This is a genomic window from Moraxella sp. CTOTU46711 (assembly GCF_031975715.1).
Classification (GTDB): domain Bacteria; phylum Pseudomonadota; class Gammaproteobacteria; order Pseudomonadales; family Moraxellaceae; genus Faucicola.
The window spans coordinates 1-57,671 of the sequence record NZ_DALYMP010000008.1; the positions used below are offsets into that span (position 1 = coordinate 1).

The 57,671-nt window shown below is 44.1% G+C and carries 53 protein-coding genes (1 of these 53 running past the window's edge); 22 read left to right on the forward strand and 31 right to left on the reverse strand.

The genetic code is table 11. The annotated features are described in order from the left end of the window. Nucleotides 1-165 precede the first annotated feature (165 nt). The 4 genes from gspG to RTJ53_RS09805 form a co-directional block, all read right to left on the reverse strand. Nucleotides 166-615: a type II secretion system major pseudopilin GspG gene (gene gspG / locus RTJ53_RS09790; RefSeq protein WP_060994583.1), complete on the reverse strand. Its 450-nt coding sequence runs from the start codon at nt 613-615 to the stop codon at nt 166-168. Nucleotides 616-740: 125 nt separating this feature from the next. Then, entirely contained in the window at nt 741-1,946 is a 1,206-nt protein-coding gene (gene gspF, locus RTJ53_RS09795) for a type II secretion system inner membrane protein GspF (protein ID WP_312276796.1), read from the reverse strand. Nucleotides 1,947-1,973: 27 nt separating this feature from the next. Beyond that, nucleotides 1,974-2,870, reverse strand: coding sequence for a hypothetical protein (locus tag RTJ53_RS09800; protein ID WP_312276797.1), 897 nt, complete (start codon nt 2,868-2,870; stop codon nt 1,974-1,976). A 175-nt stretch (nt 2,871-3,045) separates the two neighbouring features. After that, entirely contained in the window at nt 3,046-4,029 is a 984-nt protein-coding gene (locus RTJ53_RS09805; RefSeq protein WP_312276798.1) for an AraC family transcriptional regulator, read from the reverse strand. A gap of 473 nt (nt 4,030-4,502) precedes the next feature. Between RTJ53_RS09805 and RTJ53_RS09810 the strand changes: the two genes are divergently transcribed. The 3 genes from RTJ53_RS09810 to lon all read left to right on the forward strand — a co-directional run bounded on the left by RTJ53_RS09810 (nt 4,503) and on the right by lon (nt 8,081). Continuing rightward, a complete protein-coding gene (locus RTJ53_RS09810; RefSeq protein ID WP_312276799.1) occupies nt 4,503-5,108 on the forward strand; it encodes a 5-formyltetrahydrofolate cyclo-ligase in 606 nt (201 codons plus the stop codon). 15 nt (nt 5,109-5,123) lie between these two features. After that, on the forward strand, nt 5,124-5,324 hold the full coding sequence (locus RTJ53_RS09815; protein WP_312276800.1) for a hypothetical protein: 201 nt from the start codon (nt 5,124-5,126) through the stop codon (nt 5,322-5,324). A gap of 276 nt (nt 5,325-5,600) precedes the next feature. Then, entirely contained in the window at nt 5,601-8,081 is a 2,481-nt protein-coding gene (gene lon / locus RTJ53_RS09820; RefSeq protein ID WP_312276801.1) for an endopeptidase La, read from the forward strand. Between the two features lie 102 nt (nt 8,082-8,183). Here lon and RTJ53_RS09825 read toward each other — a convergent pair whose 3' ends face one another. Further along, on the reverse strand, nt 8,184-8,732 hold the full coding sequence (locus RTJ53_RS09825; RefSeq protein ID WP_312276802.1) for a ferritin: 549 nt from the start codon (nt 8,730-8,732) through the stop codon (nt 8,184-8,186). A gap of 300 nt (nt 8,733-9,032) precedes the next feature. Further along, nucleotides 9,033-10,319: an MFS transporter gene (locus RTJ53_RS09830; RefSeq protein WP_312276803.1), complete on the reverse strand. Its 1,287-nt coding sequence runs from the start codon at nt 10,317-10,319 to the stop codon at nt 9,033-9,035. 365 nt (nt 10,320-10,684) lie between these two features. On the opposite strand from RTJ53_RS09830, the gene hisC reads away from it, so the two are divergent. Next, nucleotides 10,685-11,809 carry a histidinol-phosphate transaminase gene (gene hisC, locus RTJ53_RS09835; RefSeq protein ID WP_312276804.1) on the forward strand — a complete coding sequence of 375 codons (1,125 nt, stop codon included), beginning with the start codon at nt 10,685-10,687 and terminating at the stop codon, nt 11,807-11,809. Nucleotides 11,810-11,814: 5 nt separating this feature from the next. Continuing rightward, nucleotides 11,815-12,066 (forward strand): hypothetical protein, encoded by a 252-nt coding sequence (locus RTJ53_RS09840; RefSeq protein WP_312276805.1) that lies wholly within the window; start codon nt 11,815-11,817, stop codon nt 12,064-12,066. 2 nt (nt 12,067-12,068) lie between these two features. Here RTJ53_RS09840 and RTJ53_RS09845 read toward each other — a convergent pair whose 3' ends face one another. Together RTJ53_RS09845 and RTJ53_RS09850 are read right to left on the reverse strand one after the other, a co-directional pair. Further along, nucleotides 12,069-13,568, reverse strand: coding sequence for an anthranilate synthase component I family protein (locus tag RTJ53_RS09845; protein WP_312276806.1), 1,500 nt, complete (start codon nt 13,566-13,568; stop codon nt 12,069-12,071). Between the two features lie 105 nt (nt 13,569-13,673). Then, complete coding sequence (locus tag RTJ53_RS09850) at nt 13,674-14,900, reverse strand: beta-ketoacyl synthase N-terminal-like domain-containing protein (protein ID WP_312276807.1); 1,227 nt, start codon at nt 14,898-14,900, stop codon at nt 13,674-13,676. Between the two features lie 315 nt (nt 14,901-15,215). Here RTJ53_RS09850 and RTJ53_RS09855 point away from each other — a divergent pair, with 315 nt between their 5' ends. From RTJ53_RS09855 to tuf, 5 genes are all read left to right on the forward strand, one after another. Beyond that, nucleotides 15,216-16,133, forward strand: a complete 918-nt coding sequence (locus tag RTJ53_RS09855; protein WP_312276808.1) for an EcsC family protein — start codon at nt 15,216-15,218, stop codon at nt 16,131-16,133. A 765-nt stretch (nt 16,134-16,898) separates the two neighbouring features. Beyond that, on the forward strand, nt 16,899-17,273 hold the full coding sequence (gene rpsL / locus RTJ53_RS09860; protein ID WP_007116468.1) for a 30S ribosomal protein S12: 375 nt from the start codon (nt 16,899-16,901) through the stop codon (nt 17,271-17,273). A gap of 133 nt (nt 17,274-17,406) precedes the next feature. Next, nucleotides 17,407-17,880, forward strand: a complete 474-nt coding sequence (rpsG, locus tag RTJ53_RS09865; RefSeq protein ID WP_050325821.1) for a 30S ribosomal protein S7 — start codon at nt 17,407-17,409, stop codon at nt 17,878-17,880. A 294-nt stretch (nt 17,881-18,174) separates the two neighbouring features. Further along, the gene (gene fusA, locus RTJ53_RS09870; protein WP_312276809.1) at nt 18,175-20,301 is read left to right on the forward strand and encodes an elongation factor G; all 2,127 of its coding nucleotides are present in this window, start codon (nt 18,175-18,177) and stop codon (nt 20,299-20,301) included. Nucleotides 20,302-20,488: 187 nt separating this feature from the next. Then, on the forward strand, nt 20,489-21,679 hold the full coding sequence (gene tuf / locus RTJ53_RS09875; protein ID WP_007117403.1) for an elongation factor Tu: 1,191 nt from the start codon (nt 20,489-20,491) through the stop codon (nt 21,677-21,679). Nucleotides 21,680-21,854: 175 nt separating this feature from the next. Here the strand turns inward: tuf and RTJ53_RS09880 are convergent, their stop codons facing one another. Further along, nucleotides 21,855-22,523: a c-type cytochrome gene (locus RTJ53_RS09880; protein WP_312276810.1), complete on the reverse strand. Its 669-nt coding sequence runs from the start codon at nt 22,521-22,523 to the stop codon at nt 21,855-21,857. Nucleotides 22,524-23,013: 490 nt separating this feature from the next. On the opposite strand from RTJ53_RS09880, the gene yihA reads away from it, so the two are divergent. Further along, nucleotides 23,014-23,715 (forward strand): ribosome biogenesis GTP-binding protein YihA/YsxC, encoded by a 702-nt coding sequence (gene yihA / locus RTJ53_RS09885; RefSeq protein ID WP_312276811.1) that lies wholly within the window; start codon nt 23,014-23,016, stop codon nt 23,713-23,715. Nucleotides 23,716-23,718: 3 nt separating this feature from the next. On the opposite strand, the gene RTJ53_RS09890 is transcribed toward yihA, so the two are convergent. Then, nucleotides 23,719-25,338: a M48 family metalloprotease gene (locus RTJ53_RS09890; RefSeq protein ID WP_312276812.1), complete on the reverse strand. Its 1,620-nt coding sequence runs from the start codon at nt 25,336-25,338 to the stop codon at nt 23,719-23,721. Between the two features lie 288 nt (nt 25,339-25,626). On the opposite strand from RTJ53_RS09890, the gene RTJ53_RS09895 reads away from it, so the two are divergent. The 4 genes from RTJ53_RS09895 (at nt 25,627) to thiS (ending at nt 27,867) form a co-directional block, all read left to right on the forward strand. Then, nucleotides 25,627-25,989, forward strand: a complete 363-nt coding sequence (locus RTJ53_RS09895; protein WP_312276813.1) for a sulfurtransferase TusA family protein — start codon at nt 25,627-25,629, stop codon at nt 25,987-25,989. A gap of 74 nt (nt 25,990-26,063) precedes the next feature. Further along, entirely contained in the window at nt 26,064-27,245 is a 1,182-nt protein-coding gene (gene rpoH, locus RTJ53_RS09900) for an RNA polymerase sigma factor RpoH (RefSeq protein ID WP_312276814.1), read from the forward strand. Nucleotides 27,246-27,250: 5 nt separating this feature from the next. Further along, nucleotides 27,251-27,619 carry a DUF423 domain-containing protein gene (locus tag RTJ53_RS09905; RefSeq protein ID WP_312276815.1) on the forward strand — a complete coding sequence of 123 codons (369 nt, stop codon included), beginning with the start codon at nt 27,251-27,253 and terminating at the stop codon, nt 27,617-27,619. A 47-nt stretch (nt 27,620-27,666) separates the two neighbouring features. After that, entirely contained in the window at nt 27,667-27,867 is a 201-nt protein-coding gene (gene thiS, locus RTJ53_RS09910; RefSeq protein ID WP_312276816.1) for a sulfur carrier protein ThiS, read from the forward strand. A 56-nt stretch (nt 27,868-27,923) separates the two neighbouring features. Here the strand turns inward: thiS and RTJ53_RS09915 are convergent, their stop codons facing one another. Further along, nucleotides 27,924-29,162 (reverse strand): cation:proton antiporter, encoded by a 1,239-nt coding sequence (locus tag RTJ53_RS09915; protein WP_312276817.1) that lies wholly within the window; start codon nt 29,160-29,162, stop codon nt 27,924-27,926. A gap of 265 nt (nt 29,163-29,427) precedes the next feature. Beyond that, nucleotides 29,428-31,185 (reverse strand): RNA polymerase factor sigma-54, encoded by a 1,758-nt coding sequence (locus tag RTJ53_RS09920; protein WP_312276818.1) that lies wholly within the window; start codon nt 31,183-31,185, stop codon nt 29,428-29,430. Between the two features lie 227 nt (nt 31,186-31,412). On the opposite strand from RTJ53_RS09920, the gene RTJ53_RS09925 reads away from it, so the two are divergent. Both RTJ53_RS09925 and RTJ53_RS09930 read left to right on the forward strand, forming a co-directional pair. Continuing rightward, complete coding sequence (locus RTJ53_RS09925) at nt 31,413-32,438, forward strand: nitrilase-related carbon-nitrogen hydrolase (protein ID WP_312276819.1); 1,026 nt, start codon at nt 31,413-31,415, stop codon at nt 32,436-32,438. A 17-nt stretch (nt 32,439-32,455) separates the two neighbouring features. Next, nucleotides 32,456-32,914 carry a cyclic nucleotide-binding domain-containing protein gene (locus RTJ53_RS09930; RefSeq protein ID WP_036594464.1) on the forward strand — a complete coding sequence of 153 codons (459 nt, stop codon included), beginning with the start codon at nt 32,456-32,458 and terminating at the stop codon, nt 32,912-32,914. 75 nt (nt 32,915-32,989) lie between these two features. Here RTJ53_RS09930 and RTJ53_RS09935 read toward each other — a convergent pair whose 3' ends face one another. The 4 genes from RTJ53_RS09935 to lptM form a co-directional block, all read right to left on the reverse strand. After that, nucleotides 32,990-34,012 carry a tyrosine recombinase XerC gene (locus RTJ53_RS09935; RefSeq protein ID WP_312276820.1) on the reverse strand — a complete coding sequence of 341 codons (1,023 nt, stop codon included), beginning with the start codon at nt 34,010-34,012 and terminating at the stop codon, nt 32,990-32,992. Between the two features lie 24 nt (nt 34,013-34,036). After that, nucleotides 34,037-34,969, reverse strand: a complete 933-nt coding sequence (gene dapF, locus RTJ53_RS09940) for a diaminopimelate epimerase (RefSeq protein WP_312276821.1) — start codon at nt 34,967-34,969, stop codon at nt 34,037-34,039. A 184-nt stretch (nt 34,970-35,153) separates the two neighbouring features. Continuing rightward, nucleotides 35,154-36,368 (reverse strand): diaminopimelate decarboxylase, encoded by a 1,215-nt coding sequence (gene lysA / locus RTJ53_RS09945; protein ID WP_312276860.1) that lies wholly within the window; start codon nt 36,366-36,368, stop codon nt 35,154-35,156. Between the two features lie 82 nt (nt 36,369-36,450). Beyond that, the gene (lptM, locus tag RTJ53_RS09950) at nt 36,451-36,753 is read right to left on the reverse strand and encodes an LPS translocon maturation chaperone LptM (protein WP_312276822.1); all 303 of its coding nucleotides are present in this window, start codon (nt 36,751-36,753) and stop codon (nt 36,451-36,453) included. A 337-nt stretch (nt 36,754-37,090) separates the two neighbouring features. On the opposite strand from lptM, the gene RTJ53_RS09955 reads away from it, so the two are divergent. The 5 genes from RTJ53_RS09955 to rsfS all read left to right on the forward strand — a co-directional run bounded on the left by RTJ53_RS09955 (nt 37,091) and on the right by rsfS (nt 42,850). After that, a complete protein-coding gene (locus RTJ53_RS09955; RefSeq protein WP_312276823.1) occupies nt 37,091-38,266 on the forward strand; it encodes an acetate/propionate family kinase in 1,176 nt (391 codons plus the stop codon). Between the two features lie 64 nt (nt 38,267-38,330). Continuing rightward, nucleotides 38,331-40,475, forward strand: a complete 2,145-nt coding sequence (gene pta / locus RTJ53_RS09960; protein ID WP_312276824.1) for a phosphate acetyltransferase — start codon at nt 38,331-38,333, stop codon at nt 40,473-40,475. Nucleotides 40,476-40,680: 205 nt separating this feature from the next. Continuing rightward, nucleotides 40,681-41,484: an NYN domain-containing protein gene (locus tag RTJ53_RS09965; protein ID WP_007115203.1), complete on the forward strand. Its 804-nt coding sequence runs from the start codon at nt 40,681-40,683 to the stop codon at nt 41,482-41,484. A gap of 65 nt (nt 41,485-41,549) precedes the next feature. Next, a complete protein-coding gene (gene nadD, locus RTJ53_RS09970; protein ID WP_312276825.1) occupies nt 41,550-42,290 on the forward strand; it encodes a nicotinate (nicotinamide) nucleotide adenylyltransferase in 741 nt (246 codons plus the stop codon). A gap of 158 nt (nt 42,291-42,448) precedes the next feature. Further along, nucleotides 42,449-42,850, forward strand: coding sequence for a ribosome silencing factor (gene rsfS, locus RTJ53_RS09975; RefSeq protein WP_239742958.1), 402 nt, complete (start codon nt 42,449-42,451; stop codon nt 42,848-42,850). 124 nt (nt 42,851-42,974) lie between these two features. On the opposite strand, the gene RTJ53_RS09980 is transcribed toward rsfS, so the two are convergent. The 15 genes from RTJ53_RS09980 to RTJ53_RS10050 all read right to left on the reverse strand — a co-directional run. Continuing rightward, nucleotides 42,975-44,774, reverse strand: a complete 1,800-nt coding sequence (locus tag RTJ53_RS09980) for an FTR1 family iron permease (protein ID WP_312276826.1) — start codon at nt 44,772-44,774, stop codon at nt 42,975-42,977. Between the two features lie 91 nt (nt 44,775-44,865). Continuing rightward, entirely contained in the window at nt 44,866-46,206 is a 1,341-nt protein-coding gene (efeB, locus tag RTJ53_RS09985) for an iron uptake transporter deferrochelatase/peroxidase subunit (RefSeq protein WP_312276827.1), read from the reverse strand. A 79-nt stretch (nt 46,207-46,285) separates the two neighbouring features. Continuing rightward, a complete protein-coding gene (gene efeO, locus RTJ53_RS09990; RefSeq protein WP_312276828.1) occupies nt 46,286-47,188 on the reverse strand; it encodes an iron uptake system protein EfeO in 903 nt (300 codons plus the stop codon). 205 nt (nt 47,189-47,393) lie between these two features. Beyond that, the gene (pstB, locus tag RTJ53_RS09995) at nt 47,394-48,149 is read right to left on the reverse strand and encodes a phosphate ABC transporter ATP-binding protein PstB (RefSeq protein ID WP_060995484.1); all 756 of its coding nucleotides are present in this window, start codon (nt 48,147-48,149) and stop codon (nt 47,394-47,396) included. Between the two features lie 61 nt (nt 48,150-48,210). Next, the gene (gene pstA / locus RTJ53_RS10000; RefSeq protein ID WP_050324752.1) at nt 48,211-49,080 is read right to left on the reverse strand and encodes a phosphate ABC transporter permease PstA; all 870 of its coding nucleotides are present in this window, start codon (nt 49,078-49,080) and stop codon (nt 48,211-48,213) included. 17 nt (nt 49,081-49,097) lie between these two features. Further along, on the reverse strand, nt 49,098-50,048 hold the full coding sequence (pstC, locus tag RTJ53_RS10005) for a phosphate ABC transporter permease subunit PstC (protein WP_312276829.1): 951 nt from the start codon (nt 50,046-50,048) through the stop codon (nt 49,098-49,100). Nucleotides 50,049-50,188: 140 nt separating this feature from the next. Next, nucleotides 50,189-51,334, reverse strand: a complete 1,146-nt coding sequence (gene pstS, locus RTJ53_RS10010) for a phosphate ABC transporter substrate-binding protein PstS (protein WP_312276830.1) — start codon at nt 51,332-51,334, stop codon at nt 50,189-50,191. Between the two features lie 394 nt (nt 51,335-51,728). Further along, nucleotides 51,729-52,088 carry a fluoride efflux transporter CrcB gene (crcB, locus tag RTJ53_RS10015; RefSeq protein ID WP_312276831.1) on the reverse strand — a complete coding sequence of 120 codons (360 nt, stop codon included), beginning with the start codon at nt 52,086-52,088 and terminating at the stop codon, nt 51,729-51,731. 19 nt (nt 52,089-52,107) lie between these two features. Beyond that, nucleotides 52,108-53,169, reverse strand: coding sequence for a tRNA (adenosine(37)-N6)-threonylcarbamoyltransferase complex transferase subunit TsaD (tsaD, locus tag RTJ53_RS10020; protein ID WP_312276832.1), 1,062 nt, complete (start codon nt 53,167-53,169; stop codon nt 52,108-52,110). Between the two features lie 50 nt (nt 53,170-53,219). After that, nucleotides 53,220-53,804: a hypothetical protein gene (locus tag RTJ53_RS10025; RefSeq protein ID WP_312276833.1), complete on the reverse strand. Its 585-nt coding sequence runs from the start codon at nt 53,802-53,804 to the stop codon at nt 53,220-53,222. Between the two features lie 57 nt (nt 53,805-53,861). Next, complete coding sequence (locus RTJ53_RS10030; protein ID WP_159771482.1) at nt 53,862-54,587, reverse strand: ABC transporter permease; 726 nt, start codon at nt 54,585-54,587, stop codon at nt 53,862-53,864. 11 nt (nt 54,588-54,598) lie between these two features. Continuing rightward, nucleotides 54,599-55,318 (reverse strand): ABC transporter permease, encoded by a 720-nt coding sequence (locus RTJ53_RS10035; RefSeq protein ID WP_007117180.1) that lies wholly within the window; start codon nt 55,316-55,318, stop codon nt 54,599-54,601. Nucleotides 55,319-55,547: 229 nt separating this feature from the next. Then, the gene (locus RTJ53_RS10040; protein WP_312276834.1) at nt 55,548-56,468 is read right to left on the reverse strand and encodes a transporter substrate-binding domain-containing protein; all 921 of its coding nucleotides are present in this window, start codon (nt 56,466-56,468) and stop codon (nt 55,548-55,550) included. Between the two features lie 91 nt (nt 56,469-56,559). Beyond that, on the reverse strand, nt 56,560-57,366 hold the full coding sequence (locus RTJ53_RS10045) for an ABC transporter substrate-binding protein (protein WP_312276835.1): 807 nt from the start codon (nt 57,364-57,366) through the stop codon (nt 56,560-56,562). A 76-nt stretch (nt 57,367-57,442) separates the two neighbouring features. Then, nucleotides 57,443-57,671 carry the 3' portion of a transporter substrate-binding domain-containing protein gene (locus RTJ53_RS10050; RefSeq protein ID WP_312276836.1) on the reverse strand. 578 nt of this gene lie beyond the right edge of the window, so 229 of the gene's 807 nt are visible here — the last part of the coding sequence; its start codon lies beyond the right edge, outside the window; its stop codon occupies nt 57,443-57,445.

A 57,671-nucleotide genomic window follows, 5' to 3' on the forward strand; every position in this document is an offset into this window, starting at 1 on the left:
GCTGACTGCTTTTTTTGTTATGATAGCGCTTTTTTAAAGGGCTGCGTAACTTCAGACACGTAATTATACTATGACGGCTAATTTTAGCTAATCCCTGTCCAAAAACCTAGCAAAAAAAATCAGAGTGCGTGACTCTGATTTCGTTAACCCAGTAACAACACCAAACTATAGCTTAGCAAAAATGTCTGCGTCTTGACCTTCACCGCCTTCTTTGCCATCAGCCCCCAGCGAGAACAAATCATAGGTTCTGCCTTCTGTACCTGGGATAACGTATTGTAGGTCATTATCCCAGCCATCTTTCGGGAAACCGCCTTTAATATACCCGCCCTCTGGCCAGTTTTTGGCACCTTGTGGTGGCTTATTTAAGGCTTCTAACCCTTCTTGGGTGGTGGGATAGCGACCATTGTCCACTTTAAACATATCAATGGCATTTGAGGTGGTAGATAAAGCTGTTTCGGTGGTTTTGACGCGGGCTTTGTCACTTTGACCCACCACTTTGGGTACCACGAGACCTGCCAAAATTGCCAAAATGACAATCACCACCATGACTTCAATTAAAGTAAAACCCGCTTGACGATTTTTTGATACATGAGCACAACACATACGAATTTCCATTTTTTAAATTTTTAGCGCTTTTGATAAGGTGTTAGGATTTTACACAGCTTTTTTGACAATTTGCATACCGATTTGGTTAATTTTGTCGGATTATTTAGCCATTAATTATTTGGCGGTTTTAGGGTTTAGCCTGCCAAATCATTCATATTGATAATCGGTAGCATTACTGCCATCACAATGGTCATGACTATCACCCCCATCAGCACCAACATCAGCGGCTCAAGTAGTGACAATAGCGTGCTAATCATATTGGTGGCTTCATTTTGCTGCATATCAGCCGCGCGGGTGAGCATATTATCAAGCTCGCCTGAGTTCTCGCCGCTTTTAATCATCTGTACCATCATCGGCGGAAAATAATTACTGCGCTCAAGCTGGCTTGATAGGCTCGCGCCTTCGGTGACTTTTTCTGTAGCGTTCACGATGGTATGTTTAATATGGGTATTGGTGGTGACTGCCGCGCCGATGGCTAGTGCTTCCACCAACGGCACCCCTGAACGTACCAAAATCGCTAACGTACTGGCAAAACGTGAAGCATTCAAATTTCGCGATAATTTACCAAACACCGGCAAGCGCAAGACAAATTGGTCAAAAGTGGCTTTGCCTGCTGCCGTTTTAATAAACTTCACAAATAAAAAAACCGCACCGATTAGCCCGCCTAATATCAGCCACCACCATTGGGTTAAAATATTAGACAATGCCAACACCACTTGGGTAATCCATGGCAGCGCTTGCTCAGATTGTTCAAACACTTTGACAATTTTTGGCACGACAAAGCTCATCAAGCCCACCACCACTGCTACCGCCATCATCAGCAAAATTATCGGATACACCATCGCGCCTTGTACCTTTTTTTGCATGGCAAAGCGATTTTCGGTGTAATCGGCTAACTGATTTAAAATCAAATCCAAATGTCCTGAGCGCTCACCTGCGGCAATGGTGGCGATATAAATCGCTGGAAAATTACCCGAGTCTTGTAGCGCGCTCGCTAGGCTATAGCCTTCCAATACTTTGGCACGCACGCCATGCATCAACGCTTTGACATGCGGTTTTTCGCTTTGTTTGGCAATCGCTTGCAACGCTTGTTCAATCGGTATCGACGCTGCCAACAACACCGACAATTGGCGGGTGATTAATGCCAAATCATACGCACCCACCCCTTTTTGCCACAATCGGTTGCGACTGACATCGGTTTTTTGTACAGGTGAGACTTCGACAGGCAGTAAATTTTTATCGCGCAGTTGTTGGCGGATTAGCCTAGCAGAATCGCCCTCAAGAATACCTTGGTGTGACTTGCCTTGGGTATCCATGGCTTTATACTGAAATGCGGGCATGTGAATTCCCAACGGGTAAAATTAGCGTTATTTTAAAGGCTTAATAGGCTGAAATAAAGACTCGTTTTCATTGGAATCATATTGTACCAACACCGATAGCTCATCGCGCAAGTCTTGTTTGTTAAAGCTATTGACCTCAGTAATCAGCATTTTCTCGATTCGTTTATCAACGGCGTATTCACTGATTTGCGCACAATAGATGGCTAATTGATAAACTTGCGCTTTGAGCGACTCATCGAGTGATTGCAATAGTCTCACCAATTCTGCCACATTGATGACTTGGTAAGGGTAATTGGGAATCGCCGCCTCTTTTAATGGGGTGACTGAATAGTTGACACCGAGATGGGCAAAATAATAACAACTAAATAGATAACCTAAAATATGCCCGACAAAATAACCTCGGTCGTTGTGATAGCATGCCACGCCCAAAAACTGAATCACGGTCGCCGCCAAACTATGCTCAAGACCGCGAAATTCAGCTGATGATGGCATCAAGCCTACGGTTGGCAGGTTCATTAAGTTTTTGCTTTGGCTGACAATCTGCCAACCAATCGGTCGCTGCGGCGGTAAATGATGGCTAATGGACATCACCAAATCATCGACGATATGTAAATTATTGAACAAATGCTGCAGTTGCATCAGCCCAACATTATCGCGCATATTTAAATATTTGGCGACTTGCAGTTTTTTAGTTTCAATAAATTGGGATTTTTTACTTGAGATATAAAATAACAGTTGATGGGGTTGGGAGTGCTCAAAATACTGGGTCACTGCGTTTTCTTGTGCATGAAACACGGCCGTGTAGTAACTGGTAACATCCATTGAATTAACACCACGATGGTCCATCGCAGGGTGTTCTGGATTGGGCTTGATGTGCAAGCCATGTGCTTCGACAGGTTGACCTTTGGTAGTTGAAGTTTCCATGTTGGCAATCACAGCTGATAATATATGGGACAGTGCTTGTCACTATATCATACCCCTGTCGACATAACCTAACAGATATTGCTATGAAAATAGACTGGGCATTCTTAGTGGCGATAACCACAAAACCGCAGCAAACCTGCTTTTTTGTGGTTAATCAGGGTTCTCGACTACTGACTCATTCCTCGCTCAAGCTGTCAGCAAAATGCACATCATCGGTTCGAAACGACTGGCGATATTTTCGTGGTGACATTTTATAGACGCGTTTGAATGCTTGGCTAAAGGTACTATCTGAGGCATAACCCACTAACTCACTGATACGGCTGATGCTATTTTCTTGTAGCCGCAAATACCGCGCGGCAAGACGAAGTCGATAGTCTGTTAAATAAGTTAACGGCGGCACCCCCACCACTTCACGAAAATGCTCGGCAAAACTACTGCGTGACATCCCGGCGACTTCAGCTAACTTATGAATGGTCCAATTGGTCTCGGGTCGATCATGCATGACCGCTAATGCTTTGGCGAGGTAAGGATCTTTCACAGCTTTTAGCCAATTGTCTGTCGCTTCGGGCAAATCCTCAATATAATTGCGTACACACTCAATCATCAAAATACTGGCGATACGATTGATAATGGTCATTTTGCCAAGTCGGTTCTGCTCAGACTCTAATGCCAAAAATTTGACCCCCAAATCAAGCATAATCATTTTTTGCTCATCGTTTGATTCGCTTTCTGGCAAAATTTCTGGTAAAGCGCTTAGTAACGGGCGCGTAATCTCTCGATCGTAATGGCAGACAATTGCGACCATTTCAGTTGTTTGCGCTGACTCATCACCTTTGCTATGAATGGCGGGTTTACCCAAGTTGATAGTTTCAACAGTTTGGTTGCTTAATAACGGAGCAATGTCAATTGATGGGATATCCGATTGTCCCACACCACAAATCAGGTGTTTTTTGCCGCCTGGCACCATGACCACATCGCGCGCGTGTGCGTTGCGATACACATCATCGACCTTAATACTAATCCCACCTGTGGTAATCAAATAAAACACGATACAATCTTTTTTATCTAACTCAAACGACCACTCCCCAGTGGCGTGTATATAGTGATACTGAGTTTGATACAAATGTATATCTTCAAGCAACATACTGAGTGCATCCATTAATTTTTCCTAAGTTATTAACACAGCAATTTAAAAAAATGCAACATAAACTACAAACTAGCTAACTTACAAGCCAAACTTTAGTAATTGGACTTGAGATAAAAATTTAAAGACGTATACATAAACCGTCATCTTCATTATCAGCAATCATATCATCTTTTACAGGCGCTGCTGGTTAAGTTTGAGTCTGTAGGGCTACTAAAATTCAGTATCACGGCCCGCAAAAATGCTTTATTTTTCAACGATTTCAAAGGTAATGGTCTAACAACTAATAATAGGTAGTGGACACTTGTTATGGGTTATACACTAGCGGTAGGATGTTTGGGTGTTTAAACAAATAAATAAGTGAATAAATAGCTAAGCAACTAAGCCTAATCAGCCATTTGGCTTTTTTTAGATTTTGAATTATTATCATGCTTTATTATCAATGGCTTAACTATACTCTATAACCAATCCATCATCACTATGAATCTATGAATGCTCATCACTTGCGTAAACAATTACGTCAACAACGTCTATGCTTATCCAAGCGCCACCGTAATCGTGCGGCTTATCAAGCACGACGAAGTTTAAACCGACTACAGCATCCTGCTTTAACTGGCAAAAATGTCAAAATCGGGATTTTTGCAGATGCCTTTGGGGAAATGCCTACCCAACCGCTGATGGATTGGGCAAGACAGCGCGGCTATCGTATTTATTTACCTGTCGTCACTGGCAAACATCAGCCGCTTGTATTTATCGAGTTTACTCAAAAAACTTGGCGACAATCTCACCTACCCAAACACCCACTGGGCATGCGCCAACCTGAGAAAGGAAAAATGCTTAACGTAGCGGCGCTTGATGTAGTATTTATGCCGCTAGTGGCAGCCGATAGATTGGGCAATCGTATGGGGATGGGTGGCGGTTACTATGACCGTACCTTAGCCAAAGTTAAAAGTCGACCTTTGAAAATTGGCTGGGCTTATGATTTTCAATTGGTTGAAAAACTAAATGCTAATCCTTGGGATATCACGCTTGACGCCCTCATCACGCCGAGTAAACTATGGTTATTTAAACGCTATTTGGTGTCTAAAGAATGAATGGATAATAATTGGATGAACGATAAAAAAAACAATGACAGCATTCCAACTACCGCTTCAGATTCACCCACTAATAATGCCAAATTAACTGAAAATCTTAATGAATTAAGCGATGCAGAAATTGCCAGCGTCATGAATCCAGAGAGATTGAATCAACTCTTGATGCAAGCGGATGCCTTTACCCGAGTGAATTCTGAAGACTTGGACGACTTTTAGATATATATAAATTAGACACGCATAAATTAGCCTAAAAAATTAGATAAATATAAATCAATATTACAGCGGCATTAGTCTCAGTGCACGATTGCGGTGATTATTTTTAGCACTTTGTTACTATTTCATCGCCCTTGGCTAGTCGTTTTTTTCCCCTTTGTGTGACCAGCCTTGCAATTTTTTGCATTGACGCCATTTATATTTTTAAGTCTATCAGCAAGCCATCATTTGCTCACAAATGGTCAGTTGCTTGTTGTGTTATTTAAGGGGACATAGTATATGCAAGATGATGTTTTAATGACAAATCCAGAATCATCTGAGTCGCAAGAATTCACTACGCTACCATTGTTAGCTTTACGTGACGTTGTGGTATATCCACAAATGCAAATTGCTTTATTTGTGGGTCGCGCACCTTCAGTTAAAGCAGTCGAGCTTGCGCAAAATGAATTCGACAATAAAGTATTGGTGGTGGCACAAAAAGACTCACTATCTGAAGACATTGATGCCAGTAATCTATTTGAATATGGTACGGTGTGCCGTGTCGTCAATACCATGCCACATGAAAATGACGAAAATTGCATCAAAGTGCTGATTGAAGGTCTATACCGTGCCAAATTGGTGGATATCCAAGACACCGATGAGGAAGAAGCGGTATTACTGGCCGATTTTGAAAAAGCGCCCATCACCGTGAATATGACCGCTAAAACGCAAAAATCGCACAAAGAAGCGTTAGTTGCTTTGTTTAGCAAATATGCGGAAAATCGCCTACGTAACTCACGCGAGTTGATTCGTGTGGCTGAGCGCATCACCCAACTTGAAGAGCTAGTCTATTTCATTGCGACGCGTGTCTCACTCAATTTATCGATTAAACAAAACTTTTTGGAAGTCGATGATTTGACTGCGCATATCAAAGAGTTGTCAGACTATTTGATTCAGCAAAGTGCTGAGCACAATATCGAGCAAGAATTACAAGAAGCGGTCCGTCGCCAGATGGAAAACAACCAGCGCGAGTATTTCTTAAATGAGAAAATGAAAGCGATAAAATCTGAGCTTTCTGACCTTCATGAAGAACGCGGTGAAAATTATGAAGATGACGACATTGCTGAGCTAGAAAAACGTTTAGCGGAAGCTGATTTGCCAGAAGCGGTACGTAAAAAAGCAGAAAATGAGTTTCGTAAACTCAAAACCATGCCTGCTGCCTCTTCTGAATCATCGGTCGTGCGCAACTATGTAGAGTGGATTTTAGATACGCCTTGGAACAAAACCAGTGATGTGTCAATCGACCTCAATAAAGCCCATGACGTGCTTGACACTGACCATTATGGTTTACAAGACGTGAAAGACCGCATCTTGGAGTTCTTGGCAGTGCAATCTCGCGTAGATACTTTAAAAGGTCCGATTCTTTGCTTAGTAGGTCCGCCTGGGGTGGGTAAAACTTCTTTAGGTGAATCCATTGCCCGTGCGACAGGTCGTGAGTTTATCCGTATGGCATTAGGCGGTGTGCGAGATGAAGCTGAAATTCGTGGGCACCGACGTACCTATATCGGTGCTATGCCAGGTAAAATCGTACAATCACTCTCAAAAGTGGGCGTAAAAAATCCGCTATTCTTACTCGATGAAATCGATAAAATGGCGCAAGATTTTCGTGGTGACCCTGCTTCAGCACTGCTTGAAGTGTTAGACCCATCGCAAAATCATAGCTTTAACGATCACTACTTGGATATGGATTTAGACTTATCACAAGTGATGTTTATCTGTACCGCCAATAGTATGGATATTCCGCCTGCGCTACTTGACCGTATGGAAGTAATTCGTCTGCCAGGTTATACCGAAGATGAAAAAATCAGCATCGCAGATAAATACTTAGTACCAAAAGCGATTCAACAAAATGGCTTAAGTGATACTGAAATTGATATCACCGATGAGGCACTCAAAGCGATTGTACAGCGTTATACTCGCGAAGCAGGTGTGCGTAACCTTGAACGTGAAATCAACAAAATCGCCCGCAAAGTGGTAAAACAAAATGTTGAATCATCGGGCAAAGACAAAGCGGAAGATAAAACCGCGGCACACAAATTAACGGTCGATAGTTCAAATGTCGCTGATTACTTGGGTGTGTACCAATTCGATTATGGCTTGGCAGAGCAAGAACCTGAAGTCGGTCGTGTCACAGGTTTGGCTTGGACACAAGTCGGTGGTGAGCTGTTGACCATTGAAGCGGTTGCGGTGCAAGGTAAAGGTGAACTAAGTTTTACAGGTTCACTGGGTGATGTGATGAAAGAGTCAATTCGTGCGGCGATGACGGTAGTTCGTGCCCGTGCTGATAGCTTAGGCGTTAGCTACGATAAGCTCAAGGGCACAGATATCCACGTGCATATGCCAGAAGGTGCGACTCCCAAAGACGGTCCATCCGCCGGTATTGCGTTAACGCTCGCGTTAGCCTCTGCGATGACGGGTATTGCCATTCGCCCCGATATTGCGATGACAGGCGAAGTGACTTTGCGTGGCAAAGTGCTGCGTATCGGTGGCTTGAAAGAAAAACTGCTTGCAGCGCATCGTGGCGGTATCAAACACGTGTTGATTCCAAAATCCAATGAGCGTGACTTGATTGATATTCCTGATAATGTCAAACAGGGCTTAAGCATCCAGCCAGTAGAAACGATTGATGAAGTATTTAAAGCCGCGTTGGTATCACAGCCTGTGGCGCTAAAACCCAATCAATTGCCAGTCGATGCCAGTGACGTTAGTTTAAAGAGCTAATTTAAAAAGCTAAGCTGACACTGAAGTAAAAAACTGAAATAAAAAGTAATGAAGTAAAAAAAAGCTGGGATTAATTCTCAGCTTTTTTTATGCAGGCAAAAATTATTCCACCGATTTTTCACGTGGCAAATCACCTTCTTGGGAAGCTGATGCCATGTCTTTATCCAATTCATAGAAGTTTTGGTTATCTGCCTTATCTTTTGATGCCAAGGCAAATTTATCACGTAGATTATTGATTAACGATTCTTCTTCGATTTGTTCTTTGACAAACCATTGTAAGAAATTAAACGTTGCCCAATCGCGCTCTGCCATGGCTTGGTCCACAAGTGCATAGATTTTTTTTGAATTTTCTAACTCATGTTGCCAAACGTCTTCGATACAGGTTTCAAGACTGACAGGGTTGTCACGCGGTGCGGGAATCGCTTCAATTTTAGCTTCGCCACCACGCTCATTGATATAGGCTAAAAATTTGAACATATGATTACGTTCTTCAGCGGAATGCTTATAGAAAAAATCTGCAATACCTGGGTAATTGTTCACTTCCGCCCAGCTGCCTAGCGCAATATACGCCTGCGCTTGCGTGGCTTCTTCCATCATTTGCTTGTTTAACGCTTGTTCCATTGTGTCTGAAATACGTTTATCGTTTGACATGTTATTTTCCTCGGATAATTATTTCTTGTGGCTAATTTTATAAGATGGCTAATCTTGACTAGACAACGTTATCTTATGATTGGCTACCAAGATTGGCTATATAGTTGTTAAGGATAAAACAGAGCATTACCAACACTATTGCCGTTAATTGCCGTTAATTGCATTGGTAATGACGCTCACAGTATAGATAAAAAGTTGGCAATAAACAGAGTTTTTTACTCAATTTAGCTGAAAGATACACAAGCCTTTAACATAAAAATACGGGGTAAAACGCGCAAGATTACCCCAAATTTTTCCTCGCTATTCAATCGCTTTGTTTTGCGTTGCCAACCAACTAAATACACAATTAATCGCCATTAAAATGGTTAAAAACCCCATCGATAGTGTCCAAGTATGACTCAAGTCTTTAAGCCACCCTGTCACAATCGGACCGGTTATTGCGATGCTATAACCCACGGTTTGTGCCATCCCTGACAGTTCAGCGGCTTGTTGGCTATCCTTTGATTTTAAGGTAAAAATCATCATACATAAGGTGAAAATCACCCCACATCCAAAGCCTGATGCGATACTCCAAATCCATACCCAGCCTTTCAAGGGCAAAAACCCAAAGCCAAACACGCCCACCAAGTTTCCCACTGCGGCAAGCAACGCTAACGTGCGTAAATCCCAGTTGCTTGATACCCATTTGGTCAACAGTAAAATCGAAGGAAAAGCGACCAATTGAAACACCATGCCCACGTTGCCTGCTTGCGCTTTGCTCAGCCCTTTATCAATGAGTAACGACGGTAAAAAACTGGCGAGCGTATAATAAAGTAGTGATTGCAAACCCATAAACGCACTAATCCACCACGCCATCGGGATTTTCCAGACTGATTTTCGGCTTGGTTGTCCTGCTTCGGCAACCGCTTGGTTGATGATGTTAGCATCGTGAGTGCTAATTTTTTGCCGTAACCGCAAATGAGCAACCATTAGCCAAGCTGCTACCGCTGCCACAGAGACCCAGCCCCATACCCCCAGTGCAAATTGCCAGTTGGACAAGCTGACAAGCCACATCGCAATGCCTGACGCAAAGCCAGCAAACACCGACAAAAACATCGAATAGCTTCCCATCACAAGCCCAATGTGATTAGGGGTGTATTTTTTGATGACGGCAGGAATTAATACATTGCCGAGTGAAATCGCCAACGATAGCAGCACCGTGCCCGCTAGCAAAAACCCTAATTGCGGATGCGCCACTCGTACAAAAATACCGATAGCAAGCAAACTGGTTGCCAAAATCATGGTGTTTTCCAAGCCAATCCGCCGTGACAGCATAGGCGCAACAAACGAACTCGATGCAAATGCCATGACAGGAATCGTACCAATCAAACCAATGGTTTTGGTCGTTAACCCCAAATCCTGCTGAACCAGCTTTGCTACCGCGCCAAACCCAATAATCGGCGCGCGCATATTGATAGCGAGCAGTAAAATGGCAATGACTACCGTGACAATCAATGCCTTGGTCGGGGCAGTCGCTACCGGCATCTGAGACGCATTAGCAGCAGGGTGAATATTCGACTCGCTCGATTGCGACGCTGAGAATTTCATACATCTTCCAAAATTTTAACTAGGTAACTTATTATCAAGGATGATTTAACAAGCTTAGTTTAATGGGCTTGAGTTAATAGGCTTAGTTTAACGGGCTTGATTTAAAAGGTTATCTTTTAACACATTCGCCAAGCCAGCGCACGGTTTATTCACATAACGGCTAAAAATTCACTGTCTATCCGTCTTGCTCAACCGTTGAGCCCAAATTTTATGATATCAGTGGGCTGCGGTAGATAAATTTTTAACCAATTTATGCTACTATGTATTGTTTGTGCCAGCCTTTGGCGCATTGACTTGGTAACTTGATTTGGCAACTTGACTTGCCATATTGATTTAACATATTGATTATCTTGTAAGGATTTGTCATGGTGGATACGCTTACTTCAAACGCAGATGCAACGCCCGAAATCAACACTCGACTGTGGAGCACCTTGATTCGCAACCTAACGCCCTATACTCCGGGCGAACAGCCCAAGCACGACAATCTGTGTAAGCTTAATACCAACGAAAACCCTTTTCCACCCTCTCCCAAAGTCGCTGAAGCCATCGCACAAGTTTTGCTCAATCAAGCCGATCATTTAAAGCGCTACCCCGCCCCAGAATCTGATGAACTCCGTGCGGTAATGGCTCAAGTTTATCAGGTAGCCCCCAATCAAATTTTTGTCGGTAATGGCTCTGATGAAGTTTTGGCGCATATTTTTGCTTGTTTTTTTGTCAAAGACCGTTCGGTATTAACCCCTGATATTGGTTATAGTTTTTATCCTGTGTATGCCGATACTTTCCACGTGAATTTGGTGACCATTGCGCTCAAAGCCGATTTTAGCATTGATGTCGATGACTATCGCCGCCCTTGCAGTGGCATTATTATTGCCAATCCCAATGCGCCAACTGGCGTGCTTTTGCCGCTGGCAGATATCGAAAAACTCCTACAAGAACATCGCAATGCGGTCATTGTGATTGATGAAGCGTATATTGATTTTGCAGACACACCCAATGCCTCTGCGGTCAGTTTGATTGATAAATATGATAATTTGGTGGTGACCCAAACCTTTTCAAAATCTCGCTCATTAGCAGGGCTACGTGTCGGCATGGCGTTTGCCAATCACTCACTGATTGAAGCGTTAAATCGGTATAAAAATAGTTTTAATAGCTATCCCCTAGATCGCCTTGCCCAAGCCGGCGCGGTTGCTAGCTTACAAGATAACGACTATTTTGTTGCCTGCAACCAAAAAGTCATCGCACTACGCCATGATGTTACGCAAGCTTTGACCCAATTAGGCTTTACTGTCTTGCCTTCACAAGCCAACTTTGTGTTTGCCAAACCACCTGCTTCAATGGGGGAAACCATACAGGTATTTGAGAAACTGCGGGCGCAAGGGGTGATTGTTCGTCATTTTAACAAACCAAAAATTAGCAGTTATTTGCGTATCACCATCGGTACGGCAGAACAAAATCAGCGCTTACTAGATACCTTAACAAATTTGATTTGACCGCTGTGAGTGACCCTAGCATTCAGTTTTTTATCAAATGCCAAAATATCGAAACAGGCGAGGTAGTGACTTATCGCTTTGCTCATCAAGCACAGTTATTGGCATTTAGCCAGCAACTGGGTCGCAAAAAATTGGCGATTGTGGATACCCATATCGCCTTTTATGATATCGAGCTGGTGTTTAATCCATTTGCTAGCGACAGCGTGCCCATCAATGCAGCTGAACTCAATACCGCACTTGATGGCAGGTTGTTGTAACTTTACTGGTGCAATATTTTTAGTAAATTTCCTACTTTATCAAAACATTCTTGGTACTCTGCATCACAGTCTGACGCAATCGTGATACCGCCGCCTGCCCACAGACTGATATTATTATCTGAAGCTTGTAGCGTACGAATCAGCACATTCCATTGCCCTGTGCCATCAAAATTGAGATACCCCATCGTACCACAGTAAGCCCCGCGCGGTTTGGCTTCCAATTCATTGATGATTTCTACCGCGCGCTTTTTGGGTGTACCGGTAATCGAGCCAGCGGGCAGACTTTCAAACAGTACCGTCCAAGGGCTAATGTCATCTTTGAGTGTGGCGGTGATGGTGCTCACCATATGGTGCACATTGCTAAAACTTTCGATATCAAAAAGTTTTGGAACTTTTACCGTCCCAGTCTTGGCATATTTGCCCAAATCATTGCGCAGCAAATCGACAATCATGACATTTTCGGCGATGTCTTTTTCGCTGCTGGCAAGTTCATTTTTATTGGCTTGGTCAGCGGCTACATTTTGTCCGCGTGGGCGCGTGCCTTTTATCGGTTTGGTAATGATGCAATTTTCGTCTTGGGCATTGTTGGCAAAGGTAAAAAACAATTCGGGCGAGCAGCTTAGTAATTCATAATCACCGAATGCTAGATATCCTGCAAACGGCGCCTGGGTGGACTGATGCAAGCTTGGCAGATAATCCACCAACTGCTGATTGGACAACTCACCTTGCCAGCATTGGGTTAAATTAATCTGGTAACAGTCCCCTGCTGTTAGGTAGTCTTGAACTTTGTTAAAAGCTTGGTGGTACGCAGATTTTTGCCATAAAGGTGACAAGCTAAGCGGCTTTGGGGTAGGAAGCTTGACGTCACTGACTAAATCATTTAGCCAGTTTTCGATATTGACGGCTTGCGCCATGGCTTCCTCAGTGGTTGTATGTAAATGCCACCTCTGGTGTTGATAGGTCAAATAAATATCATAATGTCCCAAAAATAGCTGCGGCTGATTGGGCGTTAAGTAACTGGCTTCCCCGTGAGTTGCACTTGCTTGAACGTGGTTTGCATTTGCTAAATGATGCGCTGATAAATCGTAGCTAATAAACCCCATCAAGCCATCTTGGTAGCCCACATTAGCCGTATGTTGGATAGCAGACTGCTTAGATGATAGCTGCTGGTATTGATAAGCCTCAAGTGCAGCAGTTAATTCGCCAATATCAAAACCCTTAGCTGCACTATTATTGGCAACATTGCCCACCGTCGCAGTATCAACACCAGTATTAATCACGGTATCACAGTACCCAAGATCATCGAATGAGCAATTTTGCCGTTGCTTTTGGGTAAGCTGATTTTGAGAATGTATTTCAAATATTGTTTTGGGCAATAAACCAATAACATTTTGACCCTCGTTATTGAGCCAAAGCGGATAGATTGCATGATTATTTGTCCTATTAAACTGCTGTAACAGAGTGATGAGTTGAGAGGGCGCAAGATGTTGTAAACTTGGCATTGGGTACATGCTTTACCTTTATGATTATATTTAGCGTCAAAAAAGCGATGACAATCGGATAACTGTCATCGCCTATTTTTATCAATTATGACGGTCCATCAGTATTTATTCAACAAACTTTTTGATGATTAAACTTGCATTGGTACCACCAAAGCCAAAGCTATTGGTCATAATCGTATTAAGATTTGCATCCCGTTTCTCACGCACAATATCAAAGTCTGTGGCTTTTTCATCCAAGTTTTCAATATTAATATTAGGCGCAATAAAGCCTTGATTGAGCATCAACAAACAATAAATCAATTCTTGCACCCCTACCGCGCCCAAACTATGACCTGTCATTGATTTGGTTGAGCTAATGGGTGGCAAATCACCACCAAACACTTGGCGAATCGCTTCAAGCTCGGTAATATCCCCAATCGGCGTACTGGTACCATGAGTATTAATATAGTCAACGGAATTTAAGCCTGCTTGTTTAAGGGCTTGTTTCATACAGTTAATAGCACCCACACCACTGGGTGCCACCATATCTGCCCCATCAGAGCTTGCACCATAGCCAACAATCTCTGCCAAAATAGTCGCGCCGCGTTGTTTAGCAGAGTCTAGGCTCTCAACCACCACCATGCCGCCACCGCCTGCAATCACAAAGCCGTCTCGATCTGCATCGTAAGGGCGACTGGCGAGTTGCGGCTTGTCATTGTACTGTGTGCTCATCGCACCCATGCCATCAAACATACAAGATTGTGTCCAATCTTCTTGCTCGCCGCCCCCTGCAATCACGATGTCTTGCTTACCCAATTGAATCAGCTCCATGGCATGACCCACACAATGCGTTGAGGTCGCACAAGCTGAGGCAATAGAGTAGCTAACCCCGCCAATCTTTAACCCCGTTGCAACACTGGCTGATACCGTACTTGCCATGGTTTTTGGCACTGCCATGGCGCCAACACCGCGCAAGCCTTTTTCGCGCATTGCATCGACCGCTGCCGCCACATCGGCACTCGATGCCCCACCTGAACCTGCTACCACGCCGATATTAGTGTTATGAGCAATATCTGCTAATGACAATCCTGCTTGTTCGATTGCTTGTAGCGCACTCAGATAGGCGTATAAACTGGCTTTTGACAAAAAGCGTTTAAGTTTGCGATCGATATGAGAAGTATCTAAGTTATCGTCATCAATACTACCTGAGACACAGGCTTTAAAGCCTTTTTCTTGATAAATTGGATTAAATACCAAGCCCGATTTGCCTTGCTGTAGCGACTCGCTGACTGTGGCTAAGTCATTACCAATACACGAGATAAGTCCTGCCCCTGTGATTACAACGCGCTGCATATACCATTCCTTTTGGTTTAATCAATTGATGATAAATATCACCCTATTGTACCCCTCTGGATTTCACCTGCCTAGTTTTTCCCCAAAAATGTTACAAAATATTTCTTACGCCACAGCTATTCATCACGTTTATAGTTAATTATCTTGTCTTAACCCAAACTCGATATACGCGTAACACTCAAACAAATCGATAAAAGATATCATTGTGTAACGTCTCTTTACGCATTAAAGTTGAAAAGTGCTGTCACTTTCTTTACGCTGTTTTACTACAACATTATTTTCCAATAAAAAAGCATAATATTAAGGATAACTCTCATGTCAGCCTCTACTTCTATTAGCCGCCGTGTCTTTGAAGCGTTGGGTCACAAATTAGCACAACTGAGCGCAAAAGATACGGTACAAACCAAACCATTAGCGGACATTGATTTTGATAGCCTTCAACAAGCCTTATCAAATGATAAAAATGCGTTTCATGAGCATATTCCCAAACTATCAAAAAAACTGCTTGGTAAAACCCCATTTGGCAGCTATACCAAAATGGCGACCTCACTAATCCCCAAGGCAAGTTTTGATAAAGCAACGGATGTGGTTTTTTCCCAAGTTGGTAAACTGTCGCAAAATTGGGCCAATTTTGATTTGGCGCGTGATGCGCGTTTTAAAGACACTTTGGTTGCTAGTGAACGACAAGCCTTAGCCCGTAGTATCGGCGATCAAAATCGTGCTTTAGCTACCCTGAGTGGACTTAGTAATTTGGCAGGTTTACCAGGTATTTTGGTAGATACAATGTGGTTGCTGGCGGTGTGTTTACGGACGATTTTCCAAATCAGTGCAATTTATGACCGTCCGTTGACGGGACAACAAGGTATCGCCATCGCTTATGAAATTTTAGCTAAAGTGGATCTCAATAAATTGCAAGAAAAGCAAACCTTGCTCGCAGGCTTGGGTATATTTGAAGCGATAACCGTCCAGTCGATTGAAGAATATAGAGCGGCAGTACTTGCCGAAGAAGACAGCCAATCAGCGATGGGCATATTAACCAAGCTAGAAGAACTATCGACGCAGTTTAATATCAACATTGAGCAGTTTAATTTCGGTTTCTTACATAAAGTCATTCCACTCACTGCGGTTGGTTTGGGTACGGCTTACAACAATATTATTATCAATGAAGTGATTGAAATTGCGATGTCGGTATTTGCCCCCGCGCCAAAGTTGACGCATATCACTGAAGAATAATTTTGCACTAATATAACAAGGTAAAAGCTAGCTGTCCGGCTTTTGCCTTTATTATTAGTTATAGCTAGTGCTTATTAATTTAAGGCTAGTTACTATAGAGTTTGTTAATTCAAATCAAGTTACACAAACTTTTACACAACACGTTAGCAACGTCACATTTTTAGCCATCAATATCAACGTTATTCACCAAATCTAAAAAGACCAACTCGCTTAAATTTGGCAAAATAGATTTAACAACGGATGACAAGCTTAATAAACAATAACAACCCCAATAAATAGAAGTAAAATGTAAGTACATCACGTTGTTAATTTAAAAAAAATTATAAAAAAAATAAGAAATGTAAAATTACAATTATTTAAAATTACCGTCATTAAAGTTTGAATTTTTTGGAATTATTGAATAATAACAATAAATAATAACTGAGCTAGAACCAATGCGTTGACTTTTAACCGATAAGTTTCTTGAGGTTTTCAAAGTTAACGCATTGGTTCTTTTAGTTTTGGTCTTTTTTATTTTAGTCTTTTTTGATGTGATTCACAGTGCGTTTGAACACAATGTGCTTGATAAGCACAATGTTTAATAATTTACCTTCCTCTACTTTTCTCAAATTTTTCTAACAATCCCCATTTACATTATCCATTTGCATTTTCTAGGTGATTTTTTAGTTGATAAAACCAACAAAAATCTCTATAATACGCTGTCCTAAAAATAGCTTATTAGCGGTTTTTAGAGATTTTTTGACAACAAACGGGAGAGAGTGCCTTATGGCAACTACAAATCAATTAATTCGTAAAGGTCGCAATACCATTACTGAAAAATCAAAAGTGCCAGCATTAAAAGCTTGCCCACAACGCCGTGGCGTGTGTACCCGTGTATACACTACCACACCAAAAAAACCAAACTCAGCGATGCGTAAAGTATGCCGTGTACGTTTGACGTCAGGTTTTGAAGTATCAAGCTACATCGGTGGTGAAGGTCACAACCTACAAGAGCACAGTGTTGTACTTATCCGTGGTGGTCGTGTAAAAGATTTACCAGGTGTTCGTTACCATACCGTTCGTGGCGCACTTGACTGTGCAGGCGTAAAAGATCGTAAACAAGGCCGCTCAAAATACGGCGCAAAACGTCCTAAAGCATAATTTTAGCCGTTTCTTACCCCATTTTTTAACATTGTTTGCATAGTTGATTATAGTTTTACAATACTATGCAGTAAGGCTGGTGAAAAGCAACCGCTTAGCTACCAGACTACCCTGAATACACAAGGAAATTATCATGCCTAGACGTCGTGTCATCGCTGCCCGTGAAATCCTACCAGATCCTAAATTTGGTAGCAAAACACTTGCTAAATTCATCAACCATGTGATGGTTGACGGTAAAAAATCAGTTGCAGAATCAATCGTATACGGTGCATTAGACCGTGTTTTAGAAAAAAACTCGGGCATCGATCCTGTCCAGTTTTTTGAAGATACGTTAGAAAGAGTTCGCCCAATGGTGGAAGTAAAAGCTCGCCGTGTGGGTGGTGCTACCTACCAAGTTCCTATGGAAGTACGTCCCTCCCGTCGTACTGCATTAGCAATGCGTTGGTTAGTTGATGCGGCTGCAAAACGTTCTGAAAAATCTATGGCTTTACGTTTAGCAGGTGAATTGCTAGATGCAGCTGATGGCAAAGGTAATGCACTGAAAAAACGTGATGAAGTTCACCGTATGGCTGATGCAAACAAAGCGTTCTCACACTATCGTTTCTAATTGATACTGATTGCTATCACCTAGGTAGCAATTAGCTTATAATAAGATAGATGATATTGGGTGACTTGAAGTTTGCAAATTTAGCCCAATATTTCATATTGAAAAAGAAGCTTGTCATGCGTTTGTCATGGCAAGCTCTTATCATACAGCACTTATGTCAAGAGTAAGGCTTTCTTTTATCTAGTTGGTTGTCGATCTTTCAATCAAACGTTAAAACTAATTATTATTCATTTTAAGACATAACTGTTTATTGGTAATGGAATAATTTTAATCTTTAGTCCTTAGGAATTAACTATGGCACGTACAACACCCTTAAATCGCTACCGTAATATCGGTATCTCTGCACATATTGATGCGGGTAAAACGACAACAACTGAACGTATTTTGTTTTATACAGGTAAAAACCATAAGCTAGGTGAAGTGCATGAAGGTGCTGCAACCATGGACTGGATGGAACAAGAGCAAGAGCGTGGGATTACTATTACCTCAGCGGCAACAACTTGTTTCTGGTCTGGTATGGGTCATCAATTCCCAGAGCATCGCATTAACATTATTGACACCCCCGGTCACGTTGACTTCACCATTGAAGTAGAACGTTCAATGCGTGTACTTGACGGTGCATGTATGGTTTACTGTGCGGTTGGTGGTGTACAGCCTCAGTCAGAAACAGTATGGCGTCAAGCAAACAAATATAAAGTACCACGTCTTGCGTTCGTGAATAAAATGGATCGCACAGGGGCAAACTTCTTCCGCGTTGTTGACCAAGTAAAACAACGTCTTGGTGGTAACCCAGTACCTGTAGTTGTGCCAATCGGTGCAGAAGATACCTTTGAAGGGGTTGTTGACCTTCTAGAGATGAAAGCCATCATTTGGGATGTCGCTTCTCAAGGTATGAAATTTGAATATGCCGAAATTCCTGCTAACTTGGTGGATACCGTCAATGAATGGCGTAACAACATGGTTGAGGCAGCCGCTGAATCTTCAGAAGAGTTGATGGAGAAATACTTAGAAGAAGGTGATTTATCACGTGAAGATATTGTAGCAGGTTTACGTGCACGTACCTTAGCGGGCGAAATTCAACCAATGCTTTGCGGTACGGCGTTTAAAAACAAAGGCGTACAACGTATGCTTGACGCGGTTATCGAATTCTTACCAGCACCAAATGACGTTGACGCCATCAAAGGTGTGTTAGATGACAAAGCCGAGACTGAAGCGACTCGTGAATCATCGGATGATGCACCATTTGCTGGTCTTGCGTTCAAAATCATGAATGACAAATACGTAGGTAACTTAACTTTCGTACGTGTTTATTCAGGTGTTGCTAAACAAGGTGACTCTGTTTATAACCCAGTGAAAATGAAACGTGAGCGTATTGGTCGTATTGTTGAGATGCACGCTAACTCACAAAAAGAAGTGGATGAAGTTCGCGCAGGTGACATCGTTGCATTTGTGGGTCTAAAAGATGTAACAACGGGTGATACGCTATGTGATGAAAACAATATCATTACGCTTGAGCGCATGGAATTCCCAGATCCTGTTATTTCATTGGCAGTTGAACCAAAAACTAAAGCTGACCAAGAAAAAATGTCAATCGCGCTTAACCGTTTGGCAAAAGAAGACCCTTCATTCCGTGTTCACACCGATGAAGAATCTGGTCAGACTATCATCAGCGGTATGGGTGAGCTGCACTTAGAAATTCTTGTTGACCGTATGAAACGTGAGTTTAGCGTTGAAGCCAACGTGGGTGCACCACAAGTAGCTTATCGTGAAACGATTCGTAACACCGTTGAACAAGAAGGTAAATTCGTACGCCAAACTGGTGGTCGTGGTAAATTCGGCCATGTATGGTTACGTCTTGAGCCACTTGATACGGCTGACGGCAAAGAATATGAATTTGCTGAAGAAGTGGTTGGTGGTGTGGTACCAAAAGAGTACTTTGGTGCGGTAGACAAAGGTATTCAAGAACGTATGAAAAATGGTGTTCTTGCAGGTTACCCAGTCGTTGGTATTAAAGCAACATTGTATGATGGTTCATACCATGACGTTGACTCAGATGAGTTGTCGTTCAAAATGGCAGGTTCTATGGCATTCCGTAAAGGCTTTATGAATGCAAACCCTGTTCTACTTGAGCCAGTCATGAAAGTAGAAGTTGAAACACCAGAAGACTACATGGGTGATATCATGGGTGACTTAAACCGTCGCCGTGGTATGGTTCAAGGTATGGATGATATGTTTGGCGGCGTTAAACAGATCCGTGCTGAAGTACCACTAGCCGAGATGTTTGGTTATGCAACCCAATTACGTTCAATGTCTCAAGGTCGTGCAACCTACTCAATGGAGTTTGCAAAATACGCTGAGACACCACGTAACGTTGCTGATGAAATCATCAAAAAATTCACTCATAAAGGTGATGAAGAATAAGTTTGATTGGCAATTTGATGGTTAAACCCACTCAAATTCTTCAATCCTATTCGACACTGTTAAAATTATAAGTTAGCTAATTTGACCTGTTAAATTTAATGGGTCAAATTTTCATAACCTATAAGCGTTGATAATAGAGTAAATGACCTAAGACATTGGGTTAATATTAACAAAAGAGGATTAAATTATGGCAAAGGCCAAGTTTGAACGTACTAAACCACACGTTAACGTAGGCACCATTGGACACGTTGACCATGGTAAAACAACCCTAACAGCTGCGATTGCGACTGTAGCAGCAAAACACAACGGTGGTGAAGCCAAAGACTACGCGTCAATTGACTCAGCCCCTGAAGAAAAAGCCCGTGGTATCACCATCAACACCTCACACATTGAATATGACACCCAAGCACGTCACTACGCACACGTAGACTGTCCTGGCCATGCTGACTATGTTAAAAACATGATCACCGGTGCAGCACAGATGGACGGCGCTATCCTAGTTGTATCAGCCACTGACGGCCCAATGCCACAAACCCGTGAACACATCCTACTATCACGCCAAGTAGGTGTACCATACATCATGGTATTCATGAACAAATGTGACATGGTTGATGACGAAGAACTACTAGAACTTGTCGAAATGGAAGTACGTGAACTACTATCAAGCTACGACTTCCCTGGCGATGACACCCCAATCATCAAAGGTTCTGCCCTAGAAGCCCTAAACGGCGGCGAAGGCAAATACGGTGAACCAGCCGTACTAGAACTACTTGACACCCTAGACAGCTACATCCCAGAACCAGAACGTGCGATTGACAAACCATTCTTGATGCCAATTGAAGACGTATTCTCAATCTCTGGTCGTGGTACCGTAGTAACAGGCCGTGTAGAATCAGGCGTCATCAAAGTTGGTGAAGAAATTGAAATCGTTGGTATCAAACCAACCGCAAAAACCACCTGTACTGGCGTTGAAATGTTCCGTAAACTGCTAGACGAAGGTCGTGCAGGCGAGAACTGTGGTGTACTACTACGTGGTACCAAACGTGAAGACGTACAACGTGGTCAAGTATTGGCTAAACCAGGTTCAATCAAACCACACACCAAATTTGACGCAGAAGTATACGTACTATCAAAAGAAGAAGGTGGTCGTCACACTCCATTCCTAAATGGTTACCGTCCACAATTCTACTTCCGTACTACTGACGTAACTGGCGCAATCCAATTACCAGAAGGTACAGAGATGGTAATGCCTGGCGATAACGTTGAAATGAACGTAGAGCTAATCCACCCAATCGCAATGGACCAAGGCTTACGCTTTGCAATCCGTGAAGGTGGCCGTACTGTAGGTGCGGGTGTTGTTGCTAAAGTTAACGACTAATCGTTAATAAGCATACAAAAGAGTCACTCCGGTGGCTCTTTTTTTATACCTGTTTTTTATACCTGGCCTTTTGCCAAAAATTTAATTTACCACTAAAATTCACGATTCTTTTAGGTCATTTTAGACAATAAAAAAGCCAAGCGCTAAGCTTGGCTAAATAACATACCGCTAAATACTAGTGTAGACCGCTGATATAGTCAGACAATACTTTGATATCATTATCTGATAATTTTGATGCCACGATTTGCATCATGCCTTTATCGCCTTTTTTAGCTGCATCATTCATACGCGTTTGTGATGGGTCGGTTACATCGTCTTCACGACCTGCCGCACGGAACAGTTTTAATTGGGTTGCGATATAAGCTGAATGCTGACCCCCAATACGTGGGAAAGCGGCTAAATCGTTACCATTGGCTTTACCGCCGTGACAGCCGGCACAAGGAATCACACCGCGCGTGCTATTGCCACCGTAATACAATTTTTGCGCCGTTGCTGCGTGAGCAGGATTGGCATAACCTACCCCCCAACGTGGTTGGCTTGCAAAATAACCTGCCACATTCGCCATGTCTTGGTTATTTAATTTCGCCACTTGCGCTGACATGATAGGATTGACACGCGCGCCTGATTTGAATTCGGTTAGCTGTTTATAGAGATACTTAACGTTTTGTCCGCCAAGGTTAGGCTGTGCAGGAACAGTACTAACGCCATTGACGCCATGACAAGCACCACAAACTGATTCAGCAATAACCTTACCTTTGGCAATGTCATATTTTGGTACGGTAACAGCTGCAGAACCGCTTACGCTGGCAATTAAAAGGCTTGCGGCAGTGAGTATTTTTTTCATCGGTAACAATTCCTACTAAAGCGTGTTGGTTATGACTCACAATGAGCTAGCGACAAAGGCATTACTTACAATATCAAAGCAACACCCAGTTATCATCATACATATTTATTGCTTTAACACTGGTGAATGTATCTACTAAGTTACAATATTATAGCAAGACAACCATGTGCTTGTCTGCAAAATTTGTAGGCTACCCTACTAATGAACGCTAATCATATGGCTAATACGACATTTAAGTTAGCTAAATGACTTTGAGACACCGAGGGTTTTGTCGATTACAGTGATGGTGATGATTAAAACCATAATCGAATAATTGATATGGCTGATTATTATGCCATAACTCGATAATCATGTAAAAGTCATTTGCAGGTTGGCAAGCGGTTTTCACTACAAAAAATATCTCACAAAAACAGCGGTAGCAAGTGCTCAAAATTTTGGGTTATGGGTATTTGCTGATACAATAGCGCTTTAACATTAAGATTATGTGCTGATGATGGATTCTACTAACACCCTTGCGCCAACTGCGATTACTGACGATAGTGACGCAGCAAAACGCTGGTTGCATCAAACCCAATTTATGCTGTCTGCCCCTACCTTTAAACTGTGTCCTGCCGATACGGGTCGCGAAGTTGCTTTTGCTGGCCGCTCAAATGCTGGTAAGTCCTCTTGCATTAATGCATTGACCCAGCAGCGCCAGTTAGCCCGTTCCTCCAAAACTCCCGGTCGCACCCAAATGATTAACTTTTTTAATATGGGCAATTTGGATCAGCGTTTGGTGGATTTGCCAGGGTATGGCTATGCGGCCGTGCCCGAGGCGATGAAAAAAGAATGGCAGTCAGAGCTTGAAAAATACCTAATTTCGCGTAAAAGTCTCGCCGGTTTAGTGCTGCTCACAGACATTCGCCATCCACTAAAATTCTTTGATGAGCAAATGCTACACTGGGCAAAAGATGGTGAGCTTGAGGTTCATGTGCTATTAACCAAAGCCGATAAACTCAAATATGGTGCTGCCAAAAATACCTTACAGCAAACCCGCAATCAGCTTAATAAATTAAAATTGCCGTTTAGTATTCAATTATTTTCCGCCCAAGATAGAATTGGGCTCGAAGAACTGTCATTGAAACTTGGCAATTGGTTGGCGCTACCCGAGCAGGATGAGCCAACAGATAATGAACCTACGTTAGCCCTCTAATGGTTAAGAGGGTTTAAACTGATTGGCGTCTTGCACTTGGTTGATTTGCTGGTTCAGCAGTGCCAGCAAAGATTGGTTACTAGGTAGCTGCTTTGCTAACGATTTGGCTTGGGTGAGTGATGTCACCGCGTCTTTTAGCTCATTGCGCCATAACTCGCCATACGCGCGATAGCGTAACGTATTGATGTGATGAATCAGTTGCTCATCACCGCTACGATGTTTTGCGAGTAGTTGACTGGCTTGTTGCAATCGATCCCACACCATGACATCACGGGGATTTTGCTTGGATAAGGGTTGAAGCAGCGCTAACACTTTTTGACCACTCTCTGCAGTAGGTCGATATTTTAAATAAATATCACTCAGATAGCGTGGCACGTCTGTGCGCTCAGGATACACAGAAGCGAGTTGCTGCAATTTAGCGATTGCCACATCAACATTGCCTTGCTGCGCAGCTAACTGGCTAAATGTCACGACTGCCAACGGATTGGCGAGCGTGTTGATGTCCTTGTCAAAATCCTGCATTAAATTTTGTGCCGCTTTGGGTTGTCCGTTATCGATATAATAATTAATCAGCGCAAGCTTGGCACCTTCACTCGTTTTTGCCCCTTGTTCCAAATCGGCTTTGTTGACTAGATAGCCATAGTAGCGAGCACGCCACTGGATTTGTTCAAACAGTTGCGCGCGCTGCTGTTGAATAGATTGATAACGGTTTGACGCCATATTGGCTTGGCTATCACGCTTATAAGTTGCGACTCGTGCCCTTGCTTCACTGATTCTATCTGCGGTGAGCGGATGGCTTAAAATAAAACTGGGAATTAAGGTGTTACTTTTGACAGGGTTTTGTTGGTCTAGGGTGGCAAAGAAACTGGGCATGGCATTGACATCATAGCCCGCTTGGTTCATGATTTGCATGCCAATACGGTCGGCTTCTCGCTCTTGACCGCGGCTATAGGAAGCAGCAGCGTTGGCAGACATCGCCTGAGAGCCTAGCATGACAGCGGCAGCGGCATCACCATCTCCGACTTTGGATGCTGCGACGCCCGCCAAAAGACCGCCTGCCTGCATCAGTAGCTGTTTGGTCTTTTCATCATTGCGATGTTGGTAATGGCGCTGGCTGACATGAGCAATCTCATGCGCGACGACGCTCACTATTTCATCCAGACTTTTGGCTTTATCCAACAAACCGACATTGATGCCGATAAGCCCAGACGGTACCGCAAAAGCATTGATTTGCTTGTCATTGATAATCACCAGCCCCATGGGCGCGTTGAGACCTGCTACTGCATTGATTTGCCACACAATTTGTTCAAGCGATTGCTGCAACCAAGGGTCTTTTATCAGCGCTGCATTGCCGTTGATTTGTCGAAGTGCCCACTCACCGACTTGACGATTTTGCTCGGTATCGATGAGCGCTTGCCCATTGTCCATAGAGGCTAATTGGCTATTCACCTTGGTAGCCTCAGCACTTGCAATCATGACTGGATTAAAAGCAGGCGCACTTTGATAGGAAAAGTTATCGACAGCAAGCACGCCCGTTGATAAGGTACTTAATATAGCCACTACGGACGTTTTTCTTAATAAATAACTAGCAGATAAATAACCAGCAAGTGGATTGATGGGCATGCGCGACCTTTGACAGCGAATTAGCTTAGAATGATGTTTAAAAAAATGGTGTTTAAAAAAATGTAAATGCTAAATAATACTGCTCAATATACAAATTTCAGCAGCTTTAAAAAGCCAAATTTTGTAATGATATCTTGCTACAATCTACCCGCTACTGAGTGCAGGATAAAGGTTAAATTTTCAAAAATATAATGCTAACTTTGATTTATCTCAATCGTCTACACTTGTAATTTATCCTATAATAACCATCTAACACACTTTGAATTTTCAACTAGCAATTTTATTACCATGACGGATTCTTCTCAGATTACGCTAAATCCTGCCTTACTATCGGATGACGCCTTTTGCCAAGATTGGGGATTGTTTCGCTCAGGCGAACATAATGACCTCCACATCGATGCTCAAATTGAGCATTATGTGGATGGTAAAGGACTCGCCTGCCCGATGCCGCTGCTTAAATTGAAAATGGCACTAAAAAAAACCGCGTTGGGTAATGCAGTGTATGTGACTGCAACCGATCCCAATAGCAAGCGTGACATCGCAGCTTTTTGTCAGCATGCCGGATATACACTGGTACAGCACACATCAATCACACCGTCTGAAAATATAACAGACACAATCTTTCACTCGATCATAACCAAAAGTTGCTAAACGCCTCTTACAAAAAAGCTGGCTTTAAGGCATACTAAATAACAGAAATTAAAGGACAATTGACAGGCTATTTCATGGCTACAAAGACCAAAACAACGACAATAAAAAAGACTGCCAACGCAAAAAAATCGACCAAGCTTGACGATAAGCTCAATGACGATCCACACGCTGCATTTGATGACATCGACGATGACGAACTCGATGAATTTGACGAGCCAGACTTTGATAGCTTAGGCGACGACGATATTGACCTTGCACAGCTCCCTGATAGTTATGATGACTATGATGAGTTGGTGGACGAGGCTGATGACGACTATGACGATGAGTTTGCTGAAAAACCACGAAAAACTGTATCGCGATCCCGTCAAAAGAAAGCCATGACCAATGCCCTTGTTCCTACCATGCCGACTGCGTTATCTGCCCCTGGGGTGAATTTAGGCGCGTATATCAATGCGGTTCATCAAATTCCAATTTTGACAGCAGAGCAAGAACAGGAGCTAGCGCATCGCTATACCGACGAAGGAGATGTAGAAGCAGCACGGCTGCTGGTTATGTCGCATCTGCGATTTGTGATTCACATTGCGCGCAGTTACTCTGGTTATGGTTTACCACAAGGCGACTTGATTCAAGAAGGCAATGTCGGCTTGATGAAAGCAGTAAAACGTTTTGACCCAAACAAAGGCGTGCGTTTGGTGTCTTTTGCCGTGCACTGGATCAAAGCTGAAATCCATGAGTTTGTGATTCGCAACTGGCGTATCGTCAAAGTCGCGACCACCAAAGCGCACCGCAAGCTGTTTTTTAACTTACGCTCACTGAAAAAAACCAATAACCAGTTAACGCTCGAAGAAGCCGAAGCGATTGCCAAAGACTTAAATGTTACCGTAAAACAAGTGCTAGAGATGGAAAGTCGTTTGACTTCGTATGATGCATCGTTTGAAGCACAAAGTGATGATGAAGACGAAGGTCGCTATGCACCGCAGTATTTTTTAGAAGATGCGGCTGATCCAGCCGATATGGTAGAAGATGCTGATTGGGAAGAAAATAACAATTCAGCCTTGATGGAAGCGATGGAAGACTTAGATGATCGTTCGCGGGATATCGTACAGCAGCGCTGGCTCAATGAGCAAAAAGCGACCTTGCACGAGTTGGCGGCGGAGTATAATATTTCAGCGGAACGGGTACGCCAAATTGAAAAAAATGCCATGGATAAAATCAAAGAAGCCATGTTAGCCAACACCCATTTGCAGTTGGATTAACTGTCATGAACTGGATAAGCATTGGCGCGATAAATATGGCAGTGGCGGTCGCCTGTGGGGCATTTGCCGCACATGGGCTTAAACCGCGTTTGTCAACCGAGCAAATGGCTTGGTGGCAGACGGGTACGCAATACTTTTTTTATCACGCGCTTGGGTTGTTGATTGTTGGTATGTTATTGCGTATAAACCTCACATCCCCTACTATCGCGTGGGTGATGCAACTGGGTATTGTGTTTTTTACAGGTTCACTATATTTGATGGCGTTGGGGATGCCACGCTGGTTAGGGGCGATTACTCCGATTGGCGGCACGCTGTTTATTATTGCATGGATTTGGCTTGCTATCAGTGTTGCTAAGCACACTTCATCAGTTTAACTATATTTAACCATGACAGGAAGCGTAACAAAACAGGAAGCGAAATAATGCCACAAGTGACTCTAAATGGTGACGTCAAACAAACGTTACATCAAAATCTCTTACAACTATTGGATGAAATGGGGCAAACCCAAGGTCGTTTTGCTGTTGAAATTAACGGTGAATTGATTCCAAAAAGCCAATTGGCAGATGTCAACTTACAAGATGGTATGAATATTGAAGTGGTGCAAGCGGTGGGTGGTGGCTAATCATATCAGCGTAAAAAAAGCGGGTAACTTACCCGCTTTTTTATTTTTGCGTTGCACTAATTTTTAGTCATGGCTAATAAACGGTTGGCGGTTAGCCCATGTAAAAACACCGACATTGCAATCATTACCACACAAATCACCCAAATTTTTAGCGCTTCATCACTGGTAAATACGCCTTTATTCATCGCATAGGCAATATAATACAATGTACCAATCCCACGAATGCCAAGCCCTGCCGTTACCCAGCGTTCATTGCGACTCATCCCCAATTTACCTAGACTAAAATAACCCACGATGGGACGTATCAAAAATATAAACGCCAAGCATACCACATACACTTGCCAGCTAGGGGTAACATCACTCGCTAACGCTTGACCTACCAATAGTCCTAAAAATACCATCACGAGCGACATCAGCAAACCTTCAATTTGCTCAGCAAAATCATGCAAGCCGTCATGATATTCATGTTCACATTCTGAGCGCCGAAGGGTTAATGCGGCGACAAATACGGCAATAAAACCATAACCATGCACGAACTCTGTGATGCTATAAGCCAGTAACATCAAGGCTAATACCATATAACTTTGCTCGACTTTATCGGGATATGCCTTGGTAAATAGCCAGTTTGCCAAAAATTTACCGACACAGTAACCCGCAGCCACCCCTGCGATGATTCGCCATAACACATCATAGCCCAACCAATGCAGCCAATCTTCTGCACCAAAACCCTGATTGAGAGACGCAGCGGTAGCAATCGCTATCGCTAAATACACGAACGGAAATGCCAGTCCATCATTGAGACCCGCCTCTGAAGTAAGGGTAAATCGGGTCACATCTTCCTGTCGTTCGGAGTTGGGTGGACCTACTTGAATGCTTGCCGCTAGCACAGGGTCGGTTGGTGCTAGCACCGCACCGAGCAAAATAGCCGCCGCCATACTGAGTCCAAAAATATAATGCCCCATCAATGCCATCGCGGCGATACCGACTGGCATCACAATCACCAATAGCCTTAAGGTCGGTTGCCAAGTTTTCCAATTGAGCGGACTATCAAGTTTGATACCACAACCGACCAACGAAATCAGCACCACCACTTCTGTAACTTTCTCGATAGGAACGCCATAATTAAGCGGATTAATTCTAGGCAGCCCCATAAAAAAATACCCTAGCAGTGCGCCAAAGGTAATTTGTATCATAGGCAGGGATATCGAAAGCTTGCGCGGTAGCACAGGAAAGAATGCCCCGATTAAAAACGCCAACCCTAAAAAAAGTAAAATCAAATTATAGTTTTCAAGCATACCTGTGTACCAAGATAAGTTGCTAAAAGAGCCATGTTACTGCGTGTAAGGTTTATCCCTTATGAATCCATTATGCAAAAAGGTGAGCATGCCATCAACCATTGCTGTTTAGCAAAATACCAAGAGATTTGTTAACAGTTCGAGAGTTGAGTTAAATTTGAAAGCTGAGTTATATTTGAAAATTTAGTTATATTTGATGGCTTAGTTAAATTTGAGAATTCAGCTAGAAAAGATTTTGACTGACCATCAAATCACAACATTGCGGTCAAAAACGCACTTTACGCTGCGTAGAAGAACCGATATTCATACCTTCTCGGTATTTGGTCACGGTACGACGGGCAATATCAATGCCTTTATCTTGCAGGTTCTTCATAATACTACTATCAGATAGCGGTTTTTTGGGGTCTTCTGCCTCAATCATTTGCTTGATCATCGCGCTGATAGCGGTTGAAGAAACGCCTTCCCCCTCATCACTACTGACTTGACTTGAAAAGAAATACTTTAGGCTAAATAGCCCTTTGGGGGTAACAATGGTTTTGCTGGTAGTGATACGAGAAACGGTTGACTCATGCAAGCCCACTTCATCTGCCACATCTTTAAGTACCATCGGCTGCATTGCCATGACGCCTTGCTCAAAAAAAGCCTGCTGACGTTTGACGATACAGGTTGCAACTTTTAGTAGATTTTGATTACGCTCTTCGATACTACGGATAAACAGCCGCGCATCATACAGCTGCTCTTTTAGATAAACGCCTTGCTCGCTGTTGTCATTGCGGCTGACAAGCTTGGCATACACTTGGTTAATACGCAGTTTTGGCAAGGTTTCTGGGTTTAGGCTGACTTCCCAATGCTGTCCACGCTGCACCACAATGACATCAGGAATGTCGTAGCTTTCAATGCCATTATCAAGCTGGCGCTGTGATTTTTCATAAGACAGTGCAGGATTGGGGTTTAATGTGCGCAATAAGGCAAGCGCAGGCTGAATCTCAGAGACATCAAGATTGGATGATTTAAGCAGTGCATTGATGTTATTGTTGGCAAAAAATTCTGAGTGCATCAAAATTTGCTTGGCTGCTTGCCAAGAGGGGGTATCACTCGGTAATTTATTGAGCTGAATCAGCAAGCATTCTGCCAAATTTCGCGCACCAACGCCCAGTGGCTCGCAGTTTTGTATTTGCTTAACCACAAGCTCAATGTCTTCTAGCGCCAAGTCCACGTTTTCAACTTGATAAAATGACAACATGGTATCAAAACTTTGAAATAGCTCATCATTCGATAATGTGATAAAACCGCGCTCGTCCATGCTATCAATCAGATACTCCGCCATCAGCATATCAATGGTGGATAGCCGTCTTAAATTCAGTTGCCAACGGACATAATCTTGAATGTTTCCTTGCGTGGCAAGCTTATAATCATCCTGACTGTCTTCGTTATCCATGCCCGCGGTTGCCGCAGATTCATAGCTATAAATATCATCCCACTGTGCATCCACCGGCATGTCGATTTGCTGGCTGGTAAGATGCTCGCTACTATCAATGCCGTCTAAGCCAAATTCCTCATCATAGCGATAATCGCTGTCTGCATGACTGTCACTGTAACTATCACTTGCATACTCATGCACTGCTGAGGGTTCACTGTGTTGCGGATAATCTTGGCTAGCAGAAGCAGCATAAAAGTCATCCGACGCTAGATAATCTTTTAACACCTCAGTTTCATGACGGGTATAGTCATCAAAATCAGCTTCAGACAACTCAACACCTTCTACTTGATAGTCATCATCGTCATAGTCATAGTCTTTATCTGTATCGTGTTCTGGATAGTTTTCGCCATCGGGTAGGTTATCGGCGTCGTCATAAGACGTCTCCCAATCTTCTTCACGCTCAAGCAGAGGGTTGCTATCGAGTTTAAGCTGCACTTCTTGTTCAAGCTCAAGACTCGATAATTGCAGCAAGCGAATTGCCTGCTGCATTTGTGGGGTAAGTGTCATCCCCGTCGTTAGCTTTGCCCCAATACCAATTTTCATAACGCGTTTTTTTAAGCCTTACTCTAATGAGGTTAGTTTAGATGGTGTGTCCATGCTCTGCTAGGTTGCTAGTTTAGTATTGTTTCAACAAGATATGCTAGTATTTTTTGACATTCAGCCGTATATTAATTATCTGCACTTAGATTCGCTTTACTTAACTGTGCTTAGCTTTACTTAGCTGCAGCACCCACAAATTTCCCTAAATTTTTTGCTTACGAAATCACACCATGACAAAACTGACAAAATTTGCGATTGTTGAACTCAATAGCCAGACCGATATGTTAGCAAATCTTCAATCTATTGAATTAGGTATTAAAATTGCCAGTGAACGCGGCACCCGCATGGTGATTTTGCCAGAAAACGCTTTTTGTTTTGGCAAACAGGGTTTTGCCAGTCAATATTTTGATGCCTTAAAAGCTTGGTCGGCACAGGCTGCCCGCCACTACGGTGTGTATCTGCTGGCAGGAACCTTGCCCTGCCCGTATCGACCTGATGGTACGCCTGTGGCTGACGGCAAACTTCGGCAAAGCTCACTATTATTTGATCCTGCAGGCGACTGCTTAGCGCGCTATGACAAAATTCATTTGTTTAAAGCCACCGTCAATGATAGCACAGGCAATTATGATGAAGGTAGAACCTTCGAAGCCGGTAATGAGCTCATTGTGGCGGATACTGAGTTTGGCAAAGTCGGCATGATGGTATGTTTTGATATTCGTTTCCCCACCCTTGCGGTCAAACTACGCGAACTAGGCGCAGATATATTGACCGCGCCTTCGGCGTTTACCTACCAAACAGGTAAGGCACATTGGCATGCGCTACTCACCGCAAGAGCGCTCGATAGTCAGTGCATGGTTATTGGCGCAGGTCAGACGGGTGACCATGTGGTCAATCCCTCAGCGCCTAGCAACGTTCGCAGCACTTGGGGGCATAGCGAATTTATCAGCAGTGATGGTGAGAACGTTTTGACCCAAACAATCGACGCAGCAAACGATGCAGCAAACCGAGATTTTGATATCACTAACAATTTAGCGCATTTACCTTTATCTGCCAAAGCGGCAAGTTGGCTGCCTAAGTCAGATAGTCGCCTAGAGCTTGACAAAAATGCTGACCAAAATACTAATAAAACAACCCTATTACAGCAAGCGCCGACCGTGATTTTTGCCGACTTTGATGCGGATGCGCAGCAAATAACTCGGCAGAATATTGCATTGCTCGAATGTCAAAAATTGACTATCATAACAAATAATACCTAACGACCTTTAAGCGAAAAATGGATAATCCACTTTTTGAATATTTAAAGAATAGCCCAATTTTTAGCCGTCTTGATCCTTATATGTTTCAAGTGGTCGAAAACTCATTGCACTTTAAACAGTTGAGTCCGCAAGAAGTGTTATTTACGGAAGGCGAGCATGGCGATTTTATGGCGTTTTTGCTGATTGGCGAGCTATCAGTCATTAAATACAGCCCTTCAGGGGCAGAAATTAAAGTTGGCGAGATTCGGGCGGGCGAAAGTACCGGTGAAATGGCACTGTTAGATTTATTAACTCGCTCCGCCACCATTAAAGCCGCCAGCCTGTGTGCGCTTGTCACCTTGTCCCGCGCTGATTTTGAGCGACTGTTATCAGATTATCCTCGTATCGGTGTTGAGATGCTGCGTGGCTTAGCGATTATCTTGAGCCTTAATCTTCGCCGTACTTCTGAGCATTTGACCCGCGCGGTAAATGCTTAAGATGGCTAAGGCTGATGTGGCTAGGCTTAAGCTTAATATTTTTTTCATGCTTAAGTTGCTGCTTAACCTCTCCCATTATCTTCGTGAGCGTGGATGCGCTTTGTCATACACTTGCGATAAATGCCCAAAATCCAAATGGGTATAAATCTGTGTGGTACTGATATCACTGTGTCCTAGCAATTCTTGAACACCACGCAAATCACCACTATCACTTAAAATATGTGACGCAAAACAGTGCCTTAGCAAATGCGGGTATAAATCTTGTGCGATACCGGCACGTTTAGCCTGTAGCTTGATACGTAGCTGCACGGTGCGCGTTGAGATACGCGTCCCATAACGCTCACTGACAAATACCGCAGGGTCTTGCTCTTCCACCCACAGCGAGCGATGCGGCAAATAGTTGATGAGTGCTTGCCAGGCTTTTTCGCCAATCGGTACGATGCGCGTTTTTCCGCCTTTACCGAGTACTCGTAACAGCCGCTGTGATTTGTCGATGTCAGACATATTAAGTCCCACGAGCTCGCCGACCCGTAAACCACTGCCATACAGTAATTCTAGCATGGCTTTATCGCGCATCCATAACCGTGCTTCTTGGCTATCTTCTGGCGCAGCTTGGTCTAATAACTGGGATAATAAATCGATATCAAGTAGCGTAGGCAAGGGTCTCGGGGCGCGTTTAAGACGTATGGTTGTGGTGGGATTTAGTGTCATCAGCTGCTGAGCAATCAACCATTTATAAAGTTGACGCAACACGGTTAGTTCATATTGACTACTGGCTTTGGATATTTTATCGACATCTAATCGTTGAATTAGGAAGTCTGATAATTGCTGACGGGTGATGTGATAAAGCTCGGTATGCTGTTGGTAGCAATACGCCAAAAAAGGCTGTAGCGCTTGGCGGTAGCTTTTGATGGTCGCTGCGCTATAACGCTTACTGCTTAGCTCAGCAAGCCAGCGATCTACCAAAGCTTGGTCATCTGTATTGAGCACAGTTTCTGCCTCATGTGGCATTAAGTGGGTGGGCAAATCATCGATTGCTGATTTGCCTACACGGTTGCGCTGATTTTTCCCTTCGCTCGGTATACGGCTAGTTGGCATAGTGTCGGTTAGCGAGGTTGGGGGCTATTCATGGTAAGGATGTCCCTCGTCTGAGCGATGTTCCTCACTTGATTGTGCCGGCGCAAATTTCAGCCCCGCACCTGCCATCAAACCCTCAGGACTAAACACCCCTTCGTACACAAAGGTCGCAGGACCCGTCATATACACAGGATAGCCTTGTTGCCAACGAATCACTAAACTGCCGCCATACAACTGTGCTCGAATATCCACGCCTTCATCTAGCCAGCCTTCACGCACCCCTGTGGCAACGGCAGCACACGCGCCCGTACCACAAGCTTGCGTTTCGCCGACGCCGCGCTCATAGACGCGTAGCCTGATATGGCGATTATTCATCACCTGCATAAAACCAACATTGACGCGCTCAGGAAATGCAGGGTGGCTCTCAATCGCTTTACCGAGTTTTTCCACCTCTGCTGTCAATACATCATCCACTTTGATGACGGCATGGGGATTGCCCATATTTGCCACATAGAGTGTCACAGGCGTACCATCAACATTGAGCCGATATGAGTTTTGAACTTTAGTAATGGTTTTGGGGGTAAAAGGAATCTCATCGGGCTCAAATTTTGGTTTGCCCATATCCACTTTTACCCAGCCATAATCATCGGTGCTAAGGGTGATAATACCGCTGGCGGTTTCTACCCGAATACGCTGTTTAAATGACAACTTACGCGCTTGCACAAAACGGGCAAAACATCTAGCGCCATTGCCACATTGCTGCACTTCACTGCCATCTTTGTTAAAAATACGATAGCGAAAATCGACATCAGGGCGGCTTGGCGGCTCAACAATCAGCAACTGGTCAAAGCCAATCCCTAAGTGTCTATCCCCTAACAACGCTACCAACTCTTTGGTCAAGTGAAGTCGCTGTGTGACTAGGTCAATGACCATAAAGTCATTCCCCAGTCCATGCATTTTGGTAAATTCAATTAACATTGTTATTCCTTAAAATTATTTTGATTTATGCACGCTATCTTATCATGATAGCTGATTTTTTATAAGGTAATTGGGGAACAAAAAAACCTTAGCAAGTCAAGCAAATTTGGGCTCGGTTGCTAAGGTTTTGGGCTCAGAGGAATCAATAAGGCTTAGCGTTGCCAGCAAACCTTACAGTTTAGATTTAATCTACCAATTTTTCGTTTTGCCAAAGGCTCTCAACCGTTTCACGCTCGCGAATGACATGGGCGTGACCATCTTTGACTAAAATTTCACAAGCACGTGGGCGGCTATTATAATTACTCGACATGACAAACCCATACGCCCCTGCACCTGTGATGGCTAGAATATCATTGTCAGCCAACGCTAACACACGGTTTTTTGCCAAAAAATCGCCCGTTTCACAAATCGCCCCGACCATATCCCATACTTTGGGTTCAACCGGTGAGTTCAACTGTGTGGGAATGACTGCCATCTCTGACTGATAAAGTGCCGGACGAATCAAATCATTCATCGCGGCATCGACAATGGCAAAATTTTTGTGTTCGGTAGGTTTTAAAATATCCACGCGGGTCAATAATACACCTGCATTGGCAACGATACTACGGCCTGGCTCTAGATACAGTGTTAAACCTAAAGTTTTCAGTTTTGGTAAGAGTAACTGCGCAAATTCTTCAATACTTGCAACGTCTTCGTCAATATACTGCACACCCAAGCCACCGCCCAAATCAATATGCTCAAGCGCAATACCTTGCTTGGCAAGTGCGTGAATCATCTCAATGACTTTATCCAATGCATCCATAAAGGGCTGAACTTGGGTCAACTGCGAGCCAATATGGCAATCAATACCGACGACTTTTAGGTGCGGTAGGTCATGGGCAATTTGGTAGATACGCGGCGCATCTTCATGAGTGATGCCGAATTTATTTTCTTTGAGCCCTGTGGAGATATATGGATGGGTTTGCGCGTCGACATTGGGGTTGACGCGTAGCGAAATTGGCGCTTGCTGCTGTAGTTTGCCTGCCACTGCATTGATGCGGTACAGCTCAGCTTCTGATTCGACATTAAAGCAAGCAATCCCTACTTCAAGGGCACTGCGGATATCTTCAGCGGTTTTGCCAAGTCCTGAAAATACGATTTTTTTGGGGTCGCCACCTGCAGCCAAAACCCGCGCAAGCTCGCCACCTGTGACAATATCAAACCCTGCCCCTGCTTTGGCAAGCTCGTTTAATACAGCAAGGTTACTATTGGCTTTTACCGCATAACAAATCTGATGCTCAATCTCAGCAAAACTATCATCATAAGCTTTATAGGCTGCCAAAATCGCCTGCTGACTATACACATAGGTCGGTGTGCCGAAGGTCTTTGCAATATCTGCAAGACTGACGCCATCCATCATCAAGCCATTGTCATCATAACTCAGACAGTTGCTTGACTTGACGTGTTCGGTCGGGATGATCGCTAAACTTGCGGCTGCATCATCAGTAATCATTTTTACCTCCAACCGATGGCACCGATGGCGTAGTCGCTGAGTGAGGCGCTGAATGCGGCGCTTGGGTTGCGTTATTGTCGATCATAACGTTGGGATCTTGGGTGTTGACATCGACTTGGGTATCAGAGGCATTGGCAGTGGTGCTGGTCGGTTTGGCGGCAGCATCAACTACTTGTTGGCTATGGTTGGTAGGTAGGTACAATGCCCCTTTTTGCCCACATCCTGTCAGCACATTGGTTGCCAACATCACCGTCAGCACGGCGATTATTGGGGATAATTTTGAAATTTGCATGAATGCCCTTAATTTTAAGAATAAAATAAGTGTAAAAATAGAATTTGCGATGGGGTTATTGTAGCTGTTTTTGCGTTTTATAAGCAATTATCTCACCTTACTAAAGATGAGCATTAAATCCATGATTTTTGTTAATTTTTCATTTTGTTGACACCAGCATTGTTGTGGTATGCTTTTTTGCTATAGTGATGACAACAAAAATTTGGCAAAAAATTGCCACAATACATTTTTTTTAATCTACAATAAATTACTTAAGACAAGGATAGCTTAAAATTTAATCCAATTAGGAAGGGGCTTGTTGCAAGGAATGCACAAGATCTTGTCTAAAGGAACAGCCATGCAAAATCCGATCTTAGTACTTAATTGTGGGTCTTCATCAATCAAATACGCGTTATTAAGCAATGACAGCAGCGAGCGCGTTGCCGGTCTTGCGGAAAACTTGGGCTTAGATACGGCGCGTATCAAACACACCGACCTCAATGGCGAAAAAGTCGAAATCTCTTTGGCAGGCGCCAATCACCAATGGGCGCTGCAAAAAATATTAGGTTTATTAGCAGCTTACAAACCTGTTGCCGTGGGTCACCGTGTGGTGCATGGCGGACGCGAGTTTTCTCATGCTGAAAAAGTCAATGACCATGTCTTGGCGGAAGTCAAACGGCTAAAAGTATTGGCACCCCTGCACAACCCCGCCCATGCCTTAGGTATTGAAGCGGTGGAAAAAATCTACCCAGATTTACCGCAAGTGGTCGTGTTTGATACCGCCTTTCACCAAACCATGCCCGCCAAAGCCTACCGCTACGCCATTCCAAAAGATTTGTACAATGAGCATTATATCCGTCGCTATGGCTTTCATGGTAGCTCGCACGCCTATGTCAGCCACCGCGCTGACAGCCTAGCCCCTCATCACCAAGCCAATGGTTGGATTACAGTGCATTTGGGCAATGGTTGCTCGTTAACCGCCGTGTATGATGGCAAAAGTCTGGACACCAGCATGGGTCTGACCCCGCTTGAAGGTGTGGTCATGGGTACGCGCAGTGGTGATGTTGACCCAAGTTTGCATATTCACTTACACCGTATTTTGGGCTATAGCCTTGACCAAATTGATACGATTTTAAATAAACACAGCGGGTTGTTGGGCATTTCAGGTATCTCAAGTGATATGCGCACGGTGGAGCAAGCCGCCAATGAAGGCAACGAAGATGCTAAACTTGCCATCGAAATTTTCTGTTATAAGGCAGCCCGCTATATCGCTTCACTCAGCTGTGCGTTACCGACCTTCACTGGCTTGGTATTTACCGGCGGTATCGGTGAAAACAGCGCCTCGATTCGCCAAAAAATCTTACAAAACTTGCCGCATTTTGGCATCAAAGCGAACCTTGACAAAAATGCCGAACTCTCTCGCGGTGCAGAAGGTAGCTTCCACCAAGCCGACAGCCAACTGCAATTGTGGGTGATTCCGACCGATGAAGAATACCAAATCGCCAAAGAAACCAAAGAAGTCTTAGGTTTATAAACCCTCTCACCCTGATGCCTCATCAGGGTTTTTAGTTTGAATAAAACAACAAATAGGAACTATCATGCAAACTATTTTATTTGTGCCTACCAGTACTGGCATTGGCTTGACCTCAGCTTGTTTGGGTTTTATCCGTGCACTTGATTATATCGGGCTAAAAGCAGGATTTTTAAAACCTTTTAGCCAAAATACCACCGCCAATCATGAGAGTGATGACAGCTCAAGTGTGCTTGCAAAACATGCCTTTAACTTAAACCCACCAACATCCATTGACCGTAGCCGCTTAGAGCGCGTGATTGGGGATGGTCAGTTAGATGACTTGATGGAAGAAGTGGTTGCCAAGCACCAAGCATTGGCTGAACAATATGACGTTATCGTCTGTGAAGGTTTGGCTGCCGACAATGATTCAAGTTATGCGGAATTGGTGAATTTAGCCATCGTCAACGCGCTAGATGCCAAAGTCATTTTGGTCAGTAGTGGCGATATTGCAAACCCTGATAGTTTGGTAGACAAGCTAGATATTTTTGCCCGTGATTTTGGCGGTATGGCAAGCGAGCGTACGCTAGGCACGATTTTGATGCGTGTCAAAAACGTGGACAACCACTATGATGAAGCACCCGTCGCGCCGGGTAAAGCCAAAGTTGATTTGGCAGCTGAGCAGTTACAGGCGATTAAATCCCACTCCCCTTATTTTGACTCCGATAAATTTCGCTTGATTGGCGTGGTACCTTTTAGCAACACCTTAAGTGTGCCCCGTACCTGGGACGTGGCTCGTGAGCTTGATGCCAAATGGCTCAATGAAGGCGATGCCAAAAACCGCCGTGTGCTCAATACCTTACTGGTTGCGCGTACCGTTGCCAATATTGAAGATTCTTTCACCCGTGGCAACTTACTGGTGACGGCAGGCGACCGTGATGATTTAATTTTGGCAACTGCGCTTAGCACCATGAATGGTGTGCCGCTAGCAGGTCTTATTCTGACAGGCGGTATCGTGCCGAACCAAAAAATTATCAATCTGTGTCGCCCCGCGCTAAAAACGGGGATTCCTGTGATGCTGGTTGATACTGACAGCTTTGATACTGTCACCAAACTTAACCACATCAGCCATGAAATCCCCGCCGATGACACCACTCGCGCCAGTGAAGTCACCGATTTTGTCGCCGCGCATTTGGATTTGGACTGGATCAAAACCACTTTTAGTCAAGGCAACAATAACCGTAAACTCTCCCCTTCGGCTTTTCGTCATACCTTGGTCAAAAAAGCCCAAGCTGCCAAAAAAACCATCGTACTGCCTGAGGGCGCTGAGCCCCGTACCGTTGAAGCGGCTGTCATCTGTCAGACTCGTGGTATTGCCCATTGTATCTTACTTGCCAAACGCAGTGAAGTCGAAGAGGTTGCCAAGAACTTGGGGCTCACCCTACCTGAAGGCCTGCAGATTCTTGACCCAGAAAGCTTGATTGACAAGTACGTCAAACCCATGGTTGAGCGCCGTAAAGGCAAACTCGATGAACTGCAAGCCCATGAACAGCTCAAAGATACCGTCGTGCTGGGTACGATGATGCTGCACTTGGGTGAAGTCGATGGTTTGGTATCTGGTGCCGTGCATACCACCGCCAATACTGTCCGCCCTGCGTTTCAGTTAATTAAGACAGCGCCGCAGTACTCGCTGGTATCGTCTATTTTCTTTATGCTACTGCCTGAGCAAGTGGTGGTATATGGTGACTGTGCCATCAACCCAGACCCTACCGCAGAACAGTTGGCTGAAATCGCCCTACAATCTGCCCAATCTGCCAAAGCGTTTGGTATCGAACCCAAAGTTGCCATGATTAGTTATTCGACAGGGTCATCAGGTGAAGGCGCAGACGTGGATAAAGTGCGTCAAGCCACCGAAATCGCCAAAGCCAAAGCGCCTGATTTGCTCATTGATGGTCCGTTACAATATGACGCTGCCAGTGTCGCAAGCGTGGCAAAATCAAAAGCGCCAAACTCGCTGGTGGCAGGTCAAGCCAATGTGTTTATCTTCCCAGATTTGAACACTGGCAATACCACCTATAAAGCGGTGCAGCGCTCTGCCAACGTGGTGAGCGTCGGTCCTATGCTGCAAGGTCTCAACAAGCCTGTAAATGACTTGTCGCGTGGCGCCTTGGTTGAAGATATTGTCTATACCATTGCGCTCACAGCCGTTCAAGCTGATAGCGGTGAGTTTTAAGCTTTTATATTTAAAAAAAGGTGAGTTTAACACTCACCTTTTTGTTGTCTATCGCCATTGGCTGTCACACAGGATATCAGCCTAAATGCAAGGCAAGGCTACTATTCCACCACTAGGCTAGTGCGCCACAATCTGTTATCCCCACAAATTGCTTTATGGTAAAATGTCGCTCAATCACATCTAACTTTATCGCTGGGTGACCAACATGGCACATTCGCAGAACTATTCAACGAGCGTTGACGCCCGACTTGCCGTATTGATTGATGCTGATAATGCGTCAGTCAATCATCTTGATGCGCTGCTGTCTGAAATTGCCACGCTCGGGATTAGTAGCGTTCGACGCGCGTATGGTGATTGGACGCGCCCACAATTAAACAGCTGGAAAAACGTGTTACTAAGCTATTCGATTCAGCCGATTCAGCAATTTAGTTACACCACGGGTAAGAATGCTACCGATGCAAGTTTAATCATTGATGCGATGGATTTGCTTTATACCGAGCGTTTTGATGGGTTTTGTTTGGTATCATCTGACAGCGATTTTACCCGACTGGCCCAGCGTATTCGTGAGCAAGGGTTATTGGTGTATGGTTTTGGTCGTAGCACCACACCCAAGCCTTTTGTGCAAGCCTGTGACCGTTTTACTTATCTTGAGTTTTTTGAAGAAAACCAAACCCCTTCGACGGTAGATTTTTATGACTCTGCTGATATGCTGTTCTCTACCAAAGGCAATCAGATGAAGCCTGTGGATGTCGCCATCACTTTGGTCAAGCTTGCCATCTCAAGTATGGCGGATGACCAAGGCTGGGCAAATATCGCACCTGTCAAAAACTATCTGCTCAAAGTCGAGCCCGATTTTGATGCGCGCTTGTTTAACTTTAACAAATTCAGTGATTTTCTACGTGCCTATCCGCGCTATTTTGAGGTACAAGAGCGCTACCCCAATGACAATCAGCATAAAGTGATTTTTGTGCGCAATGTGCCAACCGATGAACCACCAAACCAACCGTAAGACGTGTCAGTGATGATAAAGGATGTTAGTTTTCTTCGCCCCAACTTTGAATTAGGCGGGTGGTTATGACAATGCCTCGCTGTATTCGTGTCTGGTTGGGTGGCTCATTTGATCCGATACATTTGGCGCATTTACAGATGATTGCGCATGTGTACCATGAACTCATGCGCGCCTTCCCCAATGTTGATATCATCGCCAAATTATTGCCCACGGCAGGTTCGCCCTTAAAAACCCAGCCAACTTCCAACCAGCAGCGCCTTGAGATGCTTAGGCTTGCGATTCACGATGTGCCTTTTTTGTCGATTGATGAGACTGAGCTGCAGTGTCAGCCGCCTGTGTATAGCTTTCATACCTTGAGTGAGTTTAAAAAGCGTTACCCCAATGACCTACTGATTTTTGTCCTTGGACAAGACAGTGTTGAACAACTTGATAAATGGTATCGCGGCTTTGAGCTGCTTTCGCTTACCAATCTATGGGTGCTACCCCGTCCCGCCTTGGACAGCCTTAGCCACAATTTAAATAAAAATTTGAATCAAAATGCTTTAGCAACTACAGATAAAACACCTAGGCTAACTATTGATAATCGGTTAGTGCCTTTTATCATTCATTCGCCAAAAGACTTGATAAATCAAACCACTAACCATATTTATATGGATAAGTTTGTCGTGCCTGATATCGCAAGTCGTGATATCAGGGCTTGGATATACAGCACAGAAGCTCGGCAACGACAGCAAGCGTGGCTAAGTTTACCGAGTCAAGTTTATCGGTATATTGTTGAGCATCAGTTATATGCCCCGCACGTTTAGCCTGATATTGATTTACATTTTTTGATAACCTATGCGTTAGATTTTTGTTAAAATAGCGCACTTTTTTTAGGATTGTCATGATCCTATTTTAAGCTACCCTTATAACCCAATCATTACTACCCAATCTTTATGAACCAATTCATGGAATCCACGCATTTATGACCGATACCCAATTTGCTAGTTTAGTCAATCAACACCCTGCCCACCAACAGTTAACCACTTGCCTTGACATCGTTCAAGATGCCTTGGATGATCTAAAAGCCAAAAACATTACCGTACTCGATGTTGCTGATATGACTGAAGTCATGGAGCGTATCGTGATTGCCGAAGGGACATCTACCCGCCACCTTAAAGCGGTTGCCGACCATGTCGCGATGAAAGCGAAACAAGCAGGATTTAATCCGATTGGTGTGGAAGGTCAAGGCACCAGTGATTGGACCTTGATTGATTTGGGCGCTGTGGTGGTGCATGTGATGATGCCACAAGCACGCACGTTTTATGACCTAGAAGGCTTATGGCAAGGTCAAGCGCAGCGCGAGCGTATGGAAAAAACGGCGTAGGTGTAGTCTATAGCCTAGTTTAGACTATGCTATGCAAACTATGCGTTATGAACTAGACGCTACAACCAAATGGGTAAACAAGTTTTACCCATTTTTTATGCCGTTAATTATCTTTGGCTAAAGGTTATGCCAACGCAGCCGTTTGCTGACGTTGATGGTTTTTCATCCAAAGATTGATGGCGATTATAATAATAACATAGCCGATTTGTGCCAAAAATGTCTGTAGCGTCGGGTAAAATCCCAACGATTCAATCGCTGGCAAGCGGCTCATGGCGGTCATCGGCAGATACCCTGTCAATTGCAGCGCGTGTAGACTAACGCCTAAAATCTTAAAGCCCAATAGGTAAATCACCCAAGTTAAGACTTTAAACAACTGTGGAATCGGTAATTTAACCGAGGTTCTTAGCATCACCCAAGCCACTGCTGCCAGTGCTACAAGCGCCAAACCAATCCCGGTTAAAAAATTACTCATACTGATATTGGGTAATATACCGACATAGAACAATATGGTCTCTGCGCCTTCTCGAAACACGGATAAAAAGCTCAATCCAAATAACGAAACAAAGCTACCTGCCGTCATGGCTTGTCCCATATGACGCTTGATATAAGCGTTCCATGATTGGACGGATGATTTGCTATGCAGCCACGCGCCAATGCCAATCATCATAATGACCGCAACGATGCCTATCACCCCTTCAAACATCTCACGATTGGCGGCAGAAGTCACCGCAGGGAATAATAGCTGTAATGCCATCGCGCCTGCGACACTGGCAAGTAAGCCAAAAGCCACACCAGCATACACCCATTTTTTGGCTTTGACTTGTTTGGCAGCGGTTAAAGCCGATAACAGCGAGATGACAATCAATAAGGCTTCCAACCCTTCTCGAAGCAAAATCAGCATCGAATCAACCGCGGTGTATTGGGCTGTTGGATTGATTGCCGCCAATTCATTGATAATCGATTGCAGTGTTTGCTGTTGTTTAGGGTCTTGCCCTTTCGCCATGGCTAGCGGGATTTGACTTTCCACCCGATTATATAGGCCGGGGTTACGGGTGCTGACATCGCCTTCCACCGTTGGCCATATACTAATAAACTCGCCTAACTTGGCTTGACCAGTCGCTGCATCGTTTGTTTTAAACGCCTGTAAACCATCGCGCAGTAGCTGGATACTATCTGCCAAGGTGACAGTTTGTGTGGTTTGTAAAGCGGCTACGTCACCCTTGTTATAACTGTCAATGGCGTCTTTTAGCGCGGCAGATTGGGTTTTGATTTGCGCTATATTGATGGGTTGGGTTTCAATCGCCACTCGCATCAGCGCCATGGATGTTTCGATTTTACCGTAGTGCCCCATACTGGTATTGCGTACGACCCGCTCATTACCTAGCCAAACTGCATTAAACTGGTTGTAAGCCGCCCGTAACGCTTCTACATCTGTCGGTGCTGCGCGTTGTATGACTTGATTAAGATTGTCATACGCCGGTACCATTTTTTTGGCAAACTCTTTTCGCTTCGCGCTGTAATCCACAGGATTTTGTTCTTTTTCAAAAGCATATAACGCATTTGACACGGCTGATAAATTGGCTTCTGTGGGATTGCTTATGGCTTGCCCAATCGCTTGGCTTGTCTGTTGCCCAAGCGTGGAATTTTTTGCCGTTGCATCTATGGCATCAAAGGCTGTTTGAATTTGCGCAAGGGTGTCCTTGGCTTTTGAAGTATCATTGGCTTTAATTGCCGCCATCGCGTCTGATAGGTTGATAAAAATAGGGCTTAAGTTCAGCTTTTTGCTGGCTGATTGACTGGCTTGTTGCGTCACTATCTGCGCACTTGCAGGCGTTGGTTGCTGGGCTTGTAAGCCTTGACTGGTAATGAGCAGCGAACTTGCTAGGCCAAAATTTAGCAAGGTTTTTTGGGTGATATTTATCATAAGTAACTTTTTAACCGTCTATTTAACCGTCTATTTTTAAGCGTGTGTTTTGAACCGTCTATTTTTAACTGATGCAGGTTGCATTTTAACCTTAAGCTTCAAACAATGCTTGTCCAATATAGCCACCTTGCGGGATACCACCGAAGCAAGCAAATAGCCCACTGCCAATGTGGGTGGTGTATTCATTCATTTTATCAAGACGACCTAGGGCATTTTGGATGATGATAAATTGCTCGGGCGATTTTTGAAATGAAATAAACAGCAGCCCTGAATCAAACTGCCCAGTGGCTGGGTTAATGCCGCTACTGTAAGAATACGAACGGCGTAGCATCTCCACGCCTGTGCGTTTTGCCAGTCCCATGTGGGAAATTTCAGGTATCACTGCTTTACCCTGCGCGTCTTTGGCGTTCACATCAAAGGTGTCAAATTCGCCTTTTTGTCCAATCGCCGCGCCGCTATCACGATGTCGACCAAAGGTGTCTTCTTGACCTTTAAGTGAGGTGCGATCCCAAGTTTCAAGATGCATCTGAATGACGCGGGTGACTAAATAAGTGCCGCCTTTCATCCAATCAGGCGCGTCCGCCCATAAGTTTTTGTCCGCAGCTTTGATAGTGCTTTGGTTGGCAGTGCCGTCTTTAAAGCCGAATAAATTACGGGGCGTATGGTTGCCGGTATCAAACCCAACAAAACCTGACTGACTCCAACGCATGGTGATATTAGAACGCGCTTGGCGAACCAGCTGCCGTACCGCGTGGAACGCCACTTGGGCATCTTCGGCGCAGGCTTGAATACAGATATCACCCCCCGTCAAATTTTCTCGTAATTGATCACGCGGGAATTTGGGCAAGTCTTGGAATTCTTTGGGCTGCTTATGGGCAAGTCCCATTTTTTTTAGAAAACTTGGGCTAATACCAAAGGTCAACGTCAATCCGTACGCGCCCATGCTGTCTGCTTCGCCTGTGTCGGTCGGGGGCACAAACGGGTTTTTTTCGTAGGCTTTGATGTTTTTACCTTGCGTCAAATTGGCCGCATACGTTGTCCAGTCTTTGAACATCTGTTTGACATCGTCGAGCTTATCGGTATGTAAATCCATCACCAAAAAATAGATATTACGCTGTGACGGCGTGGTAATGCCTGCTTGGTGTTCGCCATAAAAATCATATTTGACATCCGCAAAACTATTTTTAGTAGTATTGGCATCATTACCGGCATGTTTAGGATTTTCGTTTTTATCGCTATCTTTAGACTGATTGCCATCCAAAGCTTGCAAGTTAGGTAAGTTTTCGCTTGGTTTTTGCTGACAGGCTGACACGGCTAAACCTGCGCCTGCCACACTGAGCGCACCAAATTGGCGTAAAAAACTGCGACGATTTGACGTTTTTAGTCCTAATCCTGTTTCTTGCGCTTGCTTATCTAATTTACTATGTTTCATACTGCCCCTAACACCGTACTGACCTTTTTATTCCACCCTAAAACCGTAAAGTGAAGCAATTTTTTGCTTCACCTTTCACTTATTGCAATACAATGCCCATCTGCGCTAAGGGTTCGCCGAGTTTATTCACCGCTTCGGCTAGCGCTTTGGTATCTGCAGGGGTTAACTCTTTATAGGATTTATAGTCTTGTTGCCCGACTTGGTGTTTGGCAAGTAGTTGGTTGACTGCGCCAAATTTTTGCTCAAGCTCTGTGACTAACGCTGGGTTTTTGGCTTGGATTTTTGGTTTTAAAATGGCAAATATTTTCTCTGCGCCTTCAATATTGGCTTTAAAATCATACAAGTCTGTGTGCGAAAAAATTTCTTCTTCGCCGGTGATTTTGCTCGTTGACACTTCATTGAGCAAATCTACTGAACCTTGCACCATCAAATCGCCTGTCACCTCTGCCGTCGGAATTTTGGCGTGCAATTCTTTGACATCTGCAATCAGTTGTTTGCCCAGTTTTTCGGTGCCTTTGGTGGTGTTTTGCGTCCACAAGATTTTTTCAATCGCATGGAAGCCTGTCCATACTTCATTGGGCTCAAGGTCGGCTTCACGGTTATCGATACGTGGGTCAAGGTCGCCAAAACTTTCAGCAATCGGCTCTGAGCGCTCAAAATACATGCGCGCTTTTGGGTATAACGCCTTCGCCTCTTCTAATTTACCCGCTTCAAGCAGTGCGACAAATTTTTGGGTATCGGTAAGCAAGCTATCAATTTGGGTTTGTACCCAAGCTTTGTATTCCGCCGTTTCTTTACTCATATCAACTGAGCTCTGCGCTGACGCTGTGACTGCAGAAGCGTTAGTCGTTGCAGGCGCTGTTGCAGCACTACTTGCAGCAGGTGCTACGTCGGTTTTTTGCTCGGTTTTTTGGCAAGCCGTCAAGAGTAATGCAGATATCGTCAGGGGTAATATTGATAAAGTAAAAGTACGGCTCAACATAAAACATCCTTAAAAGTAAACACGAATAAATAATAAAAAAAATAATGACAATTTGCGAATTATAGGGTAAATGAGAATCGTTATCAATATTTATTTTACTTTGATTGTGCTTAGAAGTTTAGGCAAAAAAATACCCCGCACCAGCAAGGTAGCGAGGTATTGTGATTGATTAAATGACGCGCAGATCGCTTAATAACAAAATAGCCTAGCCGAATTTGCCCGTGATGTATTCTTCAGTTTCTTTACGGTCTGGGTTAGTGAACATTTTATCGGTATCCCCCATTTCCATCATTTCGCCCAAGTACATAAACGCGGTATAGTCAGACACCCTTGCCGCTTGCTGCATGTTGTGGGTAACGATGGCGATGGTGTAATCATTTTTTAGGTCTGAAATCAAATCTTCAATTGAGCCTGTTGAGATGGGGTCAAGTGCCGAGGTGGGTTCGTCTAGTAGCAATACTTCAGGACGGGTTGCCACACCGCGGGCGATACATAGACGTTGCTGCTGACCACCCGACAATGACAGACCCGATGCTTTAAGTTTATCTTTAACTTCAGTCCACAGTGCCGATTTTTTGAGCGCCCATTCAACGCGCTCGTCTAGCTCAGCGCGGCTTAAGCTTTCGTACAGACGCACACCAAATGCCACGTTGTCATAGATTGACATCGGAAATGGCGTTGGTTTTTGGAACACCATCCCCACACGAGCGCGCAGCAAGTTGACGTCCACGGATTTATCCAAGATGTTTTGTCCATCTAGGTTGATTTCGCCCGTGGCACTCATGCCGGGGTATAGGTCATACATACGGTTAAAGGTACGCAGTAATGTTGATTTACCACAGCCTGACGGTCCGATAAACGCAGTAACTTTTTTGTCAGCGATATCGATGTTGATATTTTTAAGGGCTAAAAATTTACCGTAATAAAACTCTAGATTACGAATTTGCATTTTTGCGGTCATGATGAATACCTTAATAAATTTTGTTTGATACTAGCAAATAGCTTTAATCTTCTATTGATCATCAATGTGATGATTGCTCTTTACCACTGAGCGCACGTGCCAAAATATTCAATGTTAATACTGCCAAGGTGATGAGTAACGCACCTGCCCAAGCCAATTGGTTTGAAATAGGGTATGGTTGGCTGGCGTATTGATAAATCACGTTTGGTAAGTTGGCAATGGGTTGACCCATATCAGTGCTAAAGAATTGGTTATTGAGCGCGGTAAATAGTAATGGCGCAGTCTCACCCGAGATACGCGCAAATGCCAGTAAGATACCTGTTAACACCCCAGTTTTGGCAGCACGTAACGTAACGGATGTTACCAGTTTCCATTTTGGCGTGCCTAACGCATAAGCCGCTTCACGCAATGTATTGGGAATTAGACGGAGCATATTTTCGGTGGTACGTACCACCACAGGAATAACCAATAGCGCTAAAGCCATTGCACCTGCCCAACCTGAGAAGTTACGGCCTTGTACCATCAACGCAAAAATAAATAGACCAATTACAATCGAGGGTGCGGATAGCAAAATGTCGTTCATAAAACGGGTGACTTTACCAAGCCAGCTGTTTTCGGCAAATTCAGCAAGATAAATACCTGCCATGACACCAATTGGTGTGCCGACTACAAGCCCTAATCCTGTCACCATGATTGAGCCGATAATCGCATTGCGAAGACCGCCAATTTCGTTTGGCGATGGCGTGTCTTGAGTAAAAATGGGCATGGTCAATAACGCATGCGAGCCTGATAAAAACAATTTGAATAAAATTAACCCTAAGAAGGTCAAGCCAAATACAATAGACAAACCGGCAAATACCAGTCCTAAAGCATTGCTTAGACGGCGGCGTTTGTAAATGGCATTGTTACGATTCATGTTGATAGTAGTCATAGTATTCCCCAGCGTCCTTATTTCGTACCCGCATTTTTATCCATACGACTGAGCATCAATTTTGAAATCACCAGTACAATAAAGGTAATGATAAATAGTAAGAAACCTAAATGTAGAAGCGATGATTGGTGCAAGCCTTCAGACTCTGCAAATTCATTTGCCAATGCCGAAGTGATTGACACCCCTGACTGGAACAAACTTGGACTGACGTTATAAGCGTTACCAATAACAAAGGTGACTGCCATCGTTTCACCCAATGCGCGACCCAATCCCAAAATGATACCGCCCATCACACCGGCTTTGGTATAAGGCAACACCACGTATCGCATCACTTCCCAAGTGGTTGACCCCAAACCATAGGCAGATTCTTTAAGCATCTTTGGGGTAATTGAGAAAACATCACGCATGACTGATGCAATAAACGGGATAATCATGACAGCCAAAATCAAACTTGCGGTGAACAGACCAATACCCATCGGCGCACCTTGGAATAAACGACCCACATAAGGCACATCACCCAAATGGTCAATCAGCCAGGGCTGGATATGTTCTGAAAACCAAGGCGCAAATACGAAAAATCCCCACATACCATAGATAATTGAAGGGATACCCGCTAACAACTCAATGGCAATCCCTAAAGGACGTTTTAAAAAATTTGGGCAAAGCTCTGTCAAAAACATGGCAATACCAAAACTTACCGGAACCGCAATCAAAATAGCAATGATAGAAGTCACCAACGTACCATAGATTGGTGCGAGTGCGCCGTATACATCCATCCCTGTATCCCAGTCTTTACTGGTATAAAAGTTAATGCCAAACGCCTTCATACTTGGCAATGCGCCAAGAAATAGTGAGATTAAGATACCACCTAGCAACAACAGCACGATAAACGCAAAAAGACGAGTCGCGTTGACAAACAACCAGTCTAATTGTTTTTGCTTTGCGAGTTTTGCGTGTAAATCCGACATAAGAACCCAGCCATCAAAAAATAGTTTTAGTTTACTAATTCTAGAAATTTGAAAAAAAAACGTAGAGCATTAACTTGTTTATTGCTCTACGTATCGTTTGACATGCCTAACCCTGTTAACTGTTAACCATCATCATAAGATTATTTTGCAGCTGAAGCAGTTGCTGTGGCAGCATCTGAGCTAAATAGTGGCTTACCATCAGCCCCTACAACTTTTTTCCACTCTTCACGGAAGATAGCTTTGCTTTCTGCTGAGAATGGTACAAAGTCCAGTGATTTTGCTAGCTCATCACCGCTTGAATAAGCCCAGTCAAAGAATTTAAGGGTATTTTTGACGTTTTCTGGGTTGGTGGGTTTAGTATGGACTAAGATGAAGGTTGCCGCAGAGATTGGCCAGGCATTCGAGTCTGCTTGGTTAGTCAATACAATGTTAAAGCCTGGTGTACCTTTCCAATCTGCATTACCCGCAGCGGCAAAGCTTTCAGCCGATGGTTGGACAAAGTTGCCCGCCGCATTTTTTAGCTGAGTATGCGACATTTTGTTTTGTTTTGCGTAAGCGTACTCAACATAACCGATTGAGTTTTTGGCACGAGCGACGTTACTTGCCACGCCTTCGTTACCTTTACCACCTGCACCTGTCGCAGCGGTTGGCCATTTAATTGATTTATCTACACCTGGACCTGCTTTCCATTCTGGTGATACAGCAGCTAAGTAGCTTGCAAAGTTAAAGGTTGTACCTGAGCCGTCAGAACGGAAAATCGTCGTGATTGGCGCATCTGGTAGTGTCACGCCTGCGTTTAATGCGGTAATCGCTGGGTCATTCCATTTAGTGATTTTACCCAAGTAGATATTGGCAAGGGTGGCACCGTCTAGTTTTAATTGACCGGGTGCAACACCATCGATGTTAACAACCGGTACAACACCACCGATAACGGTTGGGAACTGGATTAAACCGCTTTTATCCAACTCTTCTTTGCTTAAAGGCGCATCCGACGCACCAAAGTCAACGGTATTGGCTTGGATTTGTTTGATACCACCTGATGAACCGATTGATTGGTAATTTACTTGACCGCCAGTGGCGTTTTTGAACTCACCTGCCCATTTAGCATAAATAGGTTGTGGGAAAGAGGCGCCTGCACCTGTGATGGTAAATACGGCGTTTTTGTCGCTACCTGCAGTGCTTGATGTTGCTGAGGCACCCGCTGCTTGATTGTCTGCTTGTTTGTTACCACAAGCGGTTAATGCTAAGGTCGATGCTACGACAACACTTAATAATGAATAACGCATGGATAGCTCCTAAAAACGTTTTTTGAGTTTACAATGAAACTGCCTGAATGAAATAAATGTCACTAACGGTACAATTTAACTTTCTTTGGTTATTTTCACTATGATAGCTCAAAGCTGATATAGTTCAATACTGACCGATTTAACTGTAATTATAATAACCATCATTCGGTTTGTATAAAAATTGTGTATATGATTACAAAGAAATGTGACAGTATCATGACAATTTGATGACTGACCGATTGCGCACGCTATAGATGAGACTAAATAACTACATTTAAGATTAAACTCGCTTATTAATTGCCAAAGCCTTGAACAGCTTTGTGACTTTTAGCGGTGCATGGGAAAGAAGCGATTAACCATTTAATAGCTTCCTAACTTCACAGCTTCTTAACTCTTAACTTAGTAGCTTAAGACTATAAAAACCAATGGCAGTCGCAACCAAGGTTAAAAGCACATGGATGCCAATCAAGGCGACACCTTGCACTACCTTGCCGGTATTCAACAAAGTAAACACTTCGGCACTAAACGTACTAAACGTTGTTAGTCCCCCCAAAAACCCGGTGGTGATAAACAGTCGTAAGTTTGGGTGCATCTTTTGGGTGAGTATCAAGGCAAATCCCATCAACAGCCCGCCTAGTACATTGGCAAGTAGTGTGCCATAGGGCAACCAAGGATGTACGCTGTTGAGTCTGCCTAACCACCAGCGCAGCATTGCCCCAAATGCCGCCCCCAATCCTATCCATAGCCATGGCATCTTCAAGTCCTTGTGGTGGTTATGGTTTAGCTGGATTGACAGCAGGCAGCGTTGTCATGTCCCAACGCGGCAAGCAGCTAACCGCTAGCTCATCGTGTTGACCGGCGTTCAAGCGCTGCCACCCGGCGAAGGCAATCATGGCGCCATTGTCAGTACACAAGGCAGGCGGTGCATAATGCACAGTGGCATTGATTTTGGCTAATGCCTCGGCTAGCGATTCTCGTAGTTGTTGATTGGCACTCACCCCGCCTGCGATCACCAAGCGTTTCATACCCGTTTGCTGCAAGGCTTTGACACATTTTTTCACCAACGTATCGACCATCGCATATTGAAAACTCGCTGCAATATCGGCGCGCGTCTGGGCATGCTCAGGATTATGGCTATCGGTTGGATGGTCTTTAATCAAATTATGCACGGCGGTTTTCATACCACTAAAAGAAAAATCCAATCCTTTACCCAACATCGGGCGCGGTAATTCATAGGCTAATGGATTACCTGTTTGCGCCAAGCGTGCAATATTAGGTCCACCAGGATAAGGTAACTCTAGCATTTTAGCGGCTTTATCAAAGCACTCGCCTGCGGCATCATCAATCGACTCACCTAATATTTCATATTGCCCGATGCCTTTGACCGCCACTAACATGGTATGTCCACCCGACACCAGCAACGCGACAAACGGAAAATCGGGCGGATTGGCGCCTAATAGCGGCGCGAGTAAGTGTCCTTCCATGTGATGTACGCCAATCGCAGGAATATCAAGTGCCATCGCCAAACTGCGCCCAAATAATGCCCCTGTCATCAACGCGCCAACCAGTCCAGGACCTTTGGTAAAGGCAATTGCATCGATATCGGTTTTTTTGAGTTGGCAGTCATCCAGCAGTTGCTGCAACAAGGGCACTAATTTACGGATGTGATCGCGGCTTGCAAGTTCAGGGACTACCCCACCATACGTCGCATGTAGCGCGATTTGACTATACAGCACTTGTCCGACCAAACCTTGATTGGGTTGGTGACGTTGGTCACTATCAAAAATGGCTAATCCCGTTTCATCGCAGGATGTTTCCAATCCTAGCACACGCATGGTATTTCCTTAAACGATAAATGAACGTCAACATACCGATGGCAACTTAGTTATTTTTTGCCATCATTGATAATTTTGACAGGAATGGTTAACCCTTTGGCAAAGGGCTCAGCAAAGACGTAAGTGTATTGGCTCGGGGCAATTTGCTGGGTGGTATGGATGACAAACGCGCTGTTTTTACCGGCTGTGAGTTCATGTGACACATAGGCAGTACCCAGCTGGTCGAGCACTTTGGATAAGACTTCATTGACTGCCATACCCACCGTTAAATTGTAGCGGGAGGTTTCATTATCCACATGATACATCTCGGCATAGGCTTTGACAGGCTCGCTATCGAGCGCAAACGGGTATTTAAAGCCAGCCTTATCGACTGGCTTAACGCCCGAATCCACCAATGCCCAGTTGATTTGTTTGGGCGCACCGTTTTGGGCGGCTTGGGGGGATACGGTACTGGCAGCAGCTACACTAGCAACGTGATGCGGACTTTGAACGCTAGCCACTGTGGCACTTACTGTGGCACTTACTGTGGCACTTGCTGTGCTATTTTGCTCTGGCTTGTTATCACTGGCAGGTTGACAAGCCGAGAGTAACAACCCACCTATCAGCAAACTTGATACTATAACTGCTTGTTTCACTGGCACGCCTCCAATATATCCAAACTCTTTGTCCAGCTTAGCCTAACTTAGCCTAGATTAGGCAGTGACGCCCCCATTACTGATGGGCTGATAAGAAAGATGACGATTGATACGTTTTTCAGCCAATCGAAACATCCCAATCAATAGCCAAGACAATAACAAATAAATGATACCTGAGGCAAAGAACAACTCAAAAACGGTATAAGTTTTTGACATAATCGTCGTTGCCACACCGGTGATATCCATCAAAGTGATGGTCGATGCCAGCGCACTGCCTTTGAGCATAAAAATCACTTCATTGCCATACGCAGGTAGCATGATGCCAAAGGCGCGAGGAAAAATAATTCGGCGCAATTTTTGGCTATATGACATGCCAATGGCGTCGGCAGCTTCATTCTCGCCCTTGGGTATTGACTTGATAGCACCGCGGATGATTTCTGCAATATAAGCTGCCGTATTGAGGGTAAAAGCGATGATAGCGCACCAAAATGGGCTCGCTAACACACCCGATTTCCACAGCACGGACTCGGTCACCCATTTAAATTGTGACAAGCCATAATAAATCAAAAAGATTTGCACCAGTAGCGGCGTACCACGAAAAAAGAAAATATACGCAAACGGCAATGCCTGTACCCAAGGTTTTTTGGATAGCCTAGCCAAGGCTAGCGGCACTGCCAACATAAACCCCAATAAACCCGACAACACCACAAGCTCAATGGTGATAATACTGCCTTGCAGCAGTTTTGGGATACTATCAATAATAATTTGCCAATTCCAGTTCATTGATGAATCCCCTATTTTGCCATGCCGATTTTTTGCAGGCGTTTTGCATAACGCTCTGCTGGGTTATTGACCCATTCTAGCCACATAATCACACCGGTGATGATGACGGTCAGACTCAAGTACAACAATGCTGCTGCCATATAAAAAGTAAACGGGCTTTGCGTGGAAGTCGCTGCCGTTTTGGCGTGGCGCATGATATCTTCAAGCCCGACCACAGAAACCAACGCGGTATCTTTGAGCAGTACCAAAAACAAATTACCCAGTCCTGGCAGTGCAATACGCCACACTTGTGGCAACGTCACTCGCCAGAGTATTTGAAATTTTTTCATGCCAATCGCTTGCGCCGCTTCGGCTTGACCTTTTGGAATCTCTTGAAATGCCATACGAAAAGTTTCGGTCGCATACGCACCAAATGCCACAGACAGTGCTGTAACCCCCGCCCAGAACGGACTGACATCCACGTATCCCGTATTGCCAAATTGCGATAGAATAAGACCCATCAACATCGAGCCGCCAAAGTAAATAAACATGACTGACAGCAGTTCTGGAATACCACGGATAATCGTGGTGTAAGCGGTGGCGATGGCGTTGAGCACTTTAAACCGTGACATCTTAGCGGTCGCGCCCAATAATCCCAAAATCAGCCCAATGACCAAACTAGTCAATGCCAGTTTGATGGTGACCCAAGCGCCACTTAATAATAGCTGCCCAAAACCTTGTAGATCTAACACAATATCGATACCCTGTCTTGTTAACTCTGTTTGCTGACCTATTACCCAAAAAATGCTTAAAACGCAGTTTTACCGTCACATAGACAAAAGGTGATAATGGATATAACCTTTTGCTTTGTTTTTTGCAGGGTGCAATTTTACGTGATTGCCCTATCAAAAACCATCAAAAAAACAAAAAACTGAGTGACTTTTCACCCAGTTTTTGACTAAACCCCAGCGCTTGGTTAAGTTACTTGCTAGTACTTGCCACAGTGGTCGTGGTCGTTGTAGTACTAGAGACCGTAACTGCCACGCTGCTTGCCGCCGCTGTTGTGGTGGTTGCATTGCCAAAATATTGGTTATAGATTTTGTCATACGTGCCATTTGATTTTAACGTAGCAATCGCTTTGTTAAATTCTAAACGCAGTGGGTCGCCTTTACGGACAATAATACCCATTTTGTCATTGACATCAATCTCTTTACCTTTGATTTCAAAGCCTTTACCTTCTGGCGTGGTCAGCCAATAAGCGGCCGGGGCTTTATCCGAAATCATCATATCTGAGCGCCCTGCTGCCAAGTCCATAAACGCATTGTCCAACCCTTCATACAGGTTTAGCTTGGCTTTTGGGTGATTTTTTTCCATCCACTGGGTCGATAGCGTTGAACGCTGCGCCGCAACTTTATGGCTGTCAATCTGAGCAGGGTCATCCGGATTGATAGGGCTACCTTGTTTGGTTAAAAACACCAACGTATTGGTAAAATAGGGGTCGGTAAAATCGACTTGCGCCTGACGCTCGGGGGTGATAGACATGGCATCAATTACCACGTCATATTTTTTTGCCATCAAGCCTGGCAATAAACCATCCCAATCTTGTGGCTTGATTTCACAGTTGGCTTTCATTTGTGCACACAAGGCCTGCATAAAATCCACGTCAAAACCTGTCAAACTACCATCCGCTTTGGTGATACTAAAGGGTTTATAAGTCCCTTCAGTGGCGATGCGAATGGTTTTGCCTGCCATATTGCTCGATGTCTCAGTGCTACTACTCGCCGTTGTAGAAGCGGCTGTGCTACCCGTCGTTGCCGCCGTTTTTTCTGCAGGTTTTTGACAACCCACTAGCGCTAGACCTGCCAATGCCAAACTACCTAATAATGAAATATTTGCTTTCACCTGATACTCCTAATTTTTAACATCCAACACATGACAAAATTTTACTTGTGAGTTGTAAGAAAACGAACAGCTTAATCAGTTATTTAACGGCTTATTTCGGCAAATCTGCAAAATATTTTTGGCTGATTTTATCATAAGTACCATTGGCTTTTAGCGCTGCCAGTGCGGTGTTGAATTTGCCAATCAATGGATCATTTTGACGAAAGGCAATGGCAATTTTGTCATCAATATTGATTGGTTGCCCTTTGACTTCAAAACCTTGACCTTTGGCGGTTTTTAACCATGATAGCGCTGGGGCGCTGTCAGAAATCATCAAATCTGTACGACCCGATTCTAAGTCAAGATAGGCATTATCTTGGGTGTCATACAGTTTTGGGGTGGCTTTTGGGAAGTTTTTGGCTAAGTACTCAGCGGCAGTCGTTGAACGCTGCGCACCCACGGATTTGCCCGCTAAGTCATCAGCGCCTTTTTCTACCCCTTTTTTGCCAATCACAACGAGGTTATTGGTAAAGTATGGGTCGCTAAATGCCACCACTTGGCGACGCTCTGCGGTGTCTGACATCCCTGCCATGATGGCATTGTATTTTTGTGCTTGTAACCCTGGAATCAGTCCATCCCAATCTTGGGAAATCACTTCACATTTTAGTTTGGCTTCAGCACATAGCGCATCTGCCAAATCAATCTCAAAGCCGATTAATTTGCCATTGGCATCTTTATAACTAAAGGGGACAAAGCTTGATTCGGTAGCGATACGAATCTGTGGCATATCTGCGCTTGCTGCTGTGGTAGCATTACTTGCTGCTACCGTGTCTGCCGGTTTTTCAGCAGGTTTTTGACAGGCAGTTACCCCCATCAAAATGGCTAACGACGATACACCCAAAACCGATAACTGTTTCATAACAACACCTTTTGTCAAAATTTGAGGGTCACCCACATCTGTTGTGTAAATATTAAATCGCTCGATACAACGTCAACTAATTACCAAAATGTTGCTTTTGTAATTTTGCCAACTCGCCATTGCTTTGTAGCGCATCTAAAGCTTTGTCAAATTCTGCTTTTAGTGGATCGCCTTTGCGAATGGCCATTGCGATGTTGTCACCATTATCCATCTCACTGCCTACGATTTGGTAGTTGCTGTTTTGTTTTAGCCATTCGCTTGCGGTTACTTTTTCAGACAGCACTGAATCAATACGACCTGATTTT

Excerpts from the sequence above, each read along its gene's own strand:
- gspF (WP_312276796.1), bottom strand. The coding sequence starts at position 1,946 with ATGCCCGCATTTCAGTATAAAGCCATGGATACCCAAGGCAAGTCACAC.
- RTJ53_RS09825 (WP_312276802.1), bottom strand. The coding sequence starts at position 8,732 with ATGTCAAACGATAAACGTATTTCAGACACAATGGAACAAGCGTTAAAC.
- lysA (WP_312276860.1), bottom strand. The coding sequence starts at position 36,368 with ATGATGGATGGCGTCAGTCTTGCAGATATTGCAAAGACCTTCGGCACA.
- lon (WP_312276801.1), top strand. The coding sequence starts at position 5,601 with ATGCAAGATGATGTTTTAATGACAAATCCAGAATCATCTGAGTCGCAA.
- gspG (WP_060994583.1), bottom strand. The coding sequence starts at position 615 with ATGGAAATTCGTATGTGTTGTGCTCATGTATCAAAAAATCGTCAAGCG.
- RTJ53_RS09850 (WP_312276807.1), bottom strand. The coding sequence starts at position 14,900 with ATGCAGCGCGTTGTAATCACAGGGGCAGGACTTATCTCGTGTATTGGT.
- fusA (WP_312276809.1), top strand. The coding sequence starts at position 18,175 with ATGGCACGTACAACACCCTTAAATCGCTACCGTAATATCGGTATCTCT.
- thiS (WP_312276816.1), top strand. The coding sequence starts at position 27,667 with ATGCCACAAGTGACTCTAAATGGTGACGTCAAACAAACGTTACATCAA.
- yihA (WP_312276811.1), top strand. The coding sequence starts at position 23,014 with ATGATGGATTCTACTAACACCCTTGCGCCAACTGCGATTACTGACGAT.
- RTJ53_RS09930 (WP_036594464.1), top strand. The coding sequence starts at position 32,456 with ATGGATAATCCACTTTTTGAATATTTAAAGAATAGCCCAATTTTTAGC.
- RTJ53_RS09815 (WP_312276800.1), top strand. The coding sequence starts at position 5,124 with ATGAACGATAAAAAAAACAATGACAGCATTCCAACTACCGCTTCAGAT.
- pta (WP_312276824.1), top strand. The coding sequence starts at position 38,331 with ATGCAAACTATTTTATTTGTGCCTACCAGTACTGGCATTGGCTTGACC.
- RTJ53_RS09925 (WP_312276819.1), top strand. The coding sequence starts at position 31,413 with ATGACAAAACTGACAAAATTTGCGATTGTTGAACTCAATAGCCAGACC.
- RTJ53_RS09810 (WP_312276799.1), top strand. The coding sequence starts at position 4,503 with ATGAATGCTCATCACTTGCGTAAACAATTACGTCAACAACGTCTATGC.
- pstS (WP_312276830.1), bottom strand. The coding sequence starts at position 51,334 with ATGCGTTATTCATTATTAAGTGTTGTCGTAGCATCGACCTTAGCATTA.
- rsfS (WP_239742958.1), top strand. The coding sequence starts at position 42,449 with ATGACCGATACCCAATTTGCTAGTTTAGTCAATCAACACCCTGCCCAC.
- pstB (WP_060995484.1), bottom strand. The coding sequence starts at position 48,149 with ATGACCGCAAAAATGCAAATTCGTAATCTAGAGTTTTATTACGGTAAA.
- pstA (WP_050324752.1), bottom strand. The coding sequence starts at position 49,080 with ATGACTACTATCAACATGAATCGTAACAATGCCATTTACAAACGCCGC.
- RTJ53_RS09880 (WP_312276810.1), bottom strand. The coding sequence starts at position 22,523 with ATGAAAAAAATACTCACTGCCGCAAGCCTTTTAATTGCCAGCGTAAGC.
- RTJ53_RS10030 (WP_159771482.1), bottom strand. The coding sequence starts at position 54,587 with ATGAACTGGAATTGGCAAATTATTATTGATAGTATCCCAAAACTGCTG.
- nadD (WP_312276825.1), top strand. The coding sequence starts at position 41,550 with ATGACAATGCCTCGCTGTATTCGTGTCTGGTTGGGTGGCTCATTTGAT.
- efeB (WP_312276827.1), bottom strand. The coding sequence starts at position 46,206 with ATGAAACATAGTAAATTAGATAAGCAAGCGCAAGAAACAGGATTAGGA.
- RTJ53_RS09915 (WP_312276817.1), bottom strand. The coding sequence starts at position 29,162 with ATGCTTGAAAACTATAATTTGATTTTACTTTTTTTAGGGTTGGCGTTT.
- RTJ53_RS09805 (WP_312276798.1), bottom strand. The coding sequence starts at position 4,029 with ATGGATGCACTCAGTATGTTGCTTGAAGATATACATTTGTATCAAACT.
- RTJ53_RS09800 (WP_312276797.1), bottom strand. The coding sequence starts at position 2,870 with ATGGAAACTTCAACTACCAAAGGTCAACCTGTCGAAGCACATGGCTTG.
- dapF (WP_312276821.1), bottom strand. The coding sequence starts at position 34,969 with ATGTTAATTGAATTTACCAAAATGCATGGACTGGGGAATGACTTTATG.
- rpsG (WP_050325821.1), top strand. The coding sequence starts at position 17,407 with ATGCCTAGACGTCGTGTCATCGCTGCCCGTGAAATCCTACCAGATCCT.
- crcB (WP_312276831.1), bottom strand. The coding sequence starts at position 52,088 with ATGCCATGGCTATGGATAGGATTGGGGGCGGCATTTGGGGCAATGCTG.
- RTJ53_RS09980 (WP_312276826.1), bottom strand. The coding sequence starts at position 44,774 with ATGATAAATATCACCCAAAAAACCTTGCTAAATTTTGGCCTAGCAAGT.
- RTJ53_RS09855 (WP_312276808.1), top strand. The coding sequence starts at position 15,216 with ATGTCAGCCTCTACTTCTATTAGCCGCCGTGTCTTTGAAGCGTTGGGT.
- RTJ53_RS09965 (WP_007115203.1), top strand. The coding sequence starts at position 40,681 with ATGGCACATTCGCAGAACTATTCAACGAGCGTTGACGCCCGACTTGCC.
- efeO (WP_312276828.1), bottom strand. The coding sequence starts at position 47,188 with ATGTTGAGCCGTACTTTTACTTTATCAATATTACCCCTGACGATATCT.
- RTJ53_RS09895 (WP_312276813.1), top strand. The coding sequence starts at position 25,627 with ATGACGGATTCTTCTCAGATTACGCTAAATCCTGCCTTACTATCGGAT.
- tsaD (WP_312276832.1), bottom strand. The coding sequence starts at position 53,169 with ATGCGTGTGCTAGGATTGGAAACATCCTGCGATGAAACGGGATTAGCC.
- tuf (WP_007117403.1), top strand. The coding sequence starts at position 20,489 with ATGGCAAAGGCCAAGTTTGAACGTACTAAACCACACGTTAACGTAGGC.
- RTJ53_RS09830 (WP_312276803.1), bottom strand. The coding sequence starts at position 10,319 with ATGAAATTCTCAGCGTCGCAATCGAGCGAGTCGAATATTCACCCTGCT.
- RTJ53_RS10045 (WP_312276835.1), bottom strand. The coding sequence starts at position 57,366 with ATGAAACAGTTATCGGTTTTGGGTGTATCGTCGTTAGCCATTTTGATG.
- RTJ53_RS09935 (WP_312276820.1), bottom strand. The coding sequence starts at position 34,012 with ATGCCAACTAGCCGTATACCGAGCGAAGGGAAAAATCAGCGCAACCGT.
- RTJ53_RS09920 (WP_312276818.1), bottom strand. The coding sequence starts at position 31,185 with ATGAAAATTGGTATTGGGGCAAAGCTAACGACGGGGATGACACTTACC.
- RTJ53_RS09955 (WP_312276823.1), top strand. The coding sequence starts at position 37,091 with ATGCAAAATCCGATCTTAGTACTTAATTGTGGGTCTTCATCAATCAAA.
- RTJ53_RS09890 (WP_312276812.1), bottom strand. The coding sequence starts at position 25,338 with ATGCCCATCAATCCACTTGCTGGTTATTTATCTGCTAGTTATTTATTA.
- pstC (WP_312276829.1), bottom strand. The coding sequence starts at position 50,048 with ATGTCGGATTTACACGCAAAACTCGCAAAGCAAAAACAATTAGACTGG.
- rpsL (WP_007116468.1), top strand. The coding sequence starts at position 16,899 with ATGGCAACTACAAATCAATTAATTCGTAAAGGTCGCAATACCATTACT.
- rpoH (WP_312276814.1), top strand. The coding sequence starts at position 26,064 with ATGGCTACAAAGACCAAAACAACGACAATAAAAAAGACTGCCAACGCA.
- lptM (WP_312276822.1), bottom strand. The coding sequence starts at position 36,753 with ATGCAAATTTCAAAATTATCCCCAATAATCGCCGTGCTGACGGTGATG.
- RTJ53_RS09845 (WP_312276806.1), bottom strand. The coding sequence starts at position 13,568 with ATGCCAAGTTTACAACATCTTGCGCCCTCTCAACTCATCACTCTGTTA.
- RTJ53_RS09905 (WP_312276815.1), top strand. The coding sequence starts at position 27,251 with ATGAACTGGATAAGCATTGGCGCGATAAATATGGCAGTGGCGGTCGCC.
- hisC (WP_312276804.1), top strand. The coding sequence starts at position 10,685 with ATGGTGGATACGCTTACTTCAAACGCAGATGCAACGCCCGAAATCAAC.